Origin of the sequence: Chlorobium phaeovibrioides (genome assembly GCF_003968655.1) — a bacterium.
GTDB classification, from domain to species: Bacteria; Bacteroidota; Chlorobiia; order Chlorobiales; family Chlorobiaceae; genus Chlorobium; species Chlorobium phaeovibrioides.
In genome coordinates this window covers 57,672-114,216 of record NZ_RXYK01000003.1, presented here as the reverse complement: position 1 = coordinate 114,216, position 56,545 = coordinate 57,672, and the positions used below count along the sequence as shown (strand labels likewise).

Sequence of the window (56,545 nt, the reverse complement as noted above, 5' to 3'; positions counted from 1 at the left end):
CTGGTACTTTTTTTTCCAAAAATCATTGCCATCGCAGCCTTTTCAATGGTTTCCGTTTCCGACACCATGGCAGCACTGGTTGGAAAAACATTCGGCAGGCACCGATTCGCCGACAAAAGCCTTGAAGGGAGTGCCGCTTTTTTCCTCTCCGCTCTGCTTATCGTTGCCATTGTCCCCAACCTCAACCCAATAGCCGGACTCATCATGGCAACAGTCGGGACCATTGTTGAAGCATTCATCATCAGAATTGGCGGCTTCCGTATTGACGACAACCTCACCATCCCCATTGTCAGTGCAACGGCAGGCCTGCTCTTCTACCAGCTGTTCATGCCCGATGCCATAGCAGTGCTCTCACTCTGCCGATAGCCGCACAGCCCACCATGGAGACTCTCATCACCAGCTCGCCACTTGAGGCTGCAGCAATCCTCAATGAAGGCAAAACAGTAGCATTTCCCACTGAAACCGTCTACGGACTCGGGGCCGCCATTGACTCCCCCGAAGCCCTCGCCGAGGTTTTCAGGGCAAAGGGCAGGCCCGGAGACAACCCGCTGATTGTCCACATCGGCACTCCCGAAGAGCTTCCCCGCGTTGCATCCAAACTCAGCCCCGAAGCCGGGCTGCTTGTCACCCGGTTTTTTCCCGGCCCTCTGACGCTGGTGCTGCCCAAAAGCAGCGAGGTCCCCTACGCCGTAACGGCAGGGCTTGATACCGTCGGTGTCCGCTGCCCCGCCCATCCTGCGGCCCACGAGTTCCTCAAATGCTGCCATAGCCCGGTTGCGGCCCCATCGGCCAACCGCTCAGGCCGCCCAAGCGCCACAAGCTGGGAAGCTGTCCACAATGACCTTGATGGAAAAATCGCCGCAATCCTTAGGGGAAACACAAGCCGGATAGGGCTGGAATCGACCATTGTTGACTGCACCGGCCCCCGCCCTCTCATGCTTCGCGCCGGAGCCGTCACTCTGGAAGAGCTGCAGGCAATCATCCCCTCAATCACTCCAGCCGGAGAAACACAAAAAAATGAGGCCCCGAAAAGCCCCGGCCTCAAATATCCCCACTACGCCCCCAGAGCCCGGGTCGTCACCCATGAAAGAGGGGAATCACCTGCAGCAATTCCCTCCGCCTCGGCATGGATAGGGCTCGGAACACCGCCCGTCGGCATTGCTCTTGCCAAGCTCTGCACCACGCATGAGGAATACGCACGGGAACTCTTCAGCTTCTTCCGCCACTGCGACCGGGAAGCCATCCAAACCATCTACTGCGAACTGCCTCCCGAAAAAGGCCTCGGCTGGGCTATCCGCGACCGCCTGAACCGTGCCGCCGGAAATCACTGACCACACACCAAGGCCCCGAAAGGTGCGCAAGCTTCAAAACGACCACAGGCAGCCCACATGGAACGAAGCAGGTGAATCGGTCAGGCGCAAGTCAGACCCGCTGCTGTATACCTCACGATCAGTGTAGTATGTAACTTCATACCGGGCGGCAATCTTCAAGTTCTCCGCCGCCTTCCATGAAGCAAGGAAAAACATCGACTTTCCACGGCCATTGTAAGTTCCAAGGTCAAACTGCATCGGCAGACCATCTTCATATGCATACAGCTGTGAATCATAATCATCGGTATTGAACACAGTACCGCGCCACTTCAGACTCAACCGCCCGCTCTTATAGTTCAGTTGTTCATACACCAGCCACCCGTTATAGGACACATCACCCGAAAAAAACTTCTGAGTCACACGCTTGACTTCTCCCCGTGTGCGTATGCTCAGTACCCTGGAAAGCTTGATGTCAGAATCAAGCCTGACCCTGTCTGTAAGAGAAGGTAACGGCGCATAACCGTTCACGGTCCCCGCTCCTCCCAGAGCCCCCTCTGCCGATGAAGCCTCCTCTTTTTTCTTATGCTGCAGCTGCAGGCTCCAGGCAATTGAGGACGAGGCCTTCCACGAAGCAAAAAGCCGCATGTCGTGACCTTCGGACGGATAGGGATAAGACGAAGGGCTGAGCAGCGGAAAGCGGAACCAATCGTAATAAGCCCCAACCCTCACCTTCCGGCTGAGCCTGGCGTCAATGCCCGCATAATACCCCTCTTCATTCGATGCCCCATCTCCCCGCTCGGCAAACGCACCGGCAAAAGGAGAATAGTAGTGTTCACCATACTGCCGAACAGCGACCACAGTACTCACTCCACGGGTCGGCTCATACGACGCCCCCGCAATCCAGGAGGAGTCGTCGGGTTTTTGTGAAAACACCGTCTCAACGAAAATTCCTGCATTCCCGGAGGTAACAACAGCCTCCAGCCCCACAAGATCAGCCGAGGAAGCGTCTCCCCGCTCAATCCCCGACTCCACAAGTGTTTCCAGCGGCGCCGAGTAACCGTAATGGATCATGCTGCCGCCAACCCGTCCCCTCACACCTGAAGCGCCGAAATTCCAGAGAATATTCGCACCCTCAACTGTTTCAGTCACCCCGTCTCTCCGTTCCAGTTCAGTCTCCGTCCGGTGATAACCACTCTCGTCAAAACTGGTGATGAGCCCGTCACCGTCCACCCTCCCGTCCACCCGATTGGACGAGGTGAACACCGTCACTTCAAACGGCCCGGGCCGAAGGGAAAAGGCGGCCCCCTGCAGAAATCCGTACTCCCCGCTTGAGGAATAGGGCTTCAGCCGTCGGGATTTCAACCGCACACTCCCTGCAGGATCGGAACCCTTTGAAAAATAGCGGTTCTGGCCCATCAGGAGCCCCTCACCGAAATTGAGGGTATAGTTGCCGATTACGGCGCTTTTCAGCACACCGAAGTCATAGGCATTCAGACTGAAGGAGGTAAAGTCATCAAGATCCGGCTCGACTACATCCTTTTCCTGAACAACACTCGCCTTCAGGTGCGGAATGGTAAGCTGCAGCCGGTTGTAGAGTTTGTAGTTCTCGCCGGCGTAAGCCCCTGTGGCAATGCCTGCCCGCTCGGGCATTTCCGTAAAGTAGCGGGTGTAGAGAGAACCCTCAATCTGATCTCGAAGCGCTTTGCGGCGCAGCTGCAGATCACGGCTGAAATAAATGTAGGGCAGAGTCCACGCAGCTTTTTCCTCGCCTATAATCTCGGCAAGGGCAGCTTGGTTGGCAATCGGACCGGTATCTGTTCGTGTGGAAATGATGGTGCTGACATCGGAAAAAGTCAGCCAGGGGAGCTGCAGCAGGTCTTCGGAGGAGGATTCATTCAGGTAGAGCTTCTGCTTTTTCAAATCCGCAAGATCATCAAGCAAAGCGTCAATATTACCTTCAGGTTCAAAGGTACTGAAAACGGACTCTACTCCATCCGTTGCACAGTGTCCGACCTCAGGCGGACGGGCGAGACAGATAAGAAAAAAAAACGACGCCACGAGAGGCATGGCATGTCGAAGCCGAAAAAGCAGTGACTGGTTCATGGGAATGGGGGTTGGTCCTGCATGAACAAAACCGGCCTACGAGCTTCCGGCAAGCTCCTGAAGCTGCCGCACCTCCTCTCTGTTCAGATAACGCCACTCGCCGCGCCTGAGGTCACCGGTTTTAAGGCCGGCATAGGTAACCCGTTCAAGCCGTGTAACTTCAAAACCGAGGGTCCAGAACATCCTGCGCACCTGATGGTTTTTCCCTTCATGAAGGCTCATCCAAACCTGCATGCCTCCATCAAGAATTTTCGCCTGGCAGGGGCGTACCTTCTCTCCGGTATCCTTTAACCGCATTCCCCCCGTAAGAAGCGGGAGGGAACTCTGTGGAAAAGCAGTATCCAGCACTGCAAGGTACTCTTTTTTCACATTTGATGAAGGGTGCATGAGTTTGTTTGCAAGAATGCCATCATTGGTAAAGAGCAGCACCCCCGTCGTTTTCCTGTCAAGCCGGCCAACAGGAAAAACCCGTTCTTTTACTTTGATGTAGTCCAGAACCATCTCACGATCGCGTTCATCGCTGCTGGTGGTAATGACATTGCGCGGCTTATTGAAAAGAATGTAGACCTTACGCTCTTCAGGAAGAGCATACTTCTGCCCGTCCACAATCACCTCATCTTTACCCATCTTTATCTGAAGCCCCGGCTCAATCACAACCTGACCGTTGACCATCACCCGCCCCTCAATCACCATCTGGTCGGCCGCCCGGCGCGACGCAATGCCGCACATCGCCAGATACCGATTGATACGGACCTCTTCACCCCTTCTCTTCTCTGTCATAATCCCCTGCTCCGGACTCCTGTCCTGTTGCGGCCGGAGATAGCTTCTCTCCGCCTGATTGTGATAAATACTCCTGCTCCTCATGCTCGCGAAGAATCTCCTTGATTTCACGAAGCTTGGGAAGATCTTTCAATGAAGAGAGATGAAAAAGGTCCAGAAACTCCTTTGTTGTTCCGTACTGAAGCGGCCTTCCCGGAGTATCAGCGCGACCTTGAACCTCAATGAACCCACGCTCCATAAGCCGGTCGATTGCATAATCAGGGCTGACACCACGAATCTGCTGAATCTCCCCCCGTGTCACCGGCTGATGGTAGGCAACAACAGAAAGCACTTCAAGAATGGAGCGTGAAAGCCGCCTGCGGATTTTAGGCGCCTGAAGTTTCCGTAGCAGGGGGGCAAATTCCTCCCTGCTGAGCATACGGTACCCACCGGCAATCCTGTGAATGGAAAAAGGACGGCCACTCTCAAGGTACTCCCTGTTGATAGCTTCAACAACCTCCTGCAGGGCTGCCGAGTCCATCTCCACACCCGTAACCTGACGGATCACCTGAAGGGTGATCGCCTCTTCGGAAGCAAAAATCACCGACTCTATCTGCTGCTGCATCTCTCTCTGCTGCACTGGCAATTCAGCTTGTTGGAAGAAACCGCCCGAAAGCGGCTGAAAGCACTCTATTTACGGCGGGCTGTCGAAAAGTTCTGATCTAGACAAATCCCCTTCTCAAAATTATACCAGAGCTCCTGGCAGGGAAAATTGCATTCATAAAAAGCCTTGCCAATAATCACAGAATCCACACCATAAGGGCGAAGAGTGGCAAGGCGCTGAAGATCCTCCGAATTGGTCACGCCACCCGAAGCGGTCACCTTAAGTCCCGCCTTCTGGGCAAACCGTTTGGTGCTCTCATAGCCAAACCCCTGCATCATCCCGTCACGGGAAATATCGGTATAGACAATTCTCTCAACCCCCATGTCCTTCATCCTGAGAGCCAGTTCATAATCCTGCATGCCACTGCTTTCCGTCCAGCCCTTGATTTTCGGAACACCGTTCTCGGCATCAATGCCGACAACAATTTTAGAAGCCGGCCAATGCTTCATGAGCTCCCCCACAAGTTCCGGATCGGTCACGGCGGCAGAACCTATGACCACTCTTCCAACGCCCATGTCAAGATAGCGCTTCACCGCATCAATCGAGCGGATGCCACCGCCGATCTGGACAGGAATGTCAAGCTCGGCAACAATGTTGGCGATAATATCGAAATTGACCATCTCTCCCGTCAGGGCAGCATCAAGATCAACAATATGCAGCATCTTGGCATTCTGCTTGCGCCAGATGATGGCCATGTCAAGCGGATTATCAAGATAGATTTTCTGTTGGCTGAAGTCACCACGGGTCAGGCGAACGCACTTACCGTCTTTTATATCAATTGCAGGAATAATGAGCATAGGAAATAATCAACAGACAAGGTTAAATAATGGGGTAGCAGTCACTAACAGGCGGCAAAATTCCTGAGCACCTGCAAACCGGCGTCAGAACTCTTTTCGGGATGAAACTGAACGGCAAAAATACCATTTTTTTCAATGGCTGAACAGAAGTTTTTACCCGCAAACCAGGTTTCGGCCGCTACATCCCCGGTGCTCTCGGGCTCACAGTAATAGGAGTGTACGAAATAGAAAAAGGAGTTGTCGGGAAGTGAGCGGAACAACACGCTGTCCTTCTTCATGGTAATGGAATTCCAGCCGATCTGGGGGATTTTGTCAGTCTCGCTCCTGAACCGGAGCACTTTACCCGGCACAAGATCCATTCCCCGATGGCTGCCCATCTCTTCACTGCTGGTGAGCATCAGCTGCATACCAAGGCAGATGCCAAGCAGGTGCCCCCCCCGGTCAACATGCTCGCGGATTGCATCACTGAAACCCGAAGCATCAAGCGAATCGATTGCCTGACCGAAAGCACCCACCCCAGGAAGCACAACTTTCTGGCACCCTGCCATATCCGCCGGATTGCTGCTGACTGAAGCCTTGATGCCGAGATAGTCGAACGCCTTTTTTACGGAACGGAGATTTCCGGCGCCATAATCAGCTATAAATACCATGTGCACTACACCTCTGAACCACGAAATCGCAAGCGCTGCAGTGCTTTGAACGGGGGAGCCCCCGGCGAATCCGATTTTTAAATTGCATTTAATTTCCGTATTATGTGAGCTTTGCCCTCAAGCCGAAGTCATCAGACAGATCTCCACCAACACACGAAACCGACGAACCAATGTATAGAATTGTTTCATCAAAGCCGTTAGCAGAAAATATTAAAAAAATTGAAATCGAGGCCCCGAGGATAGCAAAGAAACAACAAGCCGGACAGTTCGTCATGCTGCGGGTCAACCCGACCGGCGAGCGCATCCCGCTCACCATTGCCGGTTCAGATGCTGAAGCAGGCACTATCAGCCTGATTGTTCAAGGCATGGGCAAATCAACAAAAGAGCTGAACAGTCTTGCCGAGGGCAGCTCCATCCCCGACATTGTCGGCCCGCTCGGCACCCCGTCGCACATTGAAAACTTCGGAACGGCCGTCAGCATAGGCGGTGGCGTCGGCACGGCAATCGCCTACCCCACCGCCGTCGCCCTCAAAAAGGCCGGCAACCATGTCATCACCATCAACGGTGCGCGCACAAAAGAACTGGTCATCCTTGAAAAAGAGATGAAATCGGTATCCGACGAAGCATACATCACCACCGATGACGGCTCCTACGGCTACCATGGCTTCGTCACCCAGAAGCTCCAGGAGCTGATTGACTCAGGAAAGAAAATTGACTTCGTCCTGGCCATCGGCCCCATCCCCATGATGAAGGCAATTGCCGAAGTCACCCGGCCCTATGGCATTCATACCGTTGTCAGCCTGAATCCCATCATGGTTGACGGCACAGGCATGTGCGGCGGCTGCAGAGTGACCGTCAACAACGAAACAAAATTCGCCTGCGTTGACGGTCCCGAATTCGATGCCCATCAGGTGGACTTCAGCAACCTTGCCGACCGGAACAGAATCTACCAGAGCGAAGAGAAAACATCTTCAGAAGCGGGTGACCACCAGTGCCGCCTGCATGGAAGCCATTGAGCTGACATCTCATAGTTCATTCCCATCCCGTTGGCAACTTCATCAAACAGGTCGTCTTGGGCAGGGCTTCAGCTGAAATTCAACCATTTCCCTAACAGAAGGATTTATCATGGACGCAAAGAACATCACCAACAAAGAACGAATGGCCATTCCGCGCCAGCCCATGCCTGCACAGGACCCGACAGAACGCAGCAGAAATTTTCAGGAGGTCAACCTCGGCTACACGCCTGAACTTGCAATGAAGGAAGCACTCCGCTGCATCCAGTGCAAAGATCCTGTCTGTATCAAAGGCTGCCCGGTCAACATCAAAATTGACCAGTTCATTTTGAAAGTGGCTGAAGGTGATTTCCTCGGTGCCGCAAAAAAGATAAAAGAAGACAATGTATTGCCCGCCGTCTGCGGCCGTGTCTGCCCTCAGGAAGACCAGTGCGAGAAAGAGTGCATCATCGGACGGAAACACGAGCCTGTTGCAATCGGCAACCTTGAACGCTTTGTTGCCGACTGGGAACGGGAGCACGGCACCATGGAGCTCCCCCCGATCAAAGCAGCAACAGGCAAAAAAGCAGCAGTCATCGGCAGCGGTCCCGCCGGCCTCAGCTGCGCCAACGACCTTGTCCGCCATGGCCACGAGGTAGTCGTCTTCGAAGCCCTTCACGAACTTGGCGGCGTACTCATGTACGGTGTACCCGAATTCCGCCTTCCAAAGGATATTGTCAGCAAGGAAATAGAGGGGATGAAAAACATGGGGGTTGAATTCAGAACCGATGTCGTTGTCGGCCGCTCCGTCACCATTGACGAACTGATGCAGGAAGAGGGCTTCGACGCCGTCTTCATCGGTGTCGGCGCAGGACTCCCCTGGTTCATGGGTATTCCGGGCGAAAGCCTTGTCGGCGTGCTTGCAGCAAACGAATTCCTCACCCGCGTCAACCTCATGAAGGCCTACGACTTCCCCGCAAAAAGCGACACCCCCGTCTTCGACTGCAAAGGGAAAAATGTCGCCGTCTTCGGCGGAGGCAACACAGCCATGGATGCCGTCCGTACAGCAAAACGGCTCGGTGCCGATCACGCATACATCGTCTACCGCCGCTCGGAAGCCGAAATGCCAGCCCGCGTTGAAGAGATCCACCACGCCAAAGAGGAGGGAATTGAATTTCTCCTGCTCATGAACCCGCTTGAATTCCTTGGCAACGACCGCCATTGGCTTACCGGCGTCAAATGCATCAAAATGGAGCTTGGCGAACCCGACGATTCAGGACGCCGCCGCCCTGTTCCCATTGAAGGTTCCGAATTCGTTCTTCCCATTGATATGGCCATCATATCCATCGGCAACGGCTCCAATCCTCTTATCAAGCAGACCACTCCGGAGATTGAAACCAGCAAACGCGACACCATCATTGTAGACATCAACACCATGGCAACATCAAAAGATGGCGTCTATGCCGGCGGCGATATTGTGACAGGAGGGGCAACCGTCATCCTCGCCATGGGCGCAGGGCGCACGGCAGCAAAAGCCATTCATGAAAAACTGATGGGAACCACGGCAGGATACGACGAATGGTAAGGTTGAGGGCGGCTTTATAGCCCGCCGAGAACGAGGCGCCAGAGAGGAAGCGTCACAAAGGAAAAGACCACCCCGAACGCCACCATCAGTCCGGCAAGGGGTGGATCGATATCATGCTCTGAAGCAATGATACCCGCTGTAATCATGGGGGGCATGGCTGCCTCAAACAGCATAATCTGAGCCGAAAAGCCATGAGCGCCCAGACCGTAAACATAGAACAGGGCGAGAATGAGCGGAGCAAGAATCAGCTTGAACCCAAGCCCAAGCGCGAGTCTGCTCCCATTACCCGCAAGATGGCCCGGCTGGAAAGCGAACCCCACAGAAAGAAGGGCCAGTGGAGCAAGCGTATCACCCAGCCGCTGGAGAACTGCCGTAAGCCATGAAGGATAGTCCACCCCAATAAGAAGCAGAGCAGCGAGAAGAGAGATAAAAGGGGGAAACAGGACAATCCGCTTAAGGATAGCGCCGGCTGAAGGCGCACCATCCGAATAGAATCCCGCAACCGTAATGCCCAGAGTGGAGAGCACCATAAACGAGCCGAACTGGTCGACCATGATGCCATAACCCAGCCCGGCCTTACCATAAAACGCCTCAATCATCGGCAACCCAAGAAACGAGGTATTGCCCATTCCCCCGGTCAGAATCAGCGCCCCTACCGTAGCACGGGGAAGCTTCATAACACGGCCGACCATCAGGAAAAATGCTGCCGCCAAAGCGAAATGGAGCCACGGCATGGAAGCAGGAAGGAGAGCCCCGGAAGTCAGCTGCATTCCATGAATGGAGAGCAGCGTCAAGGCCGGCAGCGACACATTGATGATAAAACTATTGAGAACCGCCGGTGCAGAGAGCGGCATACGGCCTGAACGGCGGAGCAGCATCCCTGCAAGAAAGCAGACCGCAAGAAGAATGAGGTTATTCATTTGGGCTCACCGGGAGCATCATTGGGGGCTCTTGCCCCCGAACGCACCTCCATCCCCTCCCTGAAGCGCTCTTCGGGCACAAGAGCAACCCGGTCACCCTCTCTGAGTCCCCCAACAACCTCCACAAAAGCAAGATCGGAAGCACCCGTAGCAATCGGCTGTTTTTTTAATCGACCCTCAACAATGCCCCAAACAAAGCTCCGGCCGCTCTCTTTAAACACTGATCCCTTTCGGACCAGAAGCGCCCTGGACTTCACATTATACACAATGTTCGCAGTCGCCGTCATCCCCTCCTGAATCAAATCCAGGGTATCGGTAGGTGTAAGGTATACTTTTGAAGTCTTCGTCACCCTGTCCGTCATAGGAACAACACGCGACACAACGGATGAAAACCGCCGCTCCGGCCAGGCATCAAACGCAATCACCGCCTTCTGACCAACCCTCACCCGCGGCACATCAAGTTCATCAACCTCCACGGAAATAACATACCCGGTCGTATCCACAACCGTCGCCACAACCGTCCCGGCCGAAACATAGTCACCCTTCTTCACATCCTGCAAAGTCAGCATCCCCGCAAACGGGGCACGCACCGTCAGCTTCCCCAAATCATCCTCCACCATCCTCAGCCTGAACTCCCGCTGACGGAGCATTTCCACAGCCTGATCCCTTGATTTTTCAGCCCCATCAACATCCTGGCGCGACACCGCCCCCTGTCCAAACAAGTTGCTTTTCCTTGCATAATTCAATTCAGCATCTTTCAAAGCTGCCCGCTGTTCAGCCAAAGCCGCCCGTGCCTCACTGACCGCAAACACAGGACGCGGACTCTGGAACGAAAGAATTTTCTGCCCCTTTCTGACAGCCTCTCCCTCCCGGGCACCCACAAAATCAATCGTACCCGAATACTCGGCACTTAGGCTGGCAACAGAAGTAGCCTCAACAAAACCCGTCGCATAAACAGCCTGAACCAGTTCCTGGTAGCGCACTTCACCCGACTCTACCTCAATGCTGTTGCCACGGACTATCAGGTAGGCAACCGTAAGGAGGAACAGAGCTCCGAGAGCTATGGAATACTTTGGAAATATCTTCTGGAGGTTCTGCATTTCTCTCTCTTCGTAATGAATTCATGATAGTGAAGGTACGCCTTTTAAACTTTTTCTCCACCGCAACCTTGGTTTTTCCATAATTTTATGAATCTTTAAAAACAGGCAGGAAAACGACTGAAAGCGCGCCGGAAGATTGCATTCCAGAACCCTTAAAACAATCCATCAATGGGAGAGAACGAAGGCATTGACAAAAGCTTTCTTGACACCGTCAAATTCGACGACAGAGGACTAATACCCGCAATTGTACAGGACCACGAAACCGGCAAAGTGCTGATGATGGCCTGGATGAACCGCGAAAGTCTGGAAATGACCCTTGAGCGAAAAAAGGCATGCTACTGGAGCCGCAGCCGCAACAAACTCTGGCTGAAAGGCGAATCATCCGGCAACATGCAGGAAGTTTTCGACATCCTCATTGACTGCGACGGCGACACCCTCATCCTCAAAGTCTCTCAAATTGGCGGAGCATGCCATGTCGGCTACCACTCCTGCTTCTACCGCAAAGTCAACGAAGACGGATCAATGCAGATCTGCGACACCCTCATGTTCAACCCCGAAGAGGTTTATGGAAAAAAACACTGACCGATCGGCCCAGCCAGAGGAAACAGCAAAAAAACTGAACCTCACTAAATCGCGAACCGGCATCCAGCAGATGTTTGACGAAGTCGCCCCCACTTACGACTTCCTCAACCACCTGCTGAGCCTTGGCATAGACAACTACTGGCGGGCCGCAGCCACAGCACGGGCGAAAAAGCTCACCGAAAAGACGCCCGCCCCAAGCATTCTCGATGTAGCAACCGGCACCGGCGACCTGGCAGCCGCAATGGGAAAAATACCCGGAGCAACAGTCACCGCACTCGACCTCTCGCCCCAAATGCTCGCCATAGCCCGAAAAAAATACCCCGGCATCACCTTTCACGAAGGCTACGCAGAAGCACTCCCATTCAAAGACGCAAGCTTCGACATCGTCTCAGCAGGCTTCGGCGTCCGCAATTTTGAAGACCTGGAAAAAGGCATGCAGGAATTCCACCGCGTCCTCAAACCTGGAGGCAGCGCCCTCATCATTGAGCCAATGATTCCGAGAGCCGCCATACTCAAAAAGCTTTACCTCATCTACTTCAAAAAAGTGCTCCCGAAAATAGCAGGCCTCTTCAGCAAATCCACCTTCGCCTACGACTACCTCCCCCACTCGGTTGAGCAGTTCCCCCAGGCCGAAGCATTCACCGCCATCCTCAAAAAAGCCGGCTTCAGTGCAGCAGAGTACCGCCCAATGACATTTGAAACCTCCATCCTCTACATCGCCCGCAAATAACAACACAAAAGTTGGGGACACTCATGACTGAGTGTACTTATTCACAAGTACACTCAGTCATGAGTGTCCCCAACTCTCCAAAACTCTTAGTTGCTTTATTATAACTGGTTAGTTAGAGGAGGGCGTCGAATTCGTCTTCGGTGATGATGCGCAGACCCAGCTTCCGGGCTTTTTCGAGTTTGCTGCCGGCCTCTTTTCCGGCGACGACAAGGCCGGTTTTTTTGCTGACGGTGGAGACAACGATTCCTCCGCGCGCAACAACCAGTTCACCGGCCGATGAGCGGTCGTGCCGTTGGAGACCTCCGGTAAAGACCACTGTGAGTCCTTCGAAATTGGTGTTGACGAGCGGCCTGGGCTCTTCGGCTGCAAGCGGAAGGCCGGCTCTCCGGAGTTTTTCAATAAGGGAGGGAATGGCAGGCTTCAGGAACCAGTCACGAATACTCCGGGCAATGACGGGGCCTATGTCGGGCACTTCCGAGAGCTCTTCAAATGAAGCCTCCTTGAGCACTTCAATGGAGGAGCAGGCTTTGGCAAGCTCCCGTGCGGTAGCTCTGCCTACATGGCGTATGCCGAGGCCGAAAAGCAGCCGGGCAAAACTCTGTTCACGGCTTTTCAGGAGCCCCTGCAGGAGGTTCCGTGCCGACTTTTCACCCATCCTCTCAAGACCTGCAAGCTCTTCCTCACGAAGGAAATAGAGGTCACCGGGATCCTTCACCATACCCTTTGCAACCAGCTGCTCAACCAATGACTCGCCAAGGTTTTCTATATCCATGGCATTGCGTGATGCAAAATGAAGAACCCTTCCCCGTATCTGGGCCCCGCACCCCTCTTCGTTCGGGCAGTACCAGCTCACCTCACCCTCCGGTTGCACCAGCGGTGTACCACAGTCAGGGCAGTGAGTAGGCAGTTCCTTTGCAGAGAGCCCTGGTGGGCGCTCTTCCAAGAGGACGCTGATAACCTTGGGGATGACTTCTCCCGATTTTTCAATAACCACGCGGTCGCCAGGCATCACACCGAGACGCCGCATTTCATCGAAATTATGAAGGGTGGAGCGCGCCACGGTTGAGCCGGCAATATGAACCGGTTCAAGCTCGGCAACGGGGGTAATGGTGCCGAGCCGGCCCACCTGAAACACAATGTCGCGAAGAAGGGTTGTGGCACGGCTGGCAGGATACTTATATGCAATCGCCCATCGGGGGCTCTTGCTGGTTGCGCCCAGAAGCCGCCACTGGCGAACATCATTGAGCTTCACCACAACCCCGTCCGTTTCATACGGCAGCGCTCGGCGCCCCTCATCCCAGAACTGCATGAAGGCTTCAATTTCCTCAATTCCGTGACAGAGGCGATACTGATTCCCGGTAGAGAATCCGGCAGTCTCGAGCAGCTTCAGACGATCAACATGCCGGGTATCCTCATCATGAAGCCCGGAAACATAATAGGCAACAAACCAGAGACTCCTCCGTGCAACCTCCCGGGAATCCTGAAGTTTCAGGGTTCCCGCTGTGGCATTGCGGGGGTTGGCGAAACGGTCCTCTTCAGGGCGGGTATCGTTCAGTGCCTCAAAATCCTCCTTCCTCATCAGCACCTCTCCACGAACCTCAACTTCGCGGCCCTCACCTGCAGAAAACGGCCCGTCAAACTCCCCGAGGCGCAGCGGAATGGAGGGGACGGTCTTCAGGTTAACCGTAATATCGTCGCCCCGGCGCCCATCCCCCCTCGTAGCCCCCCGTATTAAAAGGCCGTCACGATAGAGCAGACTGACAGCAACCCCATCAAACTTAAGCTCCGCCACAGTGTCCCTACCCTGAGCCCCTTCGGCCTCAAGCAGTCGGTTGAGGCGCCCGACGAACTCCTCAACCTCGCCGATTGAATAGGTGTTGGCCAGGCTGAGCATCGGCTCCCGGTGCTCGACTGAAGGAAATTCTTTTGTGATGGTGCCGCCAACCCGCTGGGTGGGGCTGTCGGGGGTCACAAGCTCAGGATGCTCCCGTTCCAGCTGTACGAGCCTATCAAGCAGGAGATCGAAATCATAGTCCGACAGCTCCGGCTTCGCCTCCACATAATAGAGATGGTTGTGGCGTTCAATGTCGCTCCGGAGCCGTTCAGCCTCACTTCTCAATGCATCGCTGCCCACCATCTTACCACCAAGGTTGTTTCATCCGGGAGAGCGCCCATCCGGAAATGTTCTTCAAAAATCCAACCGACCCCTCAACTCCAAGCTTATCCCAGGTAGCTTTAAGCACCTCAGGATACCGCCAGGCGACCCTCAGCATCACCACTGCCAGCTCTTCAATCTTCATTTCATCACGGAACATAGCCTCGCGATAATGTTCCGGGAGATCATCCAGCGCAACCATCACCTCATTCATGAGATCGTTCACGAAATTGGGTTCGTCGGTGGCCGAATCGTAACACATATACTTCATGAGATTTGCCATGGAGGCCACATTGGGTTCGTATGCGCTGACCTTCTCCAATGCCCTCTTTCCGAGCGAACCCTTTGTGAGAGCGGCTTCGAGCCCCGCCGTCAGGCTCTCCAGGTTGCGCACCATCGAACCGAACCCGCAGAAGGTGAGCGGAGAAGCAAGAGACGCAGCATCGCCAAGCAGGACAATACGGTCGTCTGCAATTTCGCGCGTACGACTGAACCCGTCATGGAAGTAGGCCGGAATAATGCCATAGACCGGCCGATGGACCCTGAAATCGGGCCCCATATTTTTGTACTCCCCAAGCCTTTTAAAATAAGTGTCGAACAGGCCGAGAAGCGACTTGTCGTTCGGCGAAGCAACCTCATCGTAAAAAAATAGGTAGGTGATATACTCATCCCCTTTTGCAGGGAACCCCTCCCAGATAAGCTGACGCCCGCGACCCGGGGAAGTTTCCGCCGGACCGGTACTGGCAAGAATCTCCCCGGTCTGGAAATCCACCCCCAAAAAGCCGCTTGCGCTAGTGCCCACCGTCGGGCAGACATGGGTCTGGGGTCTCCCACGGTTGAGCTGCATGGCAATCGGCGAAAGAATACCCATCACATCCACCAGCACCTTTGCCCCGAACCAGGAAACATTCCCCTTCTGATCGGCAGTTTCAACGACAACATGATCACTGAAACGAAAGCACCGAACAAAACTCGTTCCCGACAGAACCGCGCACCCCTTCATAGCCTTCACCTTCTCCATGGCAAGGCCCAGGAGACGGTCAGCATCAACAGCACAATCAAGCACATTCTGCATGTACAAACGCTTCTGGCTGCCATCCTCCTTGTGGAACTCAACCCATCCGGTTTTGTACTTCCGCACAATCACGGAATCGAGCTCTTCTTTGCTGAACACTCCCGTATCGGCAAGACGGAAAAGCTCCTGGCGTGAAATATTCCAATCCCTGGTGGAACGACCGGGCGTATTACGGTCGAACACCAGTACTTTGCGTCCGAAACGCACAGCCATCACGGCCGCATGAAGCATTCCGAGCGTGCCTCCTGCATAAATGATATCATAGGTGGAGCTGAGGGCTGCTCCAGATGGCAGGGCAGAACCATCCTTCACCACATCGGGAACAGTGTGATCCAGCTGCTCCCAGTATCGATCGAGCTCCTCTATCCTCCCCAGATGCTCCTCCCCGTCGGGAAGAACGGAAAAAGCCTTGAAGAGATGGGGATGGGTTGTGCGAATCTGGCTCAGTGAAGCTGGCATAACGAAAATGAGGTCAAAATGTTCTGCGTTCCGAAAGCGTCCTGTCACTCTCTATTTTTCCATCAACCAGATGGATCCTACGTCCCGCCCTGTTGGCAAAATCCTCATCATGGGTCACAACAACAACCGTCTGCGAGAGCTCCCGGTTCAACCGGTCAAAAAGCTGGTAGACATTATCGGCCGAACGAGAGTCGAGGTTGCCGGTCGGCTCGTCGCCAAGCAGCACTTTCGGATTGTTGGCAAGCGCCCGGGCAATGGCAACCCGCTGCTGCTGACCGCCTGAAAGCTGGCTCGGCCGGTTGGCGTGCTTCTCGGTAAGCTCCACCATGGCAAGCAGTTCCATAGCCCGCTCCCTGATTTCCTTTCGTGAGAACCCTCCGCTGATCATCATCGGCATGCTCACATTTTCAAGGGCATTGAACTCCGGAAGAAGAAAATGGAACTGGTAGATGAACCCGATATTACTGTTGCGGATGCGGGTCATCTCAGTCTCGTTCTTTTCAGTGATATCCTCACCCGAAAGCCACACCCGACCTGAGGTAGGTTTGTCGAGCCCGCCCATGATATAGAGGAGCGTTGACTTGCCCGAACCCGACGGCCCGGTAATGGAGACAAACTCACCTGCGTTGATTTCAAGAGAAAGGTTCGGAATGATGGTCTGTCGCACATCGCGCGACAACTCAAGTTCCTTGCGGATATGATCAAGGCGGAGAATTTCTTCAGCCATCACTCACTTCAATTGTTCAAAAGCCTGCATCTTCCTCCCTTGGCGGCCTGGTGCAAAGAGAATTCGCCCGCAGTACCGCTCAGGCAGGAAGATACAAACAAAAAATGACTGATGGGAACACCCATCCTCATTCAGCCTGCCTGCACCACTCCACGGAACATCCTGCCGCGAAGCCAGAGAGAGACCTGGACAAGACCGATGAGCACAGGCACCTCGACCAGAGGCCCGATAACAGCGGCAAACGCTTCAGGGGAGCTGATACCGAACACCGCCACAGCCACCGCAATGGCCAGCTCAAAATTGTTGCTTGCTGCAGTAAAGGAAAGAGTCGCTGTTTGTGGATAGTTCGCCCCGGCTTTCCGGCCGAGAAAAAACGAAACCATAAACATGACAACGAAATAGATCAACAGAGGAACGGCAATGCGGACAACATCAAAAGGAATGGCGAGGATATGGCTTCCTTTGAGTGAAAACATCACCACAATGGTAAACAGCAGAGCCACAAGCGTCAGCGGACTGATTCGTTTCGTAAAGACCTCCTCATACCATTCAGCTCCCTTCATACGAAGCAGAATAAACCGTGTCAGAAATCCCGCGATGAATGGAATGCCCAGATAGATGAATACTGAAGTGGCAATTTCAGCTATAGTGATACTGACGGAGAACGACGACAGACCAAGCCATCCCGGCAGCACAGAGATGAAAAACCATGCATAGAGCGGGAAAAAGAGTATCTGGAAAATGGAATTGAAAGCCACCAGACCGGCCGCATATTCCCTGTCTCCACCCGCAAGATCGTTCCATACAATCACCATGGCAATGCATCGCGACAGCCCTATCAGAATCAGTCCCGCCATATAGTGCGGCATGCCCGACAGGAACAGCACCGCAAGAACAAACATGAGAAGGGGGCCGACAATCCAATTCAAGAGGAGGGAAAGAGCAAGCACTTTCCGATTGCGGAACACATCTCCGAGCTCTTCGTACCGCACTTTTGCCAACGGAGGATACATCATGACAATAAGTCCGATGGCAATGGGAATATTGGTTGTTCCCGTCTGGAATCGGCTCCAGAAATCGGGAATTGAAGGGAAAAACCAACCCGAAAGAACCCCGGCGGCCATGGCTGCAAAAATCCAGAGCGTAAGATACCGGTCAAGAAATGAAAGCCGGTCGAGCGGTTTCGTCATGATATCCCTCCTTTGATATTCTGCCGATAAAACTCTCCGAACTGCTTTTTTATTCCATCACGCACCCGGCGGAACACCCGAAGCTGCTCCTCATGGGTGCCCACAGCCTCAGCCGGATCCTCAAACCCAATATGAAGACGGTGACCGACCTGTCCCGTAAACACCGGGCAGGACTCTTTCGCCCCGTCGCAGACCGTCACAACCCAGTCAAACGGCCGACCCAGAAAAAGCTCCACACTTTTGGGGCTATTGGCGGCGATGTCCACGCCCTCTTCCGCCATTACCTTTACCGCCAGCGGATGCAGGGCCCCGGAAGGCTCGGTCCCGGCCGAAAAGACCTCCAGCGAAGGATCGAACGAATGGAGAAACCCCTCAGCCATCTGGCTTCGGCAGGAATTTCCCGTGCAGAGCACAAGCACTGAAGTATTCATGGTGTCAAGAGTAGTTTGAGTTGAAAAAGCCAGAAGCAGATTACAGAACAAGGTTGAACACAAAGCCCACAAGCATGATGCCCGAAGCCACAACACCCGCAAAAACAGCTATCAGGCGCGGCCGGAGCACTTTGCGGAGAATGATCATTTCAGGAGCCGACAGGGCAATGACACTCATCATGAAAGCCATCACGGTACCCAGAGCAGCCCCCTTGCCAAGCAGAGCCTGCACAACAGGAATGATTCCGGCCGCATTGGAATACATGGGAACCCCTATGAGAACCGCAGCAGGAACCGACCACCATACTTCACGGCCCATAAGCGAAGCCATGAAGTTTTCAGGCACATAACCGTGTATGCCTGCACCAAGCCCAACGCCAAGCACAATGAACACCCACACCCTACCCACGATTTCCTTCACATGCACCAAACCCTCACGCATGCGCCCGGGCCACACCATTGCCAGAGGAACGGCGCTGCCGGGCCCGGCACTCCCCTGCAGTTTCTGCACCCACTCCTCAAGATGCCGCTCCATGTTCATCCGCCCTATCACCATGCCGGAAAGAACAGCAACCGCAAGACCCATAAACATATAGAGCAGAGCAACCTTCCAGCCGAACATGCCGAAAAGGAGTGCAAGAGCTACCTCATTGACCATCGGAGCAGAAATGAGAAACGAGAATGTTACCCCGAGCGGCACACCCGCCTGAAGGAACCCGATGAAAAGAGGAACCGCCGAACAGGAGCAGAATGGAGTAACAATACCCAGTGCGGCAGCAAGCATGTTGCCAGCGCCTCTCTTGCGTCCCGAAAGCATCGCTCTTGTCCGTTCGGGCGAAACAAAGGTATGCACCACCCCCATCACAAACACAACTGCCGTAAGAAGCAGCAGCACCTTGGGAACCTCATAGATGAAAAAATAGAGCGCCTCGCCAAAGGGAAGAGCCCGCGAAAGCCCAACCGACGAAACAAGGACTTCAGCAAAGCCTTCAAGCCGCCCATACACAAACACCCACAAGAGCGCAGCCAAAAGAAATCCTCCCCACCACCTTACCGACTGGTTCATATTCATCCCCCTTTAACAGCAGGATGAACCCGATGCGCCTGAAGAACCCTTGCAGCAGCAACCCCGCGTCCGGGGAGCAAGCATTGAACGGATTTCTTCAGCAGAAGGAACACGGCCGGCACAGCAAACCGCTCCATCAACGACAAGTGCCGGAGTAGAAAGAACATTGTAGGAGATGATCTCCTGCATATCCTGAACCTTTTCAACCTCCGCAGCTATTCCATCTGCAGCAATTACCGCCCGCACCGTGTCAGCAAGCTGGCCACACTTCGCACATCCCGTTCCAAGAATTTTAACCCGCAGCATACTCTTCTCCTTTTGTTTATCGCAAATAAACGATCAGTAAAAACAATAATCAACCACACTCACACCGATCATGAACGGGTGAAACAAAAAAAACCTTGAGCAAGCCTTCCGCCTTCACCCAATTTTCTCTGTTGATGCAGTAACGAACCTTTGGCGGATTGATTTCACCCTGAATCAGACCCGAATCAAGGAGAACCTTCAGGTGCTGCGATACGGTCGACTGCGCCATCGGAATAAAATCGGTCAATTGGCCAGTAAAACAGCACGACTCAGAAAGAAGCAGCTTAAGAATCCGCACACGCACCGGATGGCCAAGAGCCTTGGCAATTCTGCCGAGTGCCTCCTCTTCCTCAGTGTACTGCACTGCCGACTGCGTTCTCTGCATTCTTTCTCTCCTCCGTTTAGTTCATCGTAAATATACGATAGAAAACAAGACAAGCAAAAAAAACGAACAATCCAGTAAAGAAACTTTTCAGAACCAACACCGGTTCGCTATATTCAAATAAACATAACGGCTACACAAAGAAAGGAAATGGAGCTAAAATCAGAAAATAATAACACTGAAGCGCCTTCAAGCCTTACTTTTTAAAAGAGAGTCCTCTTTCATCACCAGACAGAATTCACCATAATGATACCTTTCCTTCTCCCTGACTCCGACATAGAGCGCTTCATTGAAGAGGACGCCCCCTATGGCGACATGACAACCACCCTGCTCGGCATTGGCGACACACATGGGCAAATCACCTTTACAACCCGTGAAGAGACGACTCTCTCGGGTACGGAAGAGGCCGCCCGCATTCTTGAACGCTGCGGCGCCCGGGTCACTGAATCAACCCCGAGCGGTACGGCCGTAGGGGCAGGAAGACTGTTCCTGTCGGCTGAAGGGTCCGCTGCTGCTCTGCACACAGCCTGGAAGGCGGCGCTGAACATGCTTGAGTATGCGTCGGGCATTGCAACCCGAACCGCGGGGATTGTGAGGAATGCCCAAAGCACAAACCCTGGAATCAGCATTGCAACCACCAGAAAATCATTCCCCGGAACGAAAAAAATCGCAATCAAGGCAATTATGGCGGGAGGAGCAACACCGCACCGTCTCGGCCTTTCGGAGTCGATTCTGGTCTTCCGCCAGCACACGGAGTTTCTGGGCGGCATTGATCAATTTCTCGACACCATATCAGTAATGAAACGAAAGGCACCGGAACACAAAATTCTTGTTGAAGCCGACAGCCCTGAAGAAGCCCTGAAAATTGCATCGGCCGGAGCCGATGTCGTGCAGGTTGACAAACTCTCTACAGAAACCCTCACGGAATTGGTGCAGGCAATACGCGCAATTGCTCCAGGAATAAAAATATCGGCAGCCGGCGGAATCACTCCGGAAAACGCCGCCGCCTATGCCGCCACAGGCATCGACATCATTGTCCTTTCATCAGTCTATTTCGGGAAACCCTCAGACATTGCCGCAGCAATGCAGCGTCTGTAACCCAACCGCCGCTGCCAATGAAATCCGGACTGAAGCGCACATTTGCCAGCATAAGGGCCGCCCTCATGCTCTTCATCTTCTCTACCTCTCCGCTGAACGCCGGAGAGGTAAGGATATCTGCCGGGGCAGGCATGAAAGATGCCCTCACCGACATCGCCAAGAACTATCATGCATCTCATCAGAACACCACCATCACCCCCAACTACGGCCCCTCCGGAGCTCTTGCCGGCCAGATTCTCAACGGAGCACCTGCAGATATTTTCATATCAGCAAACACCACATGGATGGAGTTTCTTATAGAGAAAAAGCTTCTCGATCCTGCATCAAGAAAACCATTTGCCCGCAACGCCATTGTCTTTACAGGCACCACTCCCATACAGGTAACATCAATGGAGGATCTCGCAAAACTGCAGCGGATCGCCATCGGCAGCCCCAAAAGCGTCCCGGCTGGCGACTACGCCATGCAGGCCATCACGAACGCGGGCATGAAGAAGAAGCTGCAGGGGAAATTGATTCTGGCCAGAGATGTACGCGAATGCCTGATGTACGCCGAACTCGGCGAAGTTGACGGCGGCTTTGTCTACAGAACCGACGCAATCCTTGCAAAACAAGCAACCATACGCTTTAAAGTCCCGCAGAACCTCCATACTCCCATCACCTTTCCGATGGCTCTCACCCTGAAAGGCGCACTCAATCCAGAAGCCCGCGACTTCCTGAATTACCTTGAAAGCCCGGCAGCACACAAGGTTCTCAACGCCTACGGATTCGTCACAAAAGAAGCAGGAGACTGATGCAGCTCACCCCTGAAGACATCACGGCCATTCGGCTCTCTCTGCAGATTGCCCTCACAGCAACCCTGCTCTCCGCGCCCCTCGGGTTTGCTGTAGCCTGGCTGCTGTCATTCAAAACCTTCAGAGGGAAAATCCTGCTTGAGGTCTTCATCAACCTTCCTCTCACTCTTCCCCCGGTAGTCATCGGATACTTTCTGCTCCTGATGCTGGGAAGAAACGGATGGCCCGGCTCACTGCTCAACGATGCCGGCATACAGCTCATCTTTACCTGGAAAGCAGCTGTCATAGCCTCGGCAACCGTCGGCTTTCCCCTTCTGGTCCGCTCCATACGCCTCGGAATGGACTCCATCAACCGCCAGCTCATCCAGGCGGCTGAAAGCCTCGGATCCTCATGGTTCGACACACTCATAACCGTCATTCTGCCGCTCTCGCTCAAAGGCATTCTGGCTGGTTCATCCCTCATGTTCGCCCGCAGCCTCGGCGAATTCGGAGCCACCATCATTGTAGCCGGCAACATCCCCGGCCTCACCCAGACCATCCCGCTGGCCATATACGACTATGCCAGCTCCCCCTCAAGCACCGCCATGGCGCTGTCGCTCTGCCTGGTTTCCGTGGCCATATCGGTCGTAGTCCTCTTCGTCCATGAATACCTTGCCGGAACAGTGGAAAAAAGGGGGGAACGATGAGGCTCAGAATTGAAGCAGAAAAGCAGCTGGGAAACTTTCACTTCAACATCAATGCCGACATCACCGACAATCGGATAGGCATTTTCGGTGAATCGGGCAGCGGAAAGTCCACGCTCGTCCACATGCTCTCAGGCCACATGCATCCCGACAGGGGGGAAATTTTCCTTGACAGCGACTGCCTCTTCAGCAGCAGCCGAAACCTCAACCTCCGGCCACGCCACCGACGGGTAGGGCTCGTCTTCCAGCAGGCAGCACTCTTTCCACATCTCTCGGTATCACGAAACCTCTTCTACGGCTACCGCCGGTGCAATAAAGAGCACCGTAAAGTAACCCCCGACGAACTCATTGCCGTACTCAAGCTCGACGGACTTCTGGAGCGCGGGGTCCGCAACCTCTCCGGCGGAGAAAAGCAGCGGGTAGCCCTTGCCCGGGCAGTCCTGGCCAGCCCCCGGATGCTCCTCATGGACGAACCGCTCTCGGCACTTGACGACGGCCTCCGCTTCCAGATCATTCCCTATCTGAAGAGCGTCACCGAACAGTTCGGGATTCCCTGCATCTTCATCTCCCACTCCGTCGTGGAAATGCAGCTCATGTCGAACCGCATCCTGACACTCCAGAGCGGCCGTCTCAACGAGGAAACAACCCCCGACCAGCTTGCCCGAAAAACCATGGCCCGAAGCCAGCGGGGGTATGTCAACCTTCTTGAGCTCGACGGAGCCACTTCCGAAGGAGGGCTCTTCGCCTACCGCTGGGGAGAGGGCCGCCTTCTCATCTCCGACGGAAACAGTCGCTCTTCAGCACTCTTCGAGCTCTCCTCGCGCGACATCATCCTCTTCCAGAAACACCCCGAGGCCATCAGCGCACGCAACCTTCTGGAGTGCCGGGTAAAAGAAACCTTCAGCGCCGACAACCGCGTCGGCATCGTACTCACCTCCGGCAACAGGCAGCTTGTAGCCGAAATTGTCCGCAAAGCTGCAGATGAAATGCAGATAACAGCTGGCTCAACAGTCTTTGCCGCCATCAAAGCCTCATCATTCCGCCGCCTCATCTGAAGCCATCCAGTACAAGTCCTGCAATTTTTTATTTTCACCGATGGTTGAATACCTTACCTATGGGATAAGGAACAAAACAAGCGCAAACATGAACCCTCCCTCCGCAACAACAGGCAGAAAAGTCTGCTTCATGACAGGAGCCTCCGGGCGGCTTGGCAGTGAAATGGCACTCGCTGTAGCCGGAAAAGGGTACACGGTTTTCTTCACCTGGCACAACTCGCACGAGCATGCCCGGGAAATGCTGGAAAAAATACAGTGGATCAGCCCGGAATCACGCATGGTCCGCTGCAATGTTTCCAGACCGAAAGAAATTCAAGCTGCCTTTCAAGAGTTCCGGAAACATTTTGACCGTCTCGATCTGCTTATTGCCAGCGCCTCGAACTTCTACAGAACCCCTCTTGGAGAGGTTACAGAAGAAGAGTGGGACAGCCTTGTCGACACCAATCTGAAAGGAACCTTCTTCACCATGCAGGAGGGGGCGGCAATCATGCGCCTTCAGCCCTTTGTATCGCGAATCATCACCATGGCCGACATTTCCGCCGACCTTGTATGGGAAAACTTCGCCCCCTACACCGTCTCAAAATCTGGCGTAGTACATTTGACAAAAATCTTCGCCAAAAGCTGTGCGCCAACTATCCTGGTCAACTCCATAGCCCCCGGGACCATCACGCTCAACCCCGAAAAGGATATGGACAGCCCCGACACAATGGCTTCCTCAATTCCTCTCAAGCGTATTGGTGAGGCGCTCGACATCGTCAAAACCCTCCACTTTCTCATGGAAAGCGACTACATCACAGGGCAGGTCATACGGGTGGACGGAGGCCGCATGCTCCAATAAAGGGAGATCGCCGCCAATAAAAAGACGAAAGAGTTTTTCTATATTACTGGAAAGTTTTACCACTGTTCAAATACAAACCCAGAGACCCGACAACCATGGAACAGGAAGTCCCCGTCATTCACTCCGCCGCCAAAGATTCTGCAGAGAAACAGTTGAACCCTGCCGGTGACGGACGCATACCCGAACAGATCCGTGAAATCAGCGACTCGCTTTCAGACGCGTTTGCCCGGTTCCGTCAGAGCGACTCATACGACAGCATGATTGATATTGCTGAACAAAGCCGCACCTACATACGCAAAAAACCGCTGCAGGCAATGCTCTATTCGCTCGGAGCAGGAGCACTTCTGGGAATGATGTTCGGGAAAAAAAGCTGAACCATGAATCACAGTACAGCAAAAAAAGAACACGGAGGAGCACCTCCATCTGGAGAGCGGAGCATTCCCCGTCTCATTGACGATACCGTATCAGCCACATGGGATGATGTCAAAACCATCATCGATGCCAAAATTGAAATCCTGAAAATCGAGATTTCAGAAAAAATTGCCATTGTGGCAGCCATGCTCATTCTCTCGATTGTGCTTATTGCCGGCTCAGCCTACCTTGTCACCACGCTGGCTTTTTTAGGGGGTGAACTGACTGGTCACACATGGCTCGGCTTCCTGATGGTCAGCCTGATATTCATTGTCACATTCATCTTTTTCGCCCGCTTCAGGCCGGAGCTCCTCAAAAATCTTATCCAGAAAATTCTTCTCTCCCTCTATGACTATAAAAAATGATCGAATGCAAACAGTTCAGGATCGAATGAAAGAGCTGCAGAGCACCATTGCGGAAAAAGAAGAGCAGATACGCCAGAGAGGACACCAGCTTCAGCATGACATTGAAGCCGGCATATCTCCCAAAGAGATGGTAAAAAAACACCCCCTTCAGTCCACAGCCATCTTCTTTGTAACAGGATTACTCACAGGGAAAGTCCTGCGGCATCTCACAAGAAGGCCGACAACCCCGACGGCAACAAAAAAAAACGAGCTTTCACAGCCACAAGCTGCTACGGACAGCTCCTTTAGCGACATACGCATGGAGCTGCTGCGCTCCGCAAAAGACCTCGGTGTCTCATACCTCCAGCACTACATTGACGGCAAATTCAGAACAAGCCCGAAAGCCGCCTCCTCCCATTCGGAACAAAAACCCTGAGAACTCTGCCCGCACACCATCGCCGTCACCTCATTTAGCTCTGCCCGCACAGGATATCAGAGAAATTCCGTACCTTACAGCTTACGGAAAACGCTCTGAATGCCGCACCGAACCGCCCAAAAACCAACAACGGCAATGCCACCTGACATTGCACACACATTATGACCATAAAGCACAACCCGCCCGTGGCTTTGAACAAGGAACATTTTTATGTCAATCGCAAAGCGCGACAGCTCTTTCACCTGACCGACCCGGACTTCCTTGCACTCTCCTCAGCCGGCCCCGAAAGCCTGAGAAAAGCTGAACAGCAGGCCGCCGTCATCAATGCATTCCTGAAGAAAGAAAACAGCACGACCAAACCTGTTCTCCCTGCCCAGTTCCACGGCATGAAACTGCTTCACGAGCTCTTCCACTTCATCATGGCCCGTGCAATCGCACGAAAAGAGCCCGATATGCTCGACAAGGCATACAGCCGGTTTGAGCAGGAACTCTCTGCAGACCGATCCACCGACTACCTATCCCGTTTTCTTTCAACATTTCCGACGCTGAACATATACACCGGCGCAGAACAGCCTCTTGAAGCACTGAAGCGGAACGAAACCCGCAAAGAGCTGCTTGAAGAGTCTTTCCTTGTATGGATCAACAATCAGAACCCCGCACTCCAGCAGTTCTCCGAACTCCTCAGCGATGCCATGCTCATGCGTGAAGAGGCATACAGGAAGCTGATCCTCACCCTGCAATCCTCCATGCATGCAATGGGCCCTGTCGGCCCCGACAATGAAGATCTGGCCGACCTTCTCACCCGTCCCATACGCCACTCTCCCGACTCCATTCTCGAACAGCTCCGCTACATCCGCCTCAACTGGTCGGACATGCTTGAAGGTTCACCTTTCTGGACCATGCTGTCCGGCGCCATAGAACTCATTGAAGACGAAGACAAATACCTCTTCTTTGAGCGTATCAGTAGAGAAGAGGAAGGCCGTCACGACAGCGCCTTCTTCGACAAGGACGCATTCGTGCCTGACTACACCGCCCTCGGTGACGGCCCGGCAAACTACTCCAGCGACTCTTCATGGATGCCAGAAGTAGTCATGCTCGCAAAAAGCACCTATGTCTGGCTCGACCAGCTCGGCAAAATGTACGGCCGACCCGTCCACCGCCTGCAGGACATCCCCGACGAAGAACTCGACCGTATTGCCGGCCAGGGCTTCACCGCCCTCTGGCTCATCGGTCTCTGGCAACGAAGCCATGCATCGCGCGAAATCAAGCAGATGCAGGGAAACCCCGAAGCCAAAGCCTCGGCCTACGCCCTTGAAAAATATGACATCGCCGACGACATCGGCGGCTACGAAGGATATCTGAACCTTCGCCACCGTACCTCACAGAGAGGAATGCGCCTTGCCAGCGACATGGTTCCGAACCATACCGGCATGGACTCTGAACTGGTGCGCGACCGCCCCGACTGGTTCCTCTCCAGCGGAACACCGCCCTACTACAACTACAGCTACAATGGCCCGAACCTCAGCCCTGATCCCCGCTACACCATTCAGCTTGAGGACGGATACTGGAACCGGAGCGACGCAGCAGTAACCTTCAAGCGGATTGACCACATGAGCGGCGACACCCGCTACATCTACCATGGCAACGACGGAACCAACATGCCGTGGAACGATACCGCCCAGCTCAACTTTCTTTCGCCTGAAGTTCGCGAAGGTGTCATCCAGCAGATTCTCCATGTAGCCAGGATGTTTCCCATCATCCGGTTCGACGCCGCCATGGTACTTGCCAAGCGCCATATCCAGCGGCTCTGGTTCCCGCTCCACGGCCAAAGCGCCGCAGTGCCCTCCCGCTCCGCCTACGCCATGAGTATGGCCGAATTTGACGCAGCCATACCCGAAGAGTTCTGGCGCGAAGTGGTTGACCGCATTCACGCCGAAGTACCCGACACGCTGCTCCTTGCCGAAGCATTCTGGATGCTTGAAGGCTACTTCGTCCGTACCCTCGGCATGCACCGTGTCTACAACAGTGCATTCATGCACATGTTGAAAAAAGAAGACAATGCCAGCTACCGCTACCTCATCAAAAACACTCTTGAGTTCGACCCGCAGATTCTCAAGCGCTATGTCAACTTCATGAACAACCCTGACGAAGACACAGCCATAGAGCAGTTCGGCAGGGGCGACAAATACTTCGGTGTCTGCATCGTCATGCTCACCGTTCCAGGACTTCCTATGTTCGGCCACGGACAGGTGGAAGGGTTCACCGAGAAGTACGGAATGGAGTACGCGAAAGCATACTACGACGAACATCCCGACGAACATCTCGTCTGGCGCCACTATCAGGAAATTTTCCCCATCATGAAAAAGCGGCCGCTGTTTGCCGAGGTGGAAAACTTCTTCCTGTACGATGTCTACTCCCCGGAAGGCTCAGTCAACGAAAACATTTTTGCATACTCCAACCGGCTTGGCGATGAACGGGCCCTGGTCATCTACAACAACTCCTACGAACAGGCCACCGGCTGGGTAAAAACCTCAGTCGGTTACCTGCAGGACGGCGAAATCCGTCAAAGCTGCCTTGGTGATGGTCTCGCACTCAGCCACGACGAAGGAGCCTATCTTGTATTCCGCGACCACGCAAGCGGGCTTGAGTTCATCCGTTCCGTCCGTGACATCAGAGAGAACGGACTCTTTGCCTCTCTTGACGGGTACAAATACAATGTTTTTCTCAACTTCCGCGAGGTCCGCTCCTCCAGGCTCAAGCCATACGATCAGCTTGCACGGGAACTCAATGGAGCCGGCACCCCGTCAGTGGATATGGCAGTTCTTGCCATCAGCCTCTCCCCCCTTCACCGGCTTGTCAAAGAAGCACTTGGTTCAATACCGAAACTCAAAGCGAACAAACAGGCCGCCGAAACCTTCCGGGACACAGCTGAAACTCTTCTTCAGGATCTGTCAGTCAAGTTCAGCGACCTGATGGAAAAACCACTCGCCGTCCCCGAAAACCTTGCCGAAACGGCGCAGATTCGCTTCATTGCCGCCGCAGACATTGAAGCCAGGCTTAAAAAAGAGGACCCAAAAGGAAGGCTTCAGGCTGCACTCGGCATAAACGATACCCAGAACTCCACCTTCAGCGCTCTGGCTACCCACTGGATAGTGCTCGACGCTGTACAGGAAATGCTCCGCCAGGCAGGGGAGCTCAAAACCAACCTGCTTGACGACTGGCTGATGGTTGAGCCACTTTCTGCCCTCTACGAAACCACGACGCTCTGCAGTATAGAAGGCAAAGAACTCCCCGAGCTTCTCGCCTGCCTGCTCACAACCCAGGCTCCGGCACCACCAGCCAAAACCGCGGAGAAACAGAACTCGCTTGAAGGGGCTGAAGAAGAAAAACTCCTCATGGCCGAACTAAAAAGAGTAGCAGACAAGTGCACAGTGCACCTACACCGCATGCTCCTGGTAGAAGAGCACCACAGCAAACACTGGTTCCGCGAACACCGCTTCAGCGTCCTGACCTCATGGCTCGCATTCCAGGCAATAATCAAGCTCCAGCCAACCCTCCAGCCTTGGACAACAGCGCTCGCAGCGCTTGACATGCAAGCATTCCTTGCTGGCTACGAACTTGAAACCTTCTTCACCGGGAAGTAAAAACATCTGGCTGAAATACAAAAAAGCAAAAGCCCCTGACGACTTACAGGGGCTTTTGCTTTTCATGCAGACTCCGTATCAAAGCGTACACCTATAAAAAAAGCCGCCTCAGGCTTGATGCATGAGGCGGCTTTATCTTTTTACTCTTACTCTATCGAGCGTGTCCAGCGACCCCCTTAGAGAGCGCTGTACTCAGCGTATACCCTGTAGGTGTTGATCACAAGGAATGCAAGAACCAGAAGGCCGAGAATCGTGAAGATCGGGCTCTTCTCTTCGCGTGAAGCCTTTCTGTCAAGGAAAGGAACGGCAGCCCATACAACAGCACCAATGGTGAAGAGAATGATTGCCATCAGCTCGCCGCCTTCAAAAGTGAAGTCCTTGAGCAGCTGGAACTGTGCCCAGAAATACCATTCCGGCTTGATGCCCAAAGGAGCTGAAGTCAGCGGATCAGCCTGAACACCAATCTCCCACGGGAAAACTGCTGCAAGATAGATAAGAAGGGCGAAACCGATGATCCATCCGATTGCATCCTTGGCAAGGAAGGTCGGGAAGAACTTCTCATAGCCTTTGATCATGCCAGACTCCTTGTAGCCGATGGGAGCCGAAGTTCCAAGCACCTGCACAAGCAGAAGGTGGGCAGACAGGACAAGAAGAAGGATACCGGGAAGCAGCACAACATGAAGCGAGAACATGCGAGTCAGAGTTTCAGGGCTCACATCTTCGCCACCGCGGAGGATGTCAACAAGAATGGCGCCACCAGGCATGACTTTGGGAACTTCCGTACCAACCTGGGTCGCAAAGAAAGCAAGCTCATTCCAGGGAAGGAGGTAACCGGTGAAACCAAAACCAAGGCTCAGCACAAGAAGCACAAATCCGCTGACCCACATAAGCTCACGGGGCTTACGGTAAGACTTCATGAAGAAGGTGCTGAACATGTGGATGAATGCCATACCAACCATCAGGTTTGCACTCCATGCATGAATCTGGCGGATAAGCCAGCCAAAAGGAACCTCTTTCTGAATGAACACGAAGGAGGCAAACGCCTCTGTACCTGTCGGCTTGTAATACTGGAGAAGCAAAAGACCGGTCACAACCTGAATGATGAAGAAAAACAATGTCAGGCCGCCGAAGTAGTACCAGAACGACAGCTTGTGCTTGGGAACCTCTTTTTTCTTCAGATAGTCGATGATTGGCATCATCACATAAAAACGCTCCTGAAACCATGCTGCCAGCGGGCTCACACGCGAATCTGCGTAAGGATTTGTTTCCGCCCGAACTACCGGGGGCTTGTAAACGCCGCCGGAAGGGGCGTCAGATTTCGCCGCGGGTTTTGCGGCAGGTTTAGCGGCAGGTTTAGCGGCACCCGGAGCTGCCGGCTTGGCGGCAACCGGAGCAGCCGGTTTCGGCTTTACCGGAGCATTTTCTGCGCCTGTATTCTGATTGTTGTCAGCCATATTGAAAGACTCCCTGGATTTTCAAGAATTAAGATTACGCTTTTGCAATGATAAGATCCTCTCCCTCAATTCTCACATTGAACGGAGCAAGCGGTAGAGGCTGTGGTCCTGAAATGATTTCACCGGTCTGCGTGTACTTTGCACCGTGGCAGGGGCAGAAAATCTCATTGTCTTTATCTTCCCAGCGAACAAGGCAGCCCAGATGGGTGCAGACGGCACTGCAGGCGGTAAGCGAGCCATTATCATTGATGACCAGAACCTTGTCTTTATTGAACTGGAAAATCTTTCCCGAGTTCTCAGGAACCTCTGAAGCCTTTCCAACCACCAGCTCATTGACATCAGTCGACTCTTTCACAGGAGGGATGATATACTTTACAATAGGATAAAGCGTTGAAACGGCCACTGCCGCACCAACACCGCCGACTACTTTGCCCAAAAAACTCCGGCGCTCAAAATCCACCCCTTTCAGACCTTCCTCACGGGACTTTCCGCCCGATACCGATCCCGTTGAAGAGAGCGGAGCATCCTCACCAAGCGCACCCATCCTTGAAGGGCTCTTGAAATTAGCTGGTTGTGCCATTACAATCTATCTCCTTTTAAAGCTATTGTTAAATGATGAACTGAAACACCTCTCGGTACCGGTCATGCCAACGCCATGCCCTGTCGAGCATCTTCCCGCGGACTGAAAATGAAAAAGGCAAAGGGAAAATTTACCACTTTTCACCGTTTAAACCAATCCAAACGATCTTTAATCCTGTTGTACTCCCGGTACATGACCGACTGCTCTCCGTCGCGCCATATTCGGCTTCTGATAAAAAAGCGCATAAGGGGCGACTGAAGACGATCCGGATTAAGAAACTCAGAAATCCCGCGAATGCCCTTAAGACTGCTGCCGTTGAAATCGAGTGAAATATCAGAAGAAAACCGCAGATAGAACGGCCCCGAATCCAGCACCTGTTTCTGGTTGATCGTCATGCGTACATCCCCGTCATGAATGTCGAGTACCCGGCCATGCAGCGGGGCAAAAATTCCCCGGCAGAACCGGCTCTCCCTGAAATCAGCCTTGTCTCGCACCAAAGCGCCACCGTTCTGGTTGTCGTTGAGCATGAGGAGCGTCAGCGGGTGAAATGAGGGATCACGAAAGAAAATTACATAGTAAACCAGGTCAACACGATCTGAAAATGCCCGCCCCCAGTACCAGCGGGAAATATACTCCTGCATCGGCATGGTGCCAAGGTTGTGATCGTGGTAGCCTGAAGCCTGAATCTCCACACTGCGGCTCGTCCTTTCCGGCTCTGAAATCTCAAGGCTTCCTCGAACCTCGGCCTTCGGAACACTCAGAAGCCACTGATGGCAGGGCCCCGACCCCTCATGATTGCCATCCTTTTTATTAAAGGTCAGCCTTCGGCACTGATTGAAATGAAGCGTCCCCCGCACCCTTTTCCTGCGGGCAGGAAAGGCAAAATCAATCTCCAGCAGGTACTCGTCCCTCAGCGGATCATGCACAAACCGGTTATTTTCAAATGCAACCTCAGCGCCTGTTTTGCTCCCGCTAAACAGCGACGCACCACCCTCCCTGATGAAGTTGATGGTTTCCCGGCCGTTTTCATAGAGCTGAAAACTGAAACCCGAATAGTTTGACGGACGGGGGGCAGGAGAGGATCCATCGGCGCGCCAACGGTCATACTCCTCTGTATAGGATGGAGAAAAAGGGAATCCTGCGAACCAGATTGCAACCACGGAAATACCCCGCTGAGAATCCTCCGCGTCAAAATACCACCATTCATAGGCGCCAGGCTCCTGTATGTCATGCCAGACCTCCTGTGAGGGTTCAGTAGTAATATTCATGCCGGGGGGGAAGAGTGTCATTCATGCTGCTGAAGGGAAACGGCGACTGGAAACTGGATGGCAGAAAAACGAAAACACATTTTTTAAAGGTGCCAATGCTATAACCATAACTATACCCATTAATTCCGGATTATGCTAAACAACGGCAAATGGAGGCGAACACCAGAAACGCCGAAACCCCTGTGTTTTCAGGGGTTTCGGGACTTCTACGAATGCAGGCAAACGACGAAGAAGTGGACAGAGAGGGAATCGAACCCACGACACATGGATTTTCAGTCCATTGCTCTACCAACTGAGCTATCTGTCCATTGAAGAGATGCAAAATATAGGAATTTTCGCATTCATCCAAAAATAAATCAAAAAAGCGGGAGCCCTCTGTGGGCCCCCACAGAATTCCAGCTATTGCTGCGGAAGCGTGATGACTGCCATACCTTTCCGGATACGACGAACAACAGCCTCACGGCCAAGCACCTCAAGCATATGGTAGAGGCTGGGGCCGAAACTGACACCCGAGGAGACGATTCTCAATGGATGGATAAGTGCTGCGGCTTTCAGACCTTTTGGAGCCACAAATTCCTTGAGGGCTGCCTCAATTGCCTCGGCCGTAAAGTCCGGCATGGACTCCAGCACCGGCAGAAACTCGTCAAGCAGGCTGTTGGTATCAGGCGTCCAGCGTTTCTTGACAGCATCCTCCTCGTATGTCTCCGGCTCAAAAAAGAAATAGGAAGAGAAGGTCACGAACTCACGCTCAAAACCAACCCGCTCGCGCATCAGCTCTATGACATCTTCCAGATAGCGCTCACCGGTTATGGTCGCACGATCAAGAAGCGTCTCTTTCTTTTCAAGTTCCGAAATCAAAAGAGGCTTGATCACCCGGATGATATCCTCGGCCGGGCGACTTTTGATATACTGTTTCTCAAGCCAGTTCAGCTTGTCGATGGTGAAAATGGAACCCGCCTTGCCTACCCGCTCCAGAGAAAACCTTTCAGTCAGCTCCTGAAGACTATAGATTTCCTGCTCACATCCCTCACCCTGATTCCAGCCAAGCAGAGCCACGAAATTCACAATAGCCTCGCTGCTATATCCCTTCCGGATGTAATCCTCCACCGACACATCGCCCTGCCGCTTGCTGAGTTTTGAACGGTCGGGGTTGAGCAGAAGCGGAAGATGGGCATACTTCGGAGGCTCCCACCCAAGGAACTCATAGAGAAGAAGATGCTTCGGCATGGAAGGAAGCCACTCCTCACCCCTGATGATATGGGTAAACTCCATGAGATGGTCGTCAATGACGCTGGCAAAATGGTATGTGGGGAAACCATCCGACTTCATCAGCACCTGATCATCAATGGTAGCCGAATCAAACTCTATCGGACCTCTGATGATATCCTCAAACCATACTGAAACATAATCAGGTACCTTCATGCGCACAACTGAAGGGACTCCTTCATCAAGTTTTTTCTTGATCTCGCTCCGGGGCATTGAGCCGCCCATATCTTCGGGAAGCCATTTCCTGTTGTACTTCGGCTGCAATCCCTGCTTCAACTGAAGCTGCCGGTTCTCTTCAAGCTCTTCGGAAGTTGCAAAACAGTGATAGGCATGACCTGCTTCAAGCAATTGCTCACAATATTTCTTATAGATATCAAGCCGCTCCGACTGCAGGTAAGGGCCAAAATCACCACCATGCAGAGGACTTTCGTCAGGCATAAGCCCTGCCCATTCAAGGGTCTTTATCAGATTTTCCTGAGCATCTGCAACCTTTCTGCTCTGATCGGTATCCTCAATTCTGACAACAAAATCGCCGTCCATCCTTTTGGCGAAAAGGTAGTTGTAGAGCGCGGTGCGAAGCCCGCCGACATGAAGATACCCTGTAGGAGAAGGAGCGAACCTGGTTCTGACCCGTTTACCGACCATCATACGCCTTGTCATTGTTAATGAATTGAGAGAACTGCCATCTGTCAAGAACATTGAATTTAACAAAACTGAGCAGAATTGCAGAGAGAAGCACTGAAAGATTCCAACTCAATATGAAGATGAGGGTGGTTTCAGCTTGAAACAGGGAAACGAAAGCACAAGAAATAAACTTTTTGCTTTCCAACGCAGTTTTACTTTTAATTACTTATACGGAACCAACTTACATTTTGCACAACTCCCTGCCTATCCATCATGCCCGAAAAGCCAGTAAAACCACCGGGGAAGGACTCCCTGCGCAACCGATTCAAGCCGGTCAACGAAGAAGAGCAGGGGCCCGGATGGTTTCAGGGAAAAGGGGACAACCCCCGCCCACAGTTCCCGAGATTCATTCTCTTCATCATGATAGGCCTCATGATGCTCTTTGTGTTCCAGCGTTTTTCATCAGGATCGGACGGCCCGGAAATCATTTACAACGAATACAGAAGCCTTCTCGACAGCAATCTTGTAACTGATATTGCCGTACAGAACCTTGAAGACCGCTCGGCGCTCCTCAAAGGAACGCTCAAAAAGCCTACTTCCCTTGCACTGAAAGACAATACCGAAGTTGAGAGCACACACTTTTCGGTACGGCTCCCCTCATTCAGCACCCCGCAGGCAGAACTGCTTGCCGAAAAAGGGGTCAAGGTTCGCATTGAAGAGGGAAACAACGCCCTCTACACCATTCTCATCCTCTTTGCACCCTGGCTTATTTTCGGAGCCATCTATTTCTTTGTCATCAGGAGAATGAACGGCCAGAGCGCCAATCAGTCAAAAAACCTCTTCAGCTTCGGCAAAAGCCGGGCAAAAATGGTCAGCGAATTTGAGGTAAAAACCACATTCAACGATGTTGCCGGCGTCGATGAGGCAGTTGAAGAGCTGCAGGAGACGGTTGAATTCCTGACCAATCCGGAAAAATTCCAGAAAGTCGGTGGGAAAATACCCAAAGGCGTTCTGTTGCTTGGCCCTCCAGGAACAGGGAAAACCCTTCTGGCAAAAGCCATCGCCGGTGAAGCCAAGGTTCCCTTTTTCTCAATATCGGGAGCAGATTTCGTGGAAATGTTTGTCGGAGTTGGAGCAGCCAGAGTGCGCGACCTGTTTGAACAGGCAAAGAAAAACGCCCCCTGCATTGTGTTTATCGACGAAATCGATGCTGTAGGCAGAAGCCGTGGGGCAGGCCTTGGAGGCGGCCACGACGAACGCGAACAGACACTCAACCAGCTGCTGGTTGAGATGGACGGGTTTACCACCAGCGACAATGTCATACTGATTGCCGCAACCAACCGCCCCGATGTGCTCGACACCGCACTTCTACGCCCAGGGCGCTTTGACAGGCAGATAACCGTAGATAAGCCCGACATAAGGGGCCGTGAAGCCATTCTCAAGATTCACACGAAAGAAACTCCACTTGACGACACGGTGGACATCACAGTCCTTGCCAAAAGCACCCCCGGCTTCTCGGGAGCCGATTTGGCCAACCTCGTCAATGAAGCCGCGCTCCTGACTGCACGCAACATGCAGGAAAAGGTGACTGCATTGAATTTTGACCAGGCCCGCGACAAAATCCTGATGGGTCCGGAAAGAAGAAGCATGTACATATCCGAAGAACAAAAAAAACTCACCGCATACCACGAGGCCGGTCATGTGCTGGTAGCCCTTCACACCAAAGGCTCCGACCCCATACACAAGGTCACAATCATTCCCCGCGGCCGCAGCCTTGGGTTGACCGCCTATCTACCCCTTGAAGACCGGTACACCCAAAACAAGGAGTATCTGGAGGCCATGATCACCTATGCGCTGGGAGGCAGGGTTGCAGAAGAGCTCATCTTCAACGAAATCAGCACCGGTGCTGCCAACGACATTGAAAAAGCGACCGACATTGCACGGAGAATGGTACGACAGTGGGGAATGAGCGAAAAACTCGGGCCCATCAACTACGGCGACACCCACAAAGAGGTCTTTCTGGGCAAAGACTACTCACATGTCCGTGAATACAGTGAAGAGACTGCCCTGCAGATTGATGTAGAGGTGCGAAACATCATTATGGCATGTATGGAAAACGCAAAGAACATCCTCTCTCTTAACAGCGCGGTGCTCCATAGCCTTGCCGAAACGCTTATTGAACGGGAATCACTCAGCGCACTGGAAATAGAGAACATAACGGGAATCCGTCAGGAACTCTCGCGCATGATGACCACATAACCAACAGAGGTTCCATGGAAATCCCTTATGCACAAGTCATCACCATGCTGCTCATCGGCTCGCTGGCCGGCATTCTGTCGGGTATGTTCGGAATAGGAGGTGGGGTCATTATCGTCCCTGCTCTTGTGCTGCTGCTCGGTATGACACAACACACAGCAAACGCAACTTCGCTCGTAGCGCTGCTTCTTCCTGTAGGTATTCTCGGTGCTCTTGAATACTACCGGGCAGGGAAAATTTCAATGGACAATGTCTGGCTTGGACTTATTCTGGCAGTCGGACTGTTCGGCGGAGCGTATTTCGGAGCAAAAATCGCAACCCATCTGTCGGGAAGTGTTTTAAGAAAGGCATTTGCTGTCTTTACAGGAATTGTCGCGCTTCGTCTGTGGTTTAAGTAATCAGTACAATCACCAATAACACCAAGTCATAATTCATTATGGGAAACACAACCACGAAAGCAGACCTGGTCAATGTCATTGCCCACAGGACAGGCCTCACCAAAAACGAAACCGAAACGGTGGTGGACTCTCTCTTTGAAAGCATCATTGACTCACTGAAAGCGGGAAAGCGTATTGAAATCCGTGGATTCGGATCATTCAACATCCGCTACAAGAACCTTCGTCAGGCACGCAATCCGAGAACCGGAGAGAAAGTGACGGTTGAGCCTAAAAATGTACCGACCTTCAAAATCTCAAAAGAGTTCAAGCAGGCCGTCAGCGAAAGCCTGAAAGGAAACATGCCCTGAAAAATCAACCCTTACAGCTCGTAGGGGTTGTCAATAATTTCAAAGCAGACCTCTTTATGCCTGTTGCAGAAAGCAACACGGATATAATGCAGGTTTCCGCTTCCAAACACATCCGCGCCCTTTTCTGCCGCATGAAGGATGATGTGCCCTTTATCATGACTGAGCTCTTTAGACAGGTCGCCCCATTTTCTGAATATCAGATTGGTGAAACTTTCCGTCTCCCTGATTCCCAGAATATCGGGATTGGAGATATCTGTAATCAGGTCAGGCGCTGAAAGGAGAGACATCTCCTTGCCTATCCAGATGCTCAGCAACTCACAGTGAAACGGCAGGAAGACCGAATTCCTGATGACAAACCCCGTCTCCCCGTTCTTTGCGGCATTGACAAAACTTTTCATGGCAGTGTGATCATTCCGTTTACGGGTTCAGCCTCAAAAATTGAAAAACAGCAGCCACAGGACAAGAAAAACCGGAAGAAGAATCGGGATGGAATACTTCCAGATATACTCCACAAAATCCGGAACATCCGCTTCGGCCTGGGCGGCAATATTCTTCACCATGAAGTTCGGGGCGTTGCCGATATAAGTCATGGCACCGAAGAACACTGCGGCTATGGAAATAGCCACAAGATACACATCCGAAGTCACATCACCCGGAACAGGCGAACCAGTACCGGCCGCAAATGCCCGTATCTGGAGAACAGCATCAGCCGAGTTTATGTCAAGACCAAATTTTCCAAGGGCACCGGCAAGGAAGTTGAGGTAGGTCGGAGCATTGTCGAGCACGCCTGAAAGAGCGCCCGTCATCCAGTAGAACCGGCTCACCGAAAATTCACCTGCATGAATTGCTGCATAGGAGCCGATAAGCTCCAGCGCAGGAATCATGGTAGCAAAAATGCCCACAAAGAGAAATGCGACTTCCTTGATTGGCTCAAAGTTGAATTCATTGCCCTTGAGCGCATCCCCGTCAGCATTTTTATAAGCCACAAACGCAACGCTGAACATAATCACTTCACGGATACCAAAAGGCACCCCAAGCATTTCCTGAAGACTCGGAAATCCAGATATCACGGCAGGGTCAAGAAAAACGGCAACAATAATGACTGCAAGCCAGGCAAAGTTCTTCGTCCCGGTAATGGTGATGGCACCATCCGAGCTCTTGGGAGCCGGTGTAACTTCACCCTTGCCGGCCTTCCAGTCCAGAAGCATAAAGATTACTATGAGGGTGGCGATTACAGCTATCCACGGAAGCCATACCTTGGAAATAACCCAGAAAAACGGCACACCCTTCAGGAACCCAAGAAAAAGCGGAGGATCGCCGATGGGAGTCAATCCACCACCGATGTTGCTCACAATGAAAATAAAGAAAACGATATGAAACGCCCTCAACCGGCCCTCATTGATGCGCATGTAAGGACGGATGAGTAGCATGGAAGCACCCGTTGTGCCGATGATGTCTGCCAGTACTGCACCGAACATGAGTAGAGCGCCATTGACCAGCGGCGTCCCCCGTCTCTCAATGTGTATGAGAATTCCGCCCGAAACAATGAAAAGCGATGCGATAAGCGCCATGAAGGAAATATACTCCTCAAGGGTATGCAGAAGAGTGTGCGTCCCGTGATCCATCATAAAGCCGTAGTAAAGGGCAACAACAGCCCCCAACCCCATGGCCGCTTTCGGATAATGATGCTCCCAGAACCGGTGGTAGAAGAGCGGCCCTGTAGCAATCATGAGAAGAAGTACGACAAATGGAGCAACCAGCCATAGGGGCGGCAGATGGTGCGCCATAGCCACAGCAGCCTCTGTGGCAGCAGCGCCACTATGGTGTTCTGAGGCCAGAAGAGGAGCAGATGGAACAATGGCTACCGCACCGGCAACCGCCAGAATCATGCTTTTTGCAGACATCAGTTACTCCCCCTCAAACTCAGTGAGCGAAAAGACACGGTATCCCTTATCAAGGATTTTCCTCTCACCGCCTATATCAGGCAGGTTCACAATGAAAGCCATCTCAGCCACCACACCGCCAACTTTCTCAACCAGCGCCGCCGCTGCAAGGGCCGTGCCGCCAGTTGCCAGCAGGTCATCGACAAGCAGCACCCTCGTACCCGGCAGAATGGCATCAAGATGAATCTCAACCTTGTCGGTGCCATACTCCAGCTCATACTCCTGTGAAACAACATCGGCAGGAAGCTTGCCTGGCTTGCGCACCGGAACAAACCCCTTTCCGAGCGTATAAGCCAGCGCAGAGCCAGGAATGAAACCCCGGGCCTCAACGCCAACAACCACATCAAAATCAACGCCATTTTCCAGATAACGCTGCGTCAAGCCGTCAATAACCAGACGGAACCCCACGGGATCCTTGATAAGGGTGGTGATGTCGCGGAACATAATGCCTTTTTTCGGATAATCGGGAATGGCGCGTATGCGGGATTTGATCGGCATGGGTGTCTCGAATTAAGTTGATGAGAAGCCGTTGCAAAAAAAGTGGAAGGTTAAGATAACAGTCTGCCCTCTAATTGCAAACCAGCTCCTACGATGGCCACCGGCAGCTCCATCCCCGACAGACTCCTTTCATCTGCAGGAATATCCACCCACACCGGCAGATAGTTCCGGCTGTAGCCGCTCCAGCGCAGCGTCCCGTTGCCTGCCTGCCGGCACTCCTCAAACAGCACCCGGCACCGACGACCCAGATACCGCAGCCGGAACTCCGCTGCTTTCCGCTCCCCGATCTCCTTCAGTATTGCACTTCTCCCGGACGCAACCTGCGGAGCCACAGCCAGCCGCTCCCCGCAACTGACCTCCCGGGCAAGTACCGTACCCGGGCGAACAGAACAGCTGAATACATGAAGATAAGCAAGAGGTAATCCCTCAATGAAGCGCACCGTATCCCCGAAATCATCATCGTTCTCCCCCGGGTACCCTACCATCACATCAGCCCCGACCGCACAGTCCTCAATTGCATCCACCGCACCAAGCAGCCGTTCCCGGTAGTCTGCCGTCCGGTACCGACGGCGCATCGCCCCAAGAATACGGTCTGAGCCGTTCTGTAGCGGCAGATGGAAATGAGGAACAATAGTGCGGGAAGCAGCAACGAGTGCCACAAGCTCATCGGTCAGGATATCAGGTTCCAGCGAACTGATGCGAATGCGCGGAACATCAATATCTTCAAGCATCCGAAGCAGCTCAAGAAACCCCGTTGTACCACTCCGGTAATCCCCCGTATTGACCCCGGTCAGCACAATCTCCCGATACCCTGAATCGGCAAGCATCTGCGCCTGCTGGAGGACGACCTCCGGCGGAACCGAACGGGAGCGGCCCCGCGCCAGCGGAATGGTACAATAGGCACAGCCGTAATCGCACCCGTCCTGCAGCTTCAGAAACGCCCTTGTCCGTTCTCCCTCCGAGCCCGAAGGAAGGGAACACGCCCGGTGTGCAGTGAGGAACCCGCCCTCGTCCGACACACAAACAACAGGCTTTCCTGCCGGGGGCGGCGCAGCAACAACACCCATATAGCTGGAGGAGTCAAATTTCTCATCATTGCCCAAAACCGCGTCAACCCCCTCAATGTCAGCAATCAGTCCAGGACTGAGCTGCGCATAACATCCTGTAACAACAACCCTGCTGTCCGGATGGCGTCGCACAAGCCCCCGAATTTTCTGACGGCACTTCTGCTCAGCCTGCTTCGTTACAGCACAACTGTGCACAACAATCAAATCCGGCTGCTCCTGTGGCCCGGCAATCCTCCAACCCCGCTCAACCAGACTCTGCAGTATGGAGGCAGTTTCAGCATAGTTCAGCTTACAACCAAGCGTTACGCCTGAAACCGTCTTTTTTTCAGTTGCATCCATAAAAACACAGAAAAAGATATAAAAAAACAATCAGCAGAAAGCAGCAGAGGCACTCCAATTCTTTGCTTGCAGAGAACAATGCATTGGCATATATTTTCCAATGTGAAACCATGGTATGATTTTCCAATGAAAACAAATAGAAGCAGTCCAATGAGCCAGATAGCAACAACACCCGACAAGTATGATATTTTCATTCAGAAAATTGATCACTTCCAGTCTATGGTAGAAGAAAAGAAAGCACTTCAGGAAAAAATAGCCCGCATGTATGACGAGTTCAAGGCAACAGTCAGCCCTCTCGAACAAGAGCTTGCTTCAATCATGCGAAACCTTGAAATGAACCTCTCAAAACTTGAGAAAGGAACTTCAGGCGCAGCGAAATCAACAGGCACCCGTTTCTCACGCGGTCAGCTTGGCAACGCCATCAAAGGTCTTCTTCGGGCACATCCCCAGAAAGCTTTCAAGCCCCGTGAAATAGCCGACGCATTGAACACCAAAGGAACCACCATCAGCGTCTGGTTCAATAAATTCGGTGCAGAAGATCAGGAAATTGAGCGCATACCAACAGGAAAAGAAGGCAAACGGTTCCTCTACAAAATCAAGTGACAGGATCGAATGGAATACGAACATAAAAAGCGCACTAATGTGTGCTTTTTATGTTTAGTATCCCAGACTTCTCCTGTTATGAAAAAAATTCAGTGCCAACCCAACCATAATCATATTTCCCACCAATGAAGAACCTCCATAAGAAACAAACGGAAGCGGCACTCCGATAACAGGAATAAGACCAAGTGTCATTCCAATATTGATAATGACATGAACCAGAAGCAACGAAACAAACCCCCCAAGCGTCAACTCAACAAAACGGTTTTTGATTGAGAAAATAGCCCATATCAACCGCACAATCACTATTGCAAACAACAGTATCAAAAAAGACGCACCAATAAAACCGAACTCTTCAGCAATGACACAGAAAATGAAATCAGTCCACTGCGCAGGAATGAACCTCAGCTGTGTCTGCGTTCCCTCAAGAAATCCCTTCCCGAAGACCCCTCCCGAACTGATTGCGATTTTAGCCTGAAGTACATTGTATCCCGCACCCTGCGGATCCGACATAGGATCAAGGAAAGTCTGTATTCTTTTCAGCTGATGCGGCTTGAGAATGACATCGGCAAACCGGTTTGCCATCAGTCCGCCAATACAACCGAGAACAACCGTCACCATCTGATGAAGCTTAAGCTTATGGTGCTGAAATGCCAGTACCAGCAGAAAAACCACAGCCATTCCAGCAAGCGCATAGATGCTTATGAAGCCTGTCAACAGAAGCACCAGAGGAAACGCCAGCAGCATCAGGATATAGATATCAAATCCAGCCATGATGATCATCGGAGCAATGAACGACAGCGCAGTGAGGGTTGTCCCCATATCCGGCTGAAGCATTATGAGAACAGCCGGCAGCAGCGGAATGGCAAGCGCTGTGACGAGATGCGGCAGACTGTTGATGTCTGTATTGTCAGAAGAGAGAAAACGGGCAAGCGCAAGAATGGTGGCCATTTTAGCAATCTCAGAAGGCTGAAAGCTGAACCCGGCAATGCGGACCCAGCTCGTCTGACCCGCCACTTTTGTGCCAAGAACCAGCACAGCCACAAGCATCACCATGCTGAGAATATAGAAACCGTATGCGCTCTCCTTGAAAAAGCGGACATCGTTGTAATACACAAAGAGCATTGCAGCTCCCCCAACAGCCGCCCAGGTCAACTGCCGAAAAAACAGTCCCGTATCGCCCGTCCCATTGGTGGCGCTGTATACCCCAAGAAGACCGAACACAATCAACCCCCCGAGAGGGAGCAGAAGCCAGAAATCAACCGCCTGCTGTTTTTTCATCTATCCACCAAACCCCTATGTTTTTCATTATCACCACAGCCCTTAATTTAGTATAGTACCTTTCACTTTCATAAATGTTCCATCCATAGACCCTTTCGCCCATGCCCGCCTCCGCCGCCCCGTCCTTCTCCTGCGGATTCACCAGCATCATCGGCCCGCCAAACGCAGGCAAATCAACCCTGCTCAACGCGCTGCTCGACTGTAAGCTCTCCATTGTCACACACAAGCCGCAGACCACCCGAAAAAAAATCACAGGCATATACAGCGACGACAGCACGCAGATCATCTTTCTCGACACACCCGGCATCATGGAGCCACAGCAGAAACTCCACGAAGCAATGCTCAAGGTCACGCGCGACACACTCAAAGATGCAGACGCCATCATAGCCCTTCTTCCTTTCTCCAAAAAAAACGGCCCCTTCGACCGAGCCTTCGCCGAAGAACTCCACCGCGACTGGCTCAAGAACAGCGGCAAACCCCTCATCGCCGTCTTCAACAAAAGCGACCTTGTCAACGCCGAACAACAGAAGGAAGCTGAAGCATTCATCCGCCGGGAATGGAACCCCGCCGCCATCCTCTCCATCTCTGCACTCAACGGGAAGGGCCTGCAGGAACTTGTGGACGCACTGCGGCCATACCTGCCGATGCACGATCCCCTCTACCCCGAAGACGCACTCAGCACTGCGCCTGAAAGGTTTTTCGCAAGCGAAATCATCCGCGAAAAAATATTCCTCCTCTACGGCCGTGAAGTGCCCTACTCCGCAGAAGTCGTTGTAGACGAATTCCGCGAACAGCACGAAAACGACCCCAAACGCAAAGACCTCATCCGCTGCTCCATCATCGTCGAGCGCGACACACAGAAACAGATCATCATCGGACACAAAGGCCAGGCCCTCAAAAAACTCGGCCAAAGTGCCCGTCAGGAAATAGAACAGCTCCTCGGACGCCCCATCTTCCTTGAACTCTTCGTCAAAGTCCGTCCCGACTGGAGAAAAAAACAGACCCTCCTCAAATCCTACGGCTACTAGCCAAAGCAAAAAAGCCGTAAGAGTTGGGGACACTCATGACTGAGTGTACTTGTCAAGTACACTCAGTCATGAGTGTCCCCAACTCCCCAACTCCATATAAACAGAAAACCCTCCGGAATGCGGAGGGTTTTTCTGTTGTACCTGTACGGCTGGAGAGGACGATGGTTTATTCCTTGTCGCCTTTCTTCTCGGATGACTTTGGCTGGGGTTCCAGCTCGGCAGTCGCATCCTCGATCTCCTTTTTCTCGTTCGGATGAGCCTGAAGGTATGACTCAATTTCCTCTTTGCTCTTGTCCTTGAAGTACTCAAGAGCGGAAAGGATAATGCGCTTGTTCTCTTTGTCGAACTCAATGACGCGGAGAGGCAGTGCATCGCCAATCTTAAACGAGGAGTGAATGTCCTTCACGCCACCCTGCAGAAGATGGGTTGCCGGCACGAAGCCATCAACATCACCTGGCAGAATGACAATGACGCCCTTCTCGATGATCTGCGAAATCTCAGCAGAAGACTCAGCGCCAACAGCGTACTGCTGCTCAAAGCCACCCCAGGGATCGGGGTTCATCTGCTTGTGGCCAAGCGCAATACGGCGGGCGTGCACATCAAACTTCAGCACCTTCACCTCAAGCTCCTGGTTCTTCTTCACCAGTTCACTTGGATGGCGGATCTTCTTCGTCCATGAGAGGTCGGAAATGTGAACCAGACCGTCAACACCGGGCTCAAGCTCAACAAACACTCCAAAATCGGTAATGTTGCTGACAGTACCCTTGTGGCGGGTGTTCTCCACATACTTCTCGGAAAGAGCAATCCAGGGATCCTCGTTGACCCGCTTCATGGAGAGTGAAAGCTTGGTGTGATCCTTGTCGATGTTCAGAATCACGCACTCCACTTCCTGACCGAGCGTAACGAACTGGCCCGGATGCTTGATATGCTGTGTCCAGCTCATTTCTGAGATGTGGACAAGACCCTCGATGCCCTTCTCGATTTCGACAAAGGCGCCGTAATCGGTAATGGAAACAACGCGGCCCTGAGCCTTGGAGCCCACAGGATATTTGAGTTCTATATTTTCCCAAGGGTGCGCCTCAAGCTGCTTCATGCCCAGCGAAACCCTCTTGGTGTTTTCGTCAAAGCCGACAACAACAACCTTGATTGGCTGGTCGAGGTCAACAACCTCGGAAGGATGATTGATTCTGCCCCAGGTGATGTCTGTGATATGAACAAGACCGTCGAGACCGCCGAGGTCGACAAAGATGCCGAAATCAGTGATATTCTTGACCGTACCCTCGAGAACCATGCCAACCTTGATGCTGTCAAGCATCTCCTCGCGTCGTGCAGCATACTCCTCTTCAAGAATAACCTTGTGGCTGACAACGATGTTCTGAGTAACAGGGTTGATTTTGACGACCCTGAAGTCCATGGTCTGGCCAACTAGCGCATCGAAATCGCGGACAGGCTTGACATCAATCTGCGAACCGGGAAGGAAGGCCTCCACACCCGAAAGCGAAACCGTCATGCCGCCTTTGACGCGGTTGATGATTTTGCCGCTGATGATGGTATCATTTTCAATTGAATCGTAAATCTTGTCCCAGATACGAAGGACATCGGCTTTCTTCTTTGAAAGAATAAGCTGACCCATCTTGTCTTCAATGTTCTCGAGGTAGACCTCAACATCGTCGCCAACCTGGATTTCATCCTCATCGCGGAACTCAAGCAGAGAGACAATACCCTCCGACTTGTAACCGACATCAATGGTAACATCCTTGTTGGAGATAGAGACAATGCGTCCCTTGACAATCTCGTCCTGGTTAATCTGATTGAGCGTGCTTGTGTAAAGCTGCTCCATCTGTGAAAGTTCGGCGGGCTCGTAGTGAGCAAAAAATTTAATTTTTTTGCGGGCGGGCTTTTGGTCGACCGCTTTCTCTGTTGCCGGAGCCGTTTCTGCTGATGCAGCTACTGCTGCGATTTCTGTTTCTGCCATTGGTTTTTCCTTTCTCTCATATGATTTGTCTGGCCTGTCGCGAGAGATTTCGACAGGGGGATTCAGGGTTAATGGAAAACGAAAGGGAAGAAAGACGCCTCACCGGCCGCCCTCCTCCATCTGTACTGCAAAATCATGCACCATCGCAACCTGTTCTTCAATATTCAGGCGCGAGGTATCTATTTCTTTGGCATCCGGGTGTTTTTTCAGCGGTGCATGCTCGCGCAGCGCATCCGCTCGATCCCGTTCAACAATTTCGGCTTCAAGAGTCTCAAGGTCTGGCACTCCAAACCCCTCAGGACTTTTTGCCTGAAGTTCAAGGTGTCGCCGTTTTGCCCGTTCACGCGCATCGGCAACAAGAAAAATTTTCAGCTCCGCATCAGGGAACACCACGGTGCCGATGTCGCGGCCATCCATAACAACCCCGCGTCCACGGCCAAGCTCCTGCTGCATGACAAGCAGAGCATCGCGGACAGGCTTGAGCGAACTGATGAAACTCACCTCCCTGGCAACCCTGTTGTCGCGGATTTCACCGCTCACATCACGGCCGTCAAGCAGAACCCGGTCGCCCTCAAAAGCAATGGAAATACCCTTCACAAGCCCCTCAACCTTTTCCGGAGAACGCCTCACCTCATCAAGCATGCCGCTTTCAATCACCTTCAGGGTCACCGACCGGTACATTGCACCGGTATCGATATAAGTATAACCCATAAGACCGGCGACTTTCCGGGCTGTTGTGCTCTTGCCCGATGCAGCCGGTCCATCAATGGCGATGATGATCTTTTTCCTGCCGATAAGTTGCCTCGCTTGCATTTTGAATTAGCCTGCTATTTTATAAAATAAATTTGCTTTTTCCAAACATAATGGTTAGATGAAAAGGCTTTATATTAAAGATTCTGTCCTCCTCGCCCACTCCCGAACCAGGACTGGACAAGCGAGGCCCAATTGAACAAAAAATTTTTACGGTATGTCACTCTGCTGCGGTATCGTCGGCCTTCCCAATGTCGGCAAATCAACACTCTTCAACGCCATCACCGCCAAACAGGCCGAGGCCGCCAACTACCCGTTCTGTACCATCGAACCCAATGTCGGTACTGTTCTCGTTCCAGACGAACGGATGCAGCTCATTGCCAATGTGGTCAAAACCCCCACACTTGTTCCCACCACCCTTGAAATAGTTGATATTGCCGGCCTTGTCAAAGGCGCCAGTAAAGGGGAAGGGCTTGGCAACCAGTTCCTCTCGCACATTCGGGAGGTAGATGCAATCGTTCATGTCATCCGCTGTTTTGACGACCCCGACATCATCCATGTTGAAGGAACAATTGATCCCGCCGACGACATTGCCACCATAGATACCGAGCTGATGCTTGCCGACCTTGAGGGGATGGAGCGGAAAATGGAAAAACTCCGCAAAAGCGCACGCAAGGAAAAAGAGCTTCAGGCGCAGGTGGATCTTGGAGAAGCCATTATCAAAGGGCTCAGTGAAGGAGTGCCCGCCCGCAGCATCATCAGCAGCCCCGAAGAGGAAGAAATGGCCCGCCAGTTCTTCCTTCTCACCGCAAAGCCTCTTCTCTACGCCGCCAATGTAGGCGAAAACGATCTGCCCGACGGCAATGCCTACACAGCAAAAGTTGCAGAAATTGCAGCAGCGTCAGGCTCAAACATGCTCATCATCAGCGCAAAAACTGAGGCTGAAATTGCCGAACTTCCCGAAGAAGAGCGCCCCGAGTTTCTTGAAAGCCTCGGTCTCAAGATGTCGGGCCTCGACCGCCTCATTCAGACCGCCTACGACCTGCTCGGCCTTCAGGTCTACTTCACCGCCGGAGTCCAGGAGGTGCACGCATGGACCATCCGCAAAGGAGCCGCAGCACCCGAAGCGGCTGGAGCCATACACTCCGACTTTGAAAAAGGGTTCATCCGCGCAGAGGTGATGAACTGGCACGATCTTGTTGAAATCGGCTCGGAACAGAAAGTCAAAGAGGCCGGAAAACTCCGCAGCGAAGGGCGGGACTACATCGTGAAAGATGGAGATGTCATTGTCTTCCGCTTCAATGTGTAACTGACACATTAAACCAACCAGGCCAAAGGCGATGCACCGAACCCCGACTTCACAGAGCCCCATCGGCATCTTCGACTCCGGAGTCGGAGGACTGACGGTTTTAAAAGCCATGCAGAAGCTGCTGCCCTCCGAACAGCTTCTCTACTTCGGCGACACCGCAAGGGTACCATACGGCACGAAATCACAGGTAACAATCCGTCGCTACGCCGAGGAAGACACCCGTATTCTTCTTCGCCACCAGCCAAAAATGATTATCGTCGCCTGTAACACCGTCTCGGCCCTCGCCCTGGATGTGGTGGAAAAAACCGCCGACCCGCTGCCCGTTCTTGGCGTTCTTGAAGCCGGAGCCGACACGGCGGTTGAGGTAACACGAACAGGACGCATCGGCGTCATTGGAACTCAGGCAACAATATCGTCCAACGCTTACGCTTACGCAATCAACCAGGCCAGTGCCGATAGTGAAGTTTTCTCAACAGCCTGCCCGCTTTTTGTCCCGCTTGCCGAAGAGGGTATGCTCAACAACGAAGCCACAAGGCTGATTGCACGCGAATACCTCGCCCCCCTTCTTGCCGAAGAAATAGACACCCTCGTCCTCGGATGCACCCACTACCCCATTCTCCGCACTATCATTGAAGAAACAGCTGGAACCGGAGTAACAATCATCGACTCGGCAGAGGCAGTTGCCGCCAGAGCCGCGGCCCTTCTCCGGAATACCGGAATGGAAGCTTCCGGCACCCGAGCAACCATCCCCCACCTTATGGTGAGCGACCTTCCCCAGAAATTCAGCAGCCTCTACCGCCTCTTCATGAACGCCACCGTCCCCGATGTAGAACTGGTAGAAGTCTAAAACGCCCCGAGAGCACCCGGACGGATTTTCAAACGCCCCTCATTCTTCTTACATTTCCTCAAACGCTCCCCGAAAAAATCCACCAGTGAAAGTAAACCTCGACCGAAACTCCTCTGGCTTCTGCTTTGGCGTGCAAAGCACCATCAATGTTGCCGAAGAAAAACTGCGTAAAGAAAAGGGGTTATACTCACTCGGTGATGTTGTCCATAACGAAGTGGAGGTCAAGCGGCTTGAAGCTCTCGGGCTCATCACCATAGATACACCAGCCTTCAACGAACTGAAGAATGCTCCTGTCCTCATCCGCGCCCACGGCGAACCCCCCTCAACCTATGAAACCGCCAACCGGAACAATCTAACCCTCACCGACACCACCTGCCCGGTCGTCGCAAAACTGCAGCGCACCGCAAGCCAGCTCAACGAACTCGGCTACCAGATAATCATTTACGGAAAACACCTTCATCCCGAAGTTATAGGCATCAACGGCCACTGCCAAAACAGAGCCCTCATCATCAAACATGCCGACCTCAGCGACCCAGAAGAGACCCTGCCGATTGATCTCTCAAAGAAAACAGCGCTGATTTCGCAAACAACAATGGATGTATCGGGATTCTATGAACTGAAAAAGAATCTGGAGAAGCTTTTCAGCAAAGGGGGAAGGGAAACGGGCCCATGGGCGGAGGTGAAGAGCATTGGTGGAGCGGAGCCAATGGCAGAATTCATCTTCAAAGACACCATCTGCCGGCAGATATCAAACCGCAACCAGAAGCTTCAGGACTTCTCGCGTGCCAACGAGCGCATCATCTTTGTGGCCGGAAAGAAAAGTTCAAATGGACAGGTACTCTACGCTATCTGCAAAGAAGCCAACCCTGAAAGCCACTTCATTGAAGATGTTGAAGAGCTCCAGAGCGAATGGTTCACAACCACTCAAGGAAAAACGGTTGAAAGCATTGGTGTGTGCGGCGCCACATCAACACCCATGTGGCTGCTTGAAAAAGTAGCAAACCACATTGAAGCCCACTACGCATAAGCGTTCAGCTTCCAAACAGGGATGAAACAAACTGCAGTGCAGTGGTGAGCCACCCCTCTGCCTTATGGAAGAGCGGCGATACATCGCTTCCACTGAAAAGCAGCCAGGCGGCATAGAGCACCACCACTGCCGCGGCAAGCAACAGCAGGCCCGCCAATTTCCTGAGAAAAAAAAACATGACCACTGCAGCCACAATCACCGACACCCCGAGCACTGCGGGGTGAAGAGCGAAATAGTTGACAATCTGCTCCATACTCACTCCTTTATCTTAAGGGCGCCCCGACGGCCCGTTCCCACTAAGTACTCCTCAATAACCTCTGCCACCCGACGCGAAGGCGACTCGCTTGCAAGCCCCGCACGGGCCTCCAGCAGCTCCGCCCTCATAGCGGCAGCGAGAGCCGGGTCATCAAGAATCCGGGATGCTTCGCGAAAAATCCCCTTGCCATCCGCTGCATCCTGAATAAGCTCCGGTACAGCCTGCTGTTTTGCACCGAGCCCTTTTGCAACAATATTGGCCAGAGAAATGCTCGTCAGCTTCACAACCATTCTCCCAATCATATAATTCAGCCAGCCCGTCCGGTACAGCACAACCATCGGCATACCGAAACAGAGAGCCTCAAGCGTTGCAGTCCCTGAAGTCACCAGCCCCAGATCGCTGTACTGCATCACCTCATAGGCACTGCACTCAACAATCCTCAAATCCCTGTACTCCTCCAATTCACGATAGACAACCCCATCAAGATTGGGAGCCCGACCCATCAGAAACACCACCCGGCGGTTCCCGACCAGAAGGCGCGCCCCTTTGAGCATACCGGGGAAAATATGGGAAACCTCCTGCTTCCTGCTTCCCGGAAGAAGACCAACAAGCTGCGCGTCGGCCCCTATTCCATGCGCCCGGAGAAACGCCTCCTTTGGCGGAAGCTGCACTTCCGAAAGCTCCTCAATCACCGGATGGCCAACAAACTCGGCATCAATACCATGCTTCCGGAAAAAATCAACCTCAAAACGAAAAATCACCAACAAGCGATCAATCGAGGCGCCAATAGCCTTCACCCGCCCCTCCTTCCATGCCCAAACCTGCGGCGATATGTAATAAATAACCGGAATGCCCAGTTCCCGACAGAACTTCGCCATAATCAGGTTCATTCCGGGATAATCAACAAGCAGCACCGCATCGGGCATTTCCCGCCGCACGGCCGCCTTCAGATCCCGAATCACCCGGCGAAGAAATCCTGCATGCTTCAGCACATCAAAAAAACCCATGATACTCATCTGCCCGGTATCATAGAGCAGCTCGGCCCCAAGCCTGCGAAGCCCCTCTCCACCAACACCAAAAACCCGGAGACCGGGCACTTCCTGAACAAGACGGGCCACAGCCGGTGCTGCATGCATATCGCCGGAAACCTCCCCGGCAAGGACAAAAAGCTTCTTTGGCATCAAAAAAGGGAGATCATTGGATGTACGGGAGGGAAACTGTATTTTGGGTAAGATTTTCAGTGGAATCATACACCCGCATTCAATTCCCATTATATTAAAAACGCCAGATAATGCAAGTCAAATTCGGTACTGACGGATGGAGAGCCATCATAGCAAAAGACTATACCTACGACAATCTCAAGCTTTGCGCACTCGCCTCAGCCACATACTTTCTCAGCCACCCCAACAGGGCGAAAGGGGTCTGCGTAGGCTACGACACCCGCTTCATGTCAAAGGAGTTCGCCCGTTACACCGCTGAAGTCTTCTCCTCATGCGGCCTGAAAGTCTACCTCTCCGACAGCTTCGTCTCCACCCCCGCAGTCTCGCTCTTCACCAAGGCCAAACAGCTCGCCGGAGGCATTGTCATCACCGCCTCGCACAACCCTGCAAACTACAACGGCTTCAAGGTCAAATCATCATTCGGCGGCCCGGCCAGTCCGGATGTCATCAGTGAAATAGAGAGCTACCTGCCGGGCGTCGACCCCGAAGCGCCTGTGCAGCCCGATGAAAAACTGATTGAACCGGTTGACATGAAAGGGTTCTATGTCAACTACCTGAAAGCCCACATCGACCTCAAGCTCATCCGCGACTCCCGCATCAAAATTGCCCACAACGCCATGTACGGCGCCGGGCAGGACCTCATCACCCGTCTTCTGGACGAATCCATGGTCAACTGCTACCACTGCAGCCTGAACCCGGGATTCGGAGGCATCAACCCCGAACCCATTCCCCCCTATATTGAAGAGTTCGTCGACTTCTTCAAAGAGGTTGAAACCGATGTGGCAATCATCAACGACGGCGACGCCGACAGAATCGGCATGCTCGACGAAAAAGGCGACTTTGTCGACTCCCACAAACTCTTTGCAATCATACTCAAAGACCTTGTTGAGGAGAAACACCAGACCGGCGAAGTAGCAAAAACCTTCGCCCTGACCGACATCATCGACCGCATCTGCCAGAAACACGGCCTCATCATGCATGAACTGCCAGTCGGGTTCAAGTATGTCAGCACCCTCATGAGCACCAACAACATCCTCATAGGCGGTGAAGAGTCCGGAGGACTCGGCATTACCGGTTTCCTTCCCGAACGCGACGGCATTTACATCGGCCTGCTCATTCTCGAAATGATGGCCCGTCAAGAAAAAACCCTCTCACAACTGGTGCAGGAACTCTATGACGAATACGGATTCTTCGCATATAGCCGGCTTGACCTCCGCGTCAGTGAAGAACGCAAGGCCGGTATTATTGCTGAGGCAAAAGAGGGAAAGCTCACTTCCATTGCCGGCAACCCGGTCACGAAATACAGCGACCTTGACGGCTACAAATACCACTTTGAAGGCGGCTGGATGCTCATCCGCCCATCCGGCACAGAACCGATCCTGAGGATATACTGCGAAGCCGACTCACAGGAGAAAGTGGACAAGGTGCTCAACTTCGCCTCAAAGCTCGCATAACAGAAAAAAGGCTGACAGCGCAGGAATCCCATGCAGAGGGCGTCAAATACATGAACTGATTATAAACCCTGCTGCCCCTGCGTTGCAGCCAAGAATGCCATGGAGCTGATATGGAAGACGCCGAACATACTGCCATGGCAATAGGAGCCGTAACCGCACCACTGCAACACTCCGAAATGACAAAAAGGGAAGAACTCTTCAGGAGCCTCGTCAGCCAATATCAGGAGATGGTCATCAACACCTGCTACCGGTTTGTTTTCAACCGTCAGGATGCTGAAGACATTGCTCAGGATGTTTTTGTTGAAGTCTTCCGCTCTCTCGACCGGTTCCGCGAAGAATCAAAACTCTCCACCTGGATTTATCGCATAGCGGTCACCAAATCACTTGACCACCTTCGGCGCCTGAAGCGCAAAAAACGGTTCACCTCCCTCAAGCGACTTATCGGAGCAGAAGACCCTACGCTCAATCTTCCCACCCCGAACCGCGACAACCCGGAGGAAACCATGATGGAGAGTGAGCGGACAACGGCGCTGCAGGATGCTCTCAATTCACTTCCCGACAACCAGAAAACAGCCTTTCTGCTCAGCAAACACGATGGACACAGCAATCAGGAGATTGCTGATATTATGGAAACCAGCGTGTCGGCCGTGGAGTCACTCGTCCATCGGGCAAAGAAAAACCTGCAGGAAAAACTGCAGGCATTTTACGCGCGAAACTGAAATTTCACACAGAACCACAAGCATTTCACCAACCTGTCGTCAAATTTGAAAAGAAACAGGAATCGATGATGAAAATGGAAAAGAGACAAAAAGCGACGCGAGAAGCTCAGAAAACACTGGCGATACTGGACGCATTGGAGCCTCTGGAAGTACACCCGCAGTTCAGGGTACGCCTTATGGAACGAATTGAAAGGGAGAACAGTGCAAGCGGGTGGCTTAACGCCGGCAGTAGCGCAGGCATGACCTACCGCTTCGCCTTCATCGTGCTTCTCATCATTGTGAATGTAGGCTCTGCGCTTGTGGTGTTCTTCAATACCACTGAACAGAGAGCACCGCTCTTCAGCGACATGCGGACAACCATAAGCGACGACTATTCCAGCCCGACATTCGCATACTACGAACAGCCAGCTGCCTACAGTTCCGATACAGAAACAATGGAAACACGGACCCCCTGACCAGGGGAGAAAACCGCCACCCATTGAACAACAAACGAGACCCGAACGAAACCATGGATTTCCTGACTTCAAAACGACTGATAACCACCGCCCTCATTCTGCTCGTTATCCTGAATGTGTCGCTTCTCAGCGTCCTCTGGTGGCAGAACATGCATACACCGAGGCCCGCCCCCGTAACCCATACCAGGGAAATCAGCCGATCCGTCTACTTCAGTATCCCGCTCTCGCTGACTCAACAGCAGACCGAGAGCTTCAGAGAGCTCAGAAAAGAGCACTTTCACAAGGTTCGCCCGGAAATGGAAGCCATTGCGAACCTGAAAGCCGCACTGGTGGAAGAGTCTTTCAACACCACCCCTGACACCATAAAAATAGCCAACATGGCCCTCGCTCTCGGCAGCCGTCAGGCCAAGATAGAACAAGAGCTCGCCATGCACTTCCATGACCTTGCAGAGGTCTGCACTCCAGGACAGCGCGACTCACTGAAAACTGTTCTTGAGCAGCTTGCCACAAAAAAATTCGTTCTGCGGCAGTCCCGATGGAACAGCCACGCACAGCGTGCTAACCCCTGAACAACTAACAAACACCACAATGAAAAAAGGATTGAACTGGCGGATTTTCATCAGTTTCGGACTGCTCACCTCATTCCTGATGCTTCTCATCTCAGGAATCATTCTCTATATCGCCCCTCCCGGACGGGTGGCAAACTGGACCGGCTGGAACATCCTCGGCCTCAGCAAACATGCATGGCAGAACCAGCACACAATTTTCGGATTCAGCTTTGCCCTGCTCAGCATCTTCCACCTCTTCGTCATCAACTGGAAAGCATTCTTCGCCTACATCACCACCAAAACAGCAAAGGGTCTCAAAAACCCCGTGGAATTCTCCGCAATCATCCTCCTCACTCTCCTCTTTGGCATTGGTACGCAGCTTGAGATACAGCCCTTCACCTCAATCATCAATTTCGGCGAATCAATAAAAGACTCATGGGAAGAGGAGGCCAATGAACCGCCCGTACCCCACGCCGAAACCATGACCCTTGAAGAGCTCTCCCGTCAGCCCGCGCTCGACCAAACGGCCGAAACAATGCTTGAAACGCTTCAGAAAGCCGGTCTCAAAGCAACAGCCACAACCCAGACGCTCGGTGACATTGCCAAAGACAACAACATGCTGCCGACAGAAGTCTACAAACTCCTTGCACCCGCAGCAAAAAAGGGAACCGGGCAGGGACAGCAGCAGGGACAGCAGAAAAAAGAACTCCAGAAAGAAGGATTCGGCCGTAAAACACTCGAACAGGTAGCCGAAGAAAACGGCGTCACATCCATATCCCTTCAGCTCGCCCTCAAGCAGCAGAACATTGCAGCCGAACCCGGCATGAGCATGCGCGCCATCACCGAAAAAAACAACATCGCCATGCCCACCCTCCGCCAAAAAATAAACACAGCCCTTGCCCGCTAAAAAAAAAGTAAGAGTTGGGGACACTCATGACTGAGTGTACTTAACAGCACACTCAGTCATGAGTGTCCCGCCGCCGGTACAGATTGAGATTAACGCTGGTTGAGGAAAAAAAGACGGACCTCTTTCTGGAAAAGAAGAAGCGAAAGGGCGAGATATCCGAAAAGCAATGCAACCCTCGCTCCAACCGAAAAAGGGCCAATAAGCGCAACCGCCGAAGCGATACCGATGCCTGCCGCCAGAAAAAGCAGCAGACGCCCCCAGTCATACTCTATCGGGTAAACCCGAAGGGAATAAAAGGCCATCACAAGGCTCATGACAACAGTCCCCGCCACAATAGCCCAGGCGGCCCCTTCCATACCGCTCAAAGGGATGAGCAGCCAGCAGCTGGCACCTGTAACGGCTGCTCCGGCAAAGGTGACCACAGGAAGATACCGGGTGCTCCCGGTAATGAGAATGCCTGCGGAGAGGTTGGTGGAAACCATGTCAAACACATAGCTCAGAAAAATCAACGGAAGGACAGACAGCCCTATCCAATATGCCGGCGGCAACAGATAAAGCCTCCCTCCCCAATGATACCGCACAAGATCCGGCACAAAAAAAGTGGCCGCAAGCGCAATGACCATGGTCAGCATGGTTGAAATGCTCAACACATGCCGGAACAACCGTTTAGCGTCAGGGTCACTGGAGTGCTGCAGGAAAAACGGCTGCCACGCAAACCGAAACACCTGAATCATGAGCTGCAGAAGCACTCCAAACGCCACCACCCGTCCATAAATACCTACAACATCGGAAGCCTGCATCCCCGCCCCGTAAATCCGTTCAATGTCCTCCGCGGGCATTCGGATA

Annotated in this window: 58 protein-coding genes and 1 tRNA gene (2 of these 59 only partly in view); 28 read left to right on the top strand and 31 right to left on the bottom strand. The window is 52.8% G+C overall.

Going from position 1 to position 56,545, the window contains the following annotated elements:
- Both EKD02_RS03260 and EKD02_RS03255 read left to right on the top strand, forming a co-directional pair.
- Positions 1-366, top strand: partial view of a diacylglycerol/polyprenol kinase family protein gene (locus tag EKD02_RS03260; RefSeq protein WP_337189547.1) — the 3' portion only. It extends 297 nt beyond the left edge of the window; 366 of the gene's 663 nt are visible here — the last part of the coding sequence; the start codon falls outside the window, past its left edge; it ends in the stop codon at positions 364-366.
- 14 nt (positions 367-380) lie between these two features.
- Complete coding sequence (locus EKD02_RS03255; protein ID WP_126383777.1) at positions 381-1,331, top strand: L-threonylcarbamoyladenylate synthase; 951 nt, start codon at positions 381-383, stop codon at positions 1,329-1,331.
- Between the two features lie 33 nt (positions 1,332-1,364).
- Here EKD02_RS03255 and EKD02_RS03250 read toward each other — a convergent pair whose 3' ends face one another.
- The 5 genes from EKD02_RS03250 to hisH form a co-directional block, all read right to left on the bottom strand.
- Positions 1,365-3,413 carry a helix-hairpin-helix domain-containing protein gene (locus EKD02_RS03250; protein WP_126383775.1) on the bottom strand — a complete coding sequence of 683 codons (2,049 nt, stop codon included), beginning with the start codon at positions 3,411-3,413 and terminating at the stop codon, positions 1,365-1,367.
- 36 nt (positions 3,414-3,449) lie between these two features.
- The gene (locus EKD02_RS03245) at positions 3,450-4,193 is read right to left on the bottom strand and encodes a pseudouridine synthase (protein WP_126341980.1); all 744 of its coding nucleotides are present in this window, start codon (positions 4,191-4,193) and stop codon (positions 3,450-3,452) included.
- Positions 4,171-4,797, bottom strand: coding sequence for an SMC-Scp complex subunit ScpB (gene scpB, locus EKD02_RS03240; RefSeq protein ID WP_126342088.1), 627 nt, complete (start codon positions 4,795-4,797; stop codon positions 4,171-4,173). Before scpB ends, EKD02_RS03245 begins: the two co-directional genes overlap by 23 nt.
- Positions 4,798-4,862: 65 nt before the next feature.
- Entirely contained in the window at positions 4,863-5,633 is a 771-nt protein-coding gene (hisA, locus tag EKD02_RS03235) for a 1-(5-phosphoribosyl)-5-[(5-phosphoribosylamino)methylideneamino]imidazole-4-carboxamide isomerase (RefSeq protein ID WP_011890709.1), read from the bottom strand.
- Between the two features lie 44 nt (positions 5,634-5,677).
- Positions 5,678-6,283 carry an imidazole glycerol phosphate synthase subunit HisH gene (gene hisH, locus EKD02_RS03230; protein ID WP_126341978.1) on the bottom strand — a complete coding sequence of 202 codons (606 nt, stop codon included), beginning with the start codon at positions 6,281-6,283 and terminating at the stop codon, positions 5,678-5,680.
- A 170-nt stretch (positions 6,284-6,453) separates the two neighbouring features.
- Between hisH and EKD02_RS03225 the strand changes: the two genes are divergently transcribed.
- Positions 6,454-7,299 (top strand): sulfide/dihydroorotate dehydrogenase-like FAD/NAD-binding protein, encoded by an 846-nt coding sequence (locus tag EKD02_RS03225; RefSeq protein ID WP_126341976.1) that lies wholly within the window; start codon positions 6,454-6,456, stop codon positions 7,297-7,299.
- 109 nt (positions 7,300-7,408) lie between these two features.
- On the top strand, positions 7,409-8,860 hold the full coding sequence (gene gltA / locus EKD02_RS03220; protein ID WP_011890712.1) for an NADPH-dependent glutamate synthase: 1,452 nt from the start codon (positions 7,409-7,411) through the stop codon (positions 8,858-8,860).
- 14 nt (positions 8,861-8,874) lie between these two features.
- Here gltA and EKD02_RS03215 read toward each other — a convergent pair whose 3' ends face one another.
- Both EKD02_RS03215 and EKD02_RS03210 read right to left on the bottom strand, forming a co-directional pair.
- Positions 8,875-9,780 (bottom strand): AEC family transporter, encoded by a 906-nt coding sequence (locus tag EKD02_RS03215; RefSeq protein ID WP_011890713.1) that lies wholly within the window; start codon positions 9,778-9,780, stop codon positions 8,875-8,877.
- Complete coding sequence (locus EKD02_RS03210) at positions 9,777-10,880, bottom strand: efflux RND transporter periplasmic adaptor subunit (protein ID WP_011890714.1); 1,104 nt, start codon at positions 10,878-10,880, stop codon at positions 9,777-9,779. Before EKD02_RS03210 ends, EKD02_RS03215 begins: the two co-directional genes overlap by 4 nt.
- Positions 10,881-11,048: 168 nt before the next feature.
- Between EKD02_RS03210 and hisI the strand changes: the two genes are divergently transcribed.
- Positions 11,049-11,462 (top strand): phosphoribosyl-AMP cyclohydrolase, encoded by a 414-nt coding sequence (hisI, locus tag EKD02_RS03205; RefSeq protein WP_011890715.1) that lies wholly within the window; start codon positions 11,049-11,051, stop codon positions 11,460-11,462.
- On the top strand, positions 11,446-12,192 hold the full coding sequence (ubiE, locus tag EKD02_RS03200) for a bifunctional demethylmenaquinone methyltransferase/2-methoxy-6-polyprenyl-1,4-benzoquinol methylase UbiE (RefSeq protein WP_011890716.1): 747 nt from the start codon (positions 11,446-11,448) through the stop codon (positions 12,190-12,192). The genes hisI and ubiE overlap by 17 nt, the downstream gene beginning before the upstream one ends.
- Before the next feature lie 112 nt (positions 12,193-12,304).
- Here the strand turns inward: ubiE and ligA are convergent, their stop codons facing one another.
- The 8 genes from ligA to EKD02_RS03160 all read right to left on the bottom strand — a co-directional run bounded on the left by ligA (position 12,305) and on the right by EKD02_RS03160 (position 19,986).
- The gene (ligA, locus tag EKD02_RS03195) at positions 12,305-14,329 is read right to left on the bottom strand and encodes an NAD-dependent DNA ligase LigA (RefSeq protein ID WP_126383773.1); all 2,025 of its coding nucleotides are present in this window, start codon (positions 14,327-14,329) and stop codon (positions 12,305-12,307) included.
- Position 14,330: 1 nt separating this feature from the next.
- A complete protein-coding gene (locus EKD02_RS03190; protein ID WP_126383771.1) occupies positions 14,331-15,881 on the bottom strand; it encodes a hypothetical protein in 1,551 nt (516 codons plus the stop codon).
- A gap of 13 nt (positions 15,882-15,894) precedes the next feature.
- Complete coding sequence (locus tag EKD02_RS03185) at positions 15,895-16,608, bottom strand: ABC transporter ATP-binding protein (RefSeq protein WP_126341971.1); 714 nt, start codon at positions 16,606-16,608, stop codon at positions 15,895-15,897.
- 131 nt (positions 16,609-16,739) lie between these two features.
- Positions 16,740-17,798 (bottom strand): ACR3 family arsenite efflux transporter, encoded by a 1,059-nt coding sequence (gene arsB, locus EKD02_RS03180; protein WP_126383769.1) that lies wholly within the window; start codon positions 17,796-17,798, stop codon positions 16,740-16,742.
- Positions 17,795-18,229, bottom strand: a complete 435-nt coding sequence (locus EKD02_RS03175) for an arsenate reductase ArsC (protein ID WP_126383767.1) — start codon at positions 18,227-18,229, stop codon at positions 17,795-17,797. The genes arsB and EKD02_RS03175 overlap by 4 nt, the downstream gene beginning before the upstream one ends.
- A 40-nt stretch (positions 18,230-18,269) precedes the next feature.
- A complete protein-coding gene (locus EKD02_RS03170; RefSeq protein ID WP_011890722.1) occupies positions 18,270-19,295 on the bottom strand; it encodes a permease in 1,026 nt (341 codons plus the stop codon).
- Between the two features lie 12 nt (positions 19,296-19,307).
- Entirely contained in the window at positions 19,308-19,601 is a 294-nt protein-coding gene (locus EKD02_RS03165) for a thioredoxin family protein (protein WP_126383763.1), read from the bottom strand.
- A gap of 49 nt (positions 19,602-19,650) precedes the next feature.
- Positions 19,651-19,986 carry an ArsR/SmtB family transcription factor gene (locus EKD02_RS03160; protein WP_126383761.1) on the bottom strand — a complete coding sequence of 112 codons (336 nt, stop codon included), beginning with the start codon at positions 19,984-19,986 and terminating at the stop codon, positions 19,651-19,653.
- A 243-nt stretch (positions 19,987-20,229) separates the two neighbouring features.
- Here EKD02_RS03160 and modD point away from each other — a divergent pair, with 243 nt between their 5' ends.
- The 9 genes from modD (at position 20,230) to EKD02_RS03115 (ending at position 29,283) form a co-directional block, all read left to right on the top strand.
- Positions 20,230-21,081: a ModD protein gene (modD, locus tag EKD02_RS03155; protein WP_126383759.1), complete on the top strand. Its 852-nt coding sequence runs from the start codon at positions 20,230-20,232 to the stop codon at positions 21,079-21,081.
- 17 nt (positions 21,082-21,098) lie between these two features.
- Complete coding sequence (gene modA / locus EKD02_RS03150) at positions 21,099-21,872, top strand: molybdate ABC transporter substrate-binding protein (RefSeq protein ID WP_126383757.1); 774 nt, start codon at positions 21,099-21,101, stop codon at positions 21,870-21,872.
- The gene (modB, locus tag EKD02_RS03145) at positions 21,872-22,558 is read left to right on the top strand and encodes a molybdate ABC transporter permease subunit (protein WP_011890727.1); all 687 of its coding nucleotides are present in this window, start codon (positions 21,872-21,874) and stop codon (positions 22,556-22,558) included. Before modA ends, modB begins: the two co-directional genes overlap by 1 nt.
- Positions 22,555-23,610, top strand: a complete 1,056-nt coding sequence (gene modC, locus EKD02_RS03140; protein ID WP_126383755.1) for a molybdenum ABC transporter ATP-binding protein — start codon at positions 22,555-22,557, stop codon at positions 23,608-23,610. The genes modB and modC overlap by 4 nt, the downstream gene beginning before the upstream one ends.
- A gap of 88 nt (positions 23,611-23,698) precedes the next feature.
- On the top strand, positions 23,699-24,448 hold the full coding sequence (locus EKD02_RS03135) for an SDR family NAD(P)-dependent oxidoreductase (RefSeq protein ID WP_049752481.1): 750 nt from the start codon (positions 23,699-23,701) through the stop codon (positions 24,446-24,448).
- A 95-nt stretch (positions 24,449-24,543) separates the two neighbouring features.
- On the top strand, positions 24,544-24,822 hold the full coding sequence (locus tag EKD02_RS03130) for an ElaB/YgaM/YqjD family protein (protein WP_126383753.1): 279 nt from the start codon (positions 24,544-24,546) through the stop codon (positions 24,820-24,822).
- Between the two features lie 3 nt (positions 24,823-24,825).
- On the top strand, positions 24,826-25,224 hold the full coding sequence (locus EKD02_RS03125; RefSeq protein WP_011890731.1) for a phage holin family protein: 399 nt from the start codon (positions 24,826-24,828) through the stop codon (positions 25,222-25,224).
- 25 nt (positions 25,225-25,249) lie between these two features.
- Positions 25,250-25,639: a hypothetical protein gene (locus EKD02_RS03120; protein WP_049752438.1), complete on the top strand. Its 390-nt coding sequence runs from the start codon at positions 25,250-25,252 to the stop codon at positions 25,637-25,639.
- A 161-nt stretch (positions 25,640-25,800) separates the two neighbouring features.
- On the top strand, positions 25,801-29,283 hold the full coding sequence (locus tag EKD02_RS03115) for an alpha-amylase family glycosyl hydrolase (protein ID WP_126383751.1): 3,483 nt from the start codon (positions 25,801-25,803) through the stop codon (positions 29,281-29,283).
- Between the two features lie 176 nt (positions 29,284-29,459).
- On the opposite strand, the gene EKD02_RS03110 is transcribed toward EKD02_RS03115, so the two are convergent.
- From EKD02_RS03110 to gltX, 5 genes are all read right to left on the bottom strand, one after another.
- Positions 29,460-30,737 (bottom strand): cytochrome b, encoded by a 1,278-nt coding sequence (locus EKD02_RS03110; protein ID WP_126383749.1) that lies wholly within the window; start codon positions 30,735-30,737, stop codon positions 29,460-29,462.
- A gap of 34 nt (positions 30,738-30,771) precedes the next feature.
- Positions 30,772-31,317, bottom strand: a complete 546-nt coding sequence (locus EKD02_RS03105) for a QcrA and Rieske domain-containing protein (RefSeq protein ID WP_011890735.1) — start codon at positions 31,315-31,317, stop codon at positions 30,772-30,774.
- A 140-nt stretch (positions 31,318-31,457) separates the two neighbouring features.
- Positions 31,458-32,585, bottom strand: a complete 1,128-nt coding sequence (locus EKD02_RS03100) for a carotenoid 1,2-hydratase family protein (protein ID WP_126341955.1) — start codon at positions 32,583-32,585, stop codon at positions 31,458-31,460.
- A gap of 234 nt (positions 32,586-32,819) precedes the next feature.
- A tRNA-Phe gene (locus EKD02_RS03095) sits at positions 32,820-32,892 on the bottom strand.
- Positions 32,893-32,984: 92 nt separating this feature from the next.
- Positions 32,985-34,496 carry a glutamate--tRNA ligase gene (gene gltX / locus EKD02_RS03090; protein WP_126383846.1) on the bottom strand — a complete coding sequence of 504 codons (1,512 nt, stop codon included), beginning with the start codon at positions 34,494-34,496 and terminating at the stop codon, positions 32,985-32,987.
- 252 nt (positions 34,497-34,748) lie between these two features.
- On the opposite strand from gltX, the gene ftsH reads away from it, so the two are divergent.
- Genes ftsH through EKD02_RS03075 form a run of 3 tightly spaced genes read left to right on the top strand, consistent with a single transcriptional unit; the run spans position 34,749 to position 37,476 of the window.
- Positions 34,749-36,734, top strand: coding sequence for an ATP-dependent zinc metalloprotease FtsH (gene ftsH / locus EKD02_RS03085; RefSeq protein ID WP_011890738.1), 1,986 nt, complete (start codon positions 34,749-34,751; stop codon positions 36,732-36,734).
- 14 nt (positions 36,735-36,748) lie between these two features.
- Positions 36,749-37,129, top strand: a complete 381-nt coding sequence (locus EKD02_RS03080) for a sulfite exporter TauE/SafE family protein (RefSeq protein WP_011890739.1) — start codon at positions 36,749-36,751, stop codon at positions 37,127-37,129.
- A gap of 38 nt (positions 37,130-37,167) precedes the next feature.
- On the top strand, positions 37,168-37,476 hold the full coding sequence (locus EKD02_RS03075; protein WP_011890740.1) for an HU family DNA-binding protein: 309 nt from the start codon (positions 37,168-37,170) through the stop codon (positions 37,474-37,476).
- A gap of 11 nt (positions 37,477-37,487) precedes the next feature.
- Here EKD02_RS03075 and EKD02_RS03070 read toward each other — a convergent pair whose 3' ends face one another.
- From EKD02_RS03070 to EKD02_RS03055, 4 genes are read right to left on the bottom strand one after another with little or no spacing between them, the layout of a single operon-like run.
- The gene (locus EKD02_RS03070) at positions 37,488-37,874 is read right to left on the bottom strand and encodes a hypothetical protein (protein WP_011890741.1); all 387 of its coding nucleotides are present in this window, start codon (positions 37,872-37,874) and stop codon (positions 37,488-37,490) included.
- Between the two features lie 33 nt (positions 37,875-37,907).
- Positions 37,908-39,380, bottom strand: coding sequence for a sodium:proton antiporter (locus EKD02_RS03065; protein ID WP_126383747.1), 1,473 nt, complete (start codon positions 39,378-39,380; stop codon positions 37,908-37,910).
- A 3-nt stretch (positions 39,381-39,383) separates the two neighbouring features.
- Positions 39,384-39,917 (bottom strand): adenine phosphoribosyltransferase, encoded by a 534-nt coding sequence (locus tag EKD02_RS03060; protein ID WP_126383745.1) that lies wholly within the window; start codon positions 39,915-39,917, stop codon positions 39,384-39,386.
- A 50-nt stretch (positions 39,918-39,967) separates the two neighbouring features.
- On the bottom strand, positions 39,968-41,323 hold the full coding sequence (locus tag EKD02_RS03055) for a MiaB/RimO family radical SAM methylthiotransferase (RefSeq protein WP_126341947.1): 1,356 nt from the start codon (positions 41,321-41,323) through the stop codon (positions 39,968-39,970).
- 150 nt (positions 41,324-41,473) lie between these two features.
- On the opposite strand from EKD02_RS03055, the gene EKD02_RS03050 reads away from it, so the two are divergent.
- Positions 41,474-41,926: a hypothetical protein gene (locus tag EKD02_RS03050; RefSeq protein WP_126341945.1), complete on the top strand. Its 453-nt coding sequence runs from the start codon at positions 41,474-41,476 to the stop codon at positions 41,924-41,926.
- A 54-nt stretch (positions 41,927-41,980) separates the two neighbouring features.
- Here the strand turns inward: EKD02_RS03050 and rodA are convergent, their stop codons facing one another.
- Positions 41,981-43,204, bottom strand: coding sequence for a rod shape-determining protein RodA (gene rodA, locus EKD02_RS03045; RefSeq protein WP_011890746.1), 1,224 nt, complete (start codon positions 43,202-43,204; stop codon positions 41,981-41,983).
- Positions 43,182-43,307, bottom strand: coding sequence for a hypothetical protein (locus EKD02_RS10205; protein WP_260472412.1), 126 nt, complete (start codon positions 43,305-43,307; stop codon positions 43,182-43,184). Before EKD02_RS10205 ends, rodA begins: the two co-directional genes overlap by 23 nt.
- Between EKD02_RS10205 and era the strand changes: the two genes are divergently transcribed.
- Positions 43,306-44,232, top strand: a complete 927-nt coding sequence (gene era, locus EKD02_RS03040; protein ID WP_011890747.1) for a GTPase Era — start codon at positions 43,306-43,308, stop codon at positions 44,230-44,232. The two genes, EKD02_RS10205 and era, sit on opposite strands and share 2 nt — an antisense overlap.
- A gap of 166 nt (positions 44,233-44,398) precedes the next feature.
- Here era and rpsA read toward each other — a convergent pair whose 3' ends face one another.
- Both rpsA and cmk read right to left on the bottom strand, forming a co-directional pair.
- Positions 44,399-46,207 carry a 30S ribosomal protein S1 gene (gene rpsA / locus EKD02_RS03035; protein WP_011890748.1) on the bottom strand — a complete coding sequence of 603 codons (1,809 nt, stop codon included), beginning with the start codon at positions 46,205-46,207 and terminating at the stop codon, positions 44,399-44,401.
- A 99-nt stretch (positions 46,208-46,306) separates the two neighbouring features.
- Positions 46,307-47,020, bottom strand: coding sequence for a (d)CMP kinase (gene cmk, locus EKD02_RS03030; protein WP_011890749.1), 714 nt, complete (start codon positions 47,018-47,020; stop codon positions 46,307-46,309).
- 154 nt (positions 47,021-47,174) lie between these two features.
- Here cmk and ychF point away from each other — a divergent pair, with 154 nt between their 5' ends.
- The 3 genes from ychF to EKD02_RS03015 all read left to right on the top strand — a co-directional run bounded on the left by ychF (position 47,175) and on the right by EKD02_RS03015 (position 50,140).
- Entirely contained in the window at positions 47,175-48,266 is a 1,092-nt protein-coding gene (gene ychF, locus EKD02_RS03025; protein WP_011890750.1) for a redox-regulated ATPase YchF, read from the top strand.
- A gap of 31 nt (positions 48,267-48,297) precedes the next feature.
- Positions 48,298-49,113, top strand: coding sequence for a glutamate racemase (gene murI, locus EKD02_RS03020; RefSeq protein ID WP_011890751.1), 816 nt, complete (start codon positions 48,298-48,300; stop codon positions 49,111-49,113).
- Between the two features lie 85 nt (positions 49,114-49,198).
- Positions 49,199-50,140, top strand: coding sequence for a 4-hydroxy-3-methylbut-2-enyl diphosphate reductase (locus EKD02_RS03015; RefSeq protein WP_126383741.1), 942 nt, complete (start codon positions 49,199-49,201; stop codon positions 50,138-50,140).
- Between the two features lie 4 nt (positions 50,141-50,144).
- On the opposite strand, the gene EKD02_RS03010 is transcribed toward EKD02_RS03015, so the two are convergent.
- Both EKD02_RS03010 and lpxB read right to left on the bottom strand, forming a co-directional pair.
- Positions 50,145-50,393 (bottom strand): hypothetical protein, encoded by a 249-nt coding sequence (locus tag EKD02_RS03010; protein ID WP_126383739.1) that lies wholly within the window; start codon positions 50,391-50,393, stop codon positions 50,145-50,147.
- 2 nt (positions 50,394-50,395) lie between these two features.
- On the bottom strand, positions 50,396-51,577 hold the full coding sequence (gene lpxB / locus EKD02_RS03005) for a lipid-A-disaccharide synthase (protein ID WP_126383737.1): 1,182 nt from the start codon (positions 51,575-51,577) through the stop codon (positions 50,396-50,398).
- A gap of 110 nt (positions 51,578-51,687) precedes the next feature.
- On the opposite strand from lpxB, the gene EKD02_RS03000 reads away from it, so the two are divergent.
- The 5 genes from EKD02_RS03000 (at position 51,688) to EKD02_RS02980 (ending at position 55,699) form a co-directional block, all read left to right on the top strand.
- Complete coding sequence (locus EKD02_RS03000) at positions 51,688-53,070, top strand: phosphoglucomutase/phosphomannomutase family protein (RefSeq protein ID WP_011890755.1); 1,383 nt, start codon at positions 51,688-51,690, stop codon at positions 53,068-53,070.
- 110 nt (positions 53,071-53,180) lie between these two features.
- Positions 53,181-53,789 (top strand): RNA polymerase sigma factor, encoded by a 609-nt coding sequence (locus tag EKD02_RS02995; RefSeq protein WP_011890756.1) that lies wholly within the window; start codon positions 53,181-53,183, stop codon positions 53,787-53,789.
- 65 nt (positions 53,790-53,854) lie between these two features.
- Entirely contained in the window at positions 53,855-54,244 is a 390-nt protein-coding gene (locus EKD02_RS02990; RefSeq protein ID WP_011890757.1) for a hypothetical protein, read from the top strand.
- 23 nt (positions 54,245-54,267) lie between these two features.
- Complete coding sequence (locus EKD02_RS02985; protein ID WP_223267066.1) at positions 54,268-54,813, top strand: Spy/CpxP family protein refolding chaperone; 546 nt, start codon at positions 54,268-54,270, stop codon at positions 54,811-54,813.
- Positions 54,814-54,832: 19 nt separating this feature from the next.
- Entirely contained in the window at positions 54,833-55,699 is an 867-nt protein-coding gene (locus EKD02_RS02980; RefSeq protein WP_126341939.1) for a DUF4405 domain-containing protein, read from the top strand.
- Positions 55,700-55,788: 89 nt separating this feature from the next.
- On the opposite strand, the gene EKD02_RS02975 is transcribed toward EKD02_RS02980, so the two are convergent.
- On the bottom strand, positions 55,789-56,545 hold the 3' portion of the coding sequence (locus EKD02_RS02975; protein ID WP_126341937.1) for a lipopolysaccharide biosynthesis protein. It continues 725 nt past the right edge of the window; 757 of the gene's 1,482 nt are visible here — the last part of the coding sequence; its start codon lies beyond the right edge, outside the window; the stop codon is at positions 55,789-55,791.

Bases quoted from the DNA above. Each gene is read 5' to 3' on its own strand.
- EKD02_RS03255 (WP_126383777.1), top strand. From the start codon at position 381: ATGGAGACTCTCATCACCAGCTCGCCACTTGAGGCTGCAGCAATCCTC.
- EKD02_RS03250 (WP_126383775.1), bottom strand. From the start codon at position 3,413: ATGAACCAGTCACTGCTTTTTCGGCTTCGACATGCCATGCCTCTCGTG.
- EKD02_RS03245 (WP_126341980.1), bottom strand. From the start codon at position 4,193: ATGACAGAGAAGAGAAGGGGTGAAGAGGTCCGTATCAATCGGTATCTG.
- scpB (WP_126342088.1), bottom strand. From the start codon at position 4,797: ATGCAGCAGCAGATAGAGTCGGTGATTTTTGCTTCCGAAGAGGCGATC.
- hisA (WP_011890709.1), bottom strand. From the start codon at position 5,633: ATGCTCATTATTCCTGCAATTGATATAAAAGACGGTAAGTGCGTTCGC.
- hisH (WP_126341978.1), bottom strand. From the start codon at position 6,283: ATGGTATTTATAGCTGATTATGGCGCCGGAAATCTCCGTTCCGTAAAA.
- EKD02_RS03225 (WP_126341976.1), top strand. From the start codon at position 6,454: ATGTATAGAATTGTTTCATCAAAGCCGTTAGCAGAAAATATTAAAAAA.
- gltA (WP_011890712.1), top strand. From the start codon at position 7,409: ATGGACGCAAAGAACATCACCAACAAAGAACGAATGGCCATTCCGCGC.
- EKD02_RS03215 (WP_011890713.1), bottom strand. From the start codon at position 9,780: ATGAATAACCTCATTCTTCTTGCGGTCTGCTTTCTTGCAGGGATGCTG.
- EKD02_RS03210 (WP_011890714.1), bottom strand. From the start codon at position 10,880: ATGCAGAACCTCCAGAAGATATTTCCAAAGTATTCCATAGCTCTCGGA.
- hisI (WP_011890715.1), top strand. From the start codon at position 11,049: ATGGGAGAGAACGAAGGCATTGACAAAAGCTTTCTTGACACCGTCAAA.
- ubiE (WP_011890716.1), top strand. From the start codon at position 11,446: ATGGAAAAAAACACTGACCGATCGGCCCAGCCAGAGGAAACAGCAAAA.
- ligA (WP_126383773.1), bottom strand. From the start codon at position 14,329: ATGGTGGGCAGCGATGCATTGAGAAGTGAGGCTGAACGGCTCCGGAGC.
- EKD02_RS03190 (WP_126383771.1), bottom strand. From the start codon at position 15,881: ATGCCAGCTTCACTGAGCCAGATTCGCACAACCCATCCCCATCTCTTC.
- EKD02_RS03185 (WP_126341971.1), bottom strand. From the start codon at position 16,608: ATGGCTGAAGAAATTCTCCGCCTTGATCATATCCGCAAGGAACTTGAG.
- arsB (WP_126383769.1), bottom strand. From the start codon at position 17,798: ATGACGAAACCGCTCGACCGGCTTTCATTTCTTGACCGGTATCTTACG.
- EKD02_RS03175 (WP_126383767.1), bottom strand. From the start codon at position 18,229: ATGAATACTTCAGTGCTTGTGCTCTGCACGGGAAATTCCTGCCGAAGC.
- EKD02_RS03170 (WP_011890722.1), bottom strand. From the start codon at position 19,295: ATGAACCAGTCGGTAAGGTGGTGGGGAGGATTTCTTTTGGCTGCGCTC.
- EKD02_RS03165 (WP_126383763.1), bottom strand. From the start codon at position 19,601: ATGCTGCGGGTTAAAATTCTTGGAACGGGATGTGCGAAGTGTGGCCAG.
- EKD02_RS03160 (WP_126383761.1), bottom strand. From the start codon at position 19,986: ATGCAGAGAACGCAGTCGGCAGTGCAGTACACTGAGGAAGAGGAGGCA.
- modD (WP_126383759.1), top strand. From the start codon at position 20,230: ATGATACCTTTCCTTCTCCCTGACTCCGACATAGAGCGCTTCATTGAA.
- modA (WP_126383757.1), top strand. From the start codon at position 21,099: ATGAAATCCGGACTGAAGCGCACATTTGCCAGCATAAGGGCCGCCCTC.
- modB (WP_011890727.1), top strand. From the start codon at position 21,872: ATGCAGCTCACCCCTGAAGACATCACGGCCATTCGGCTCTCTCTGCAG.
- modC (WP_126383755.1), top strand. From the start codon at position 22,555: ATGAGGCTCAGAATTGAAGCAGAAAAGCAGCTGGGAAACTTTCACTTC.
- EKD02_RS03135 (WP_049752481.1), top strand. From the start codon at position 23,699: ATGAACCCTCCCTCCGCAACAACAGGCAGAAAAGTCTGCTTCATGACA.
- EKD02_RS03130 (WP_126383753.1), top strand. From the start codon at position 24,544: ATGGAACAGGAAGTCCCCGTCATTCACTCCGCCGCCAAAGATTCTGCA.
- EKD02_RS03125 (WP_011890731.1), top strand. From the start codon at position 24,826: ATGAATCACAGTACAGCAAAAAAAGAACACGGAGGAGCACCTCCATCT.
- EKD02_RS03120 (WP_049752438.1), top strand. From the start codon at position 25,250: ATGAAAGAGCTGCAGAGCACCATTGCGGAAAAAGAAGAGCAGATACGC.
- EKD02_RS03115 (WP_126383751.1), top strand. From the start codon at position 25,801: ATGACCATAAAGCACAACCCGCCCGTGGCTTTGAACAAGGAACATTTT.
- EKD02_RS03110 (WP_126383749.1), bottom strand. From the start codon at position 30,737: ATGGCTGACAACAATCAGAATACAGGCGCAGAAAATGCTCCGGTAAAG.
- EKD02_RS03105 (WP_011890735.1), bottom strand. From the start codon at position 31,317: ATGGCACAACCAGCTAATTTCAAGAGCCCTTCAAGGATGGGTGCGCTT.
- EKD02_RS03100 (WP_126341955.1), bottom strand. From the start codon at position 32,585: ATGAATATTACTACTGAACCCTCACAGGAGGTCTGGCATGACATACAG.
- gltX (WP_126383846.1), bottom strand. From the start codon at position 34,496: ATGGTCGGTAAACGGGTCAGAACCAGGTTCGCTCCTTCTCCTACAGGG.
- ftsH (WP_011890738.1), top strand. From the start codon at position 34,749: ATGCCCGAAAAGCCAGTAAAACCACCGGGGAAGGACTCCCTGCGCAAC.
- EKD02_RS03080 (WP_011890739.1), top strand. From the start codon at position 36,749: ATGGAAATCCCTTATGCACAAGTCATCACCATGCTGCTCATCGGCTCG.
- EKD02_RS03075 (WP_011890740.1), top strand. From the start codon at position 37,168: ATGGGAAACACAACCACGAAAGCAGACCTGGTCAATGTCATTGCCCAC.
- EKD02_RS03070 (WP_011890741.1), bottom strand. From the start codon at position 37,874: ATGAAAAGTTTTGTCAATGCCGCAAAGAACGGGGAGACGGGGTTTGTC.
- EKD02_RS03065 (WP_126383747.1), bottom strand. From the start codon at position 39,380: ATGTCTGCAAAAAGCATGATTCTGGCGGTTGCCGGTGCGGTAGCCATT.
- EKD02_RS03060 (WP_126383745.1), bottom strand. From the start codon at position 39,917: ATGCCGATCAAATCCCGCATACGCGCCATTCCCGATTATCCGAAAAAA.
- EKD02_RS03055 (WP_126341947.1), bottom strand. From the start codon at position 41,323: ATGGATGCAACTGAAAAAAAGACGGTTTCAGGCGTAACGCTTGGTTGT.
- EKD02_RS03050 (WP_126341945.1), top strand. From the start codon at position 41,474: ATGAGCCAGATAGCAACAACACCCGACAAGTATGATATTTTCATTCAG.
- rodA (WP_011890746.1), bottom strand. From the start codon at position 43,204: ATGAAAAAACAGCAGGCGGTTGATTTCTGGCTTCTGCTCCCTCTCGGG.
- era (WP_011890747.1), top strand. From the start codon at position 43,306: ATGCCCGCCTCCGCCGCCCCGTCCTTCTCCTGCGGATTCACCAGCATC.
- EKD02_RS10205 (WP_260472412.1), bottom strand. From the start codon at position 43,307: ATGGGCGAAAGGGTCTATGGATGGAACATTTATGAAAGTGAAAGGTAC.
- rpsA (WP_011890748.1), bottom strand. From the start codon at position 46,207: ATGGCAGAAACAGAAATCGCAGCAGTAGCTGCATCAGCAGAAACGGCT.
- cmk (WP_011890749.1), bottom strand. From the start codon at position 47,020: ATGCAAGCGAGGCAACTTATCGGCAGGAAAAAGATCATCATCGCCATT.
- ychF (WP_011890750.1), top strand. From the start codon at position 47,175: ATGTCACTCTGCTGCGGTATCGTCGGCCTTCCCAATGTCGGCAAATCA.
- murI (WP_011890751.1), top strand. From the start codon at position 48,298: ATGCACCGAACCCCGACTTCACAGAGCCCCATCGGCATCTTCGACTCC.
- EKD02_RS03010 (WP_126383739.1), bottom strand. From the start codon at position 50,393: ATGGAGCAGATTGTCAACTATTTCGCTCTTCACCCCGCAGTGCTCGGG.
- lpxB (WP_126383737.1), bottom strand. From the start codon at position 51,577: ATGCCAAAGAAGCTTTTTGTCCTTGCCGGGGAGGTTTCCGGCGATATG.
- EKD02_RS03000 (WP_011890755.1), top strand. From the start codon at position 51,688: ATGCAAGTCAAATTCGGTACTGACGGATGGAGAGCCATCATAGCAAAA.
- EKD02_RS02995 (WP_011890756.1), top strand. From the start codon at position 53,181: ATGGAAGACGCCGAACATACTGCCATGGCAATAGGAGCCGTAACCGCA.
- EKD02_RS02990 (WP_011890757.1), top strand. From the start codon at position 53,855: ATGATGAAAATGGAAAAGAGACAAAAAGCGACGCGAGAAGCTCAGAAA.
- EKD02_RS02980 (WP_126341939.1), top strand. From the start codon at position 54,833: ATGAAAAAAGGATTGAACTGGCGGATTTTCATCAGTTTCGGACTGCTC.